The sequence below is a fragment of the Bacillota bacterium genome (assembly GCA_029961055.1).
Lineage (GTDB): Bacteria > Bacillota > Sulfobacillia > JAIMAT01 > JAIMAT01 > JAIMAT01.
Genome location: JASBVM010000039.1, coordinates 1 through 56,584, shown reverse-complemented (window position 1 = coordinate 56,584; position 56,584 = coordinate 1). Strand labels below are relative to the sequence as shown.

Sequence of the window (56,584 nt, the reverse complement as noted above, 5' to 3'; positions counted from 1 at the left end):
CCGTGGAGGTCGTCCCGCAGGCCGTCCGTGTGGCGGGCTACGTCCCGCCCGGCGAGCGAGACGGAGGTCGAGAGCGTTGAGCGACGTCAAGAAGGGTCGTGCCCGGCGCCCGCAGTCCCAGGCGCAGGCGGCGCGCCGGCCTCAGGAAGCCGCCCACCCCGCCTGGGAGCTGGGTCCCCTGGCGGGGGCGCTCCTGCTCCTGGCGGTGACGCCCTTCTTCCGGGGGCTCTACTTCCCGTTCGAGCAGCTGGTGGCGCTTCTGGCCGCCATCCCGCTGGCCGCCTGGGCGCTGGCGCTCCGCTTCCGGCGCGCGCCGGCCGACCCGTGGTCGCTCTTCCGCGCCCGCACCGCCGGCCGGGTGTTCCGCGCCCACTGGCCGGACGTGGCCGCGGCGGGCTTCCTGGTCGCCTACCTGCTCTCGACGCTGGTGGCGGTGGACCGCCGCTCGGCCGTCCAGGAAGATCTCAAGATCCTCCTCTACCTCCTGGTCTACCTGACGATCCGCCTGGCCGGCCTCGGCTACGGGCGGCCCTCTCCGGAACGGGCGGAGAGGGCCGCGCTGGCGGTGGCGGCGGTGCTGGCCGCGACGGGCGGCGCCGTGGCCGTCGCGGGTATCGGGGTGGCGGCGGGCAGCTGGCAGTACAACGGCGCCTGGGACGGGACGCGCCTCTACTCGGTCTTCCAGTATCCGAACACCCTGGCCGCCTACCTGGGAGCCAGCCTCCTGGCGGCGCTGGCGCTCTGGGCGCGGGGGCTGGGCGGGGAGGAGGGCGGCGGCCGCCCGGCCCTCCGCCTTCTCGGCCTCGAGGCGCTGGCCGTCACCGCCTACGTCTCGCTCTTCGCCTTCGTCTTCACCTACTCCCGGGGCGCCCTGCTGGTCCTCCCCGTGACCGCCCTGATCGGCCTCTTCCTGCTGCCACCCGGGCGCCGCCTGGCGACGGTCCTCGAGGCGCTGGTCCTGCTGGTGGCGCTCCTGCCGGGCAGCTTCGGCCTCCTGCTCCGCTCCTTCCCGCAGGCGGCGGGGGCGCTCTACCGGGCGACCGCGGCGGGTCAGGCCGCCCCGCCCGGCAGTTCGTGGGCGGTCTGGGCAACGCTCCTGGCCGGCCTTCCGGTGGTGCTGGCGGGCAGCTGGCTGGCCGCGCTCTGGGGCGGGCGCGCGGCCCGCGCCGCCCTCGCCGGGGCCCGGCGCGCCCTGCCCGGAGCGGGCGCGGCGGGGGCGGTGGCTCTCGGGCTCTGGGCGCCGTCGGGGCTCCTCCACCTGCTGCCCGCACCGCTGGCCGAGCGCCTCAGCCAGATCAACCTCGGCGCCTACTCGGCCTGGTCGCGCCTCGACTGGACGGGGGACGCGCTCCGCCTGGGCCTGCGCGATCCCGTCCTGGGCAGCGGAGGCGGCGCCTGGAACGCGCTCTACCACCAGGTCCAGGCCTACCCGTACTGGTCGACCCAGGTGCACAACGCCCTGGCCCAGATCTGGGTGGAGGCCGGGGCGGTGGGGGTGCTCGCCTTCCTGGCGGTCTGGGCCGGGCTCCTGCGGGCGCTCCTGCGGGCGGTCCGGGCGACGGGGCGCCTCCAGCCGGAGCGGAGGGCGCTGGCGGCCGCGGTGGGGAGCGCGGCGCTCCTCCTCGGCCTTCACAGCCTGATCGACTTCAACCTCTCGCTGTCCGCCGTCTCCGTGGCCCTCTGGGCGCTCCTGGCGGCCGCCCAGAGCCTCTCCGACCAGGCGCCGGCCGGGGCGCTGGCCGAGGCGGGGGCCTCGCAACGCGAGGCTGCGGCCGCCCGGGCGGGGGGCGTCCCCCGGGCGACGCGCCGCCGCGAGGGGGAGGGGACTTCCTGGGGGACGCAGGCGGCCAGCTTCACGGCGCTAGGCTTCGTCTTTCTGCTCGCCCTCTCGCTCGCCGCCGGCTTCCAGGACGGCCAGGCGGCGGCCCAGGCGCTGAACGGGCAGCGCTACCAGCAGGCGGCCGATCTCTTCCAGAAGGCCTCCACCCTGGATCCGTGGAGCGGCTCCTTCCACTTCGACCGCGGGCAGGCGCTGGCCGCGCTGGCGATGACGCAGGCCGACGGCCTGCCCCAGGCGGGAGCGGCGCCCGGCCCCGACGCCCGGCAGCTCCTGGCCCGGGCGCAGAAGGAGATGGAGCGGGGCATCGCGCTCAACCCCACCAACGCCAACATGGCCGCGCTCTACGGCGGCTTCCTGCTCCAGCACGGCCAGATCCAGCCCGGCCTGCGGGAGCTGGAACGGGCGATCGACCTCCAGCCCAAGGTCTCCGGCGGCTACGACAACCTGGCCAGTGCCCGCTGGCAGCTGGCCGTCCAGACGGCGCTCCAGGCCTCCGCGGGCGGGTCGACGCCGGCCGGCGACCCGGCGGCACTCCGTGCCCAGGCACGGGAGCAGATCGGCTTGCTGCGCCAGCTCTGGAGCCGCTACCGGGCCGAGCGCCGGACCGCGCCCGCCGAGGCGATCCGGGAGGGCATGGTGATGCCGGAGTCCACGCCCATGTGGGACCTCCGCCTGGGCCAGCTCGCCCTGGTGGAGGGGCAGGCCCAGGAAGCCGCCCGGCGCATCGCCGCGGCGCTCCCGGGCCTGCCCGCCCAGCTCCAGCCCGAGGCGGCCGCCTGGTGGAGCCTCGCCGGCCGGCCGGAGAGCAGCCTCCCGGCCCAGGCGGCCGGCCTCTTCCAGCAGGTGCGGACCAACCCGGCCTTCTCGGCACAGAAGCAGGCGGCGGAGCGCGCCGTCCAGGCGCTCCGCGCCGCCCTCGCCGGCTGAGCCAGGGGGTGGCCGCGCCCGCGGGACCCCGCGGGACTAGGCCCCGCAGGCGAACCGCTCGTCGAAGATCTCGCCGACCCAGGGCTCCAGCCAGGTCGCCCTCGGCTCGGCCGGCCGCTCGTCGCTCTTCTCGGCCTCGCGGCGGCCGCGGCGGCGGTTCCGCCGCCGCGGGCGGCCCTTGGCCTCCTCCGGCGGGGAGGCGGCCGCCGGTCCGGCCGGCTCCGCGGCCGCCTTTCCGGCCGCAGCCTCCGCCGGCCCCGCCCCCCGCGCCCGCAGGAAGGCGAGCACCACGGGGTGCGTCGGCCGGATCCCCTCGTCGGCGATGAACTGTTCCACGCTCCGGTCGCCGCGCCGCCCGTTGCACTCCTGGCAGCTGCAGACGCAGTTGTCCGGGGTGGTCAAGCCCCCCTGCGACCAGGGCAGGAGGTGATCGATGGTGTCGCCGTGTCCGCCGCACCAGGCGCAGCGGTGGTGGTCCCGCTTCAGGACCTGCTTCCGGATCCGCCGCGCCACGAAGGGGTTGTAGACCAGCTGGATCGTCGACCGTCCGCGCCAGCGCGCGCGTCCCAGGCGGACTTCCTGAAGCGCGGTGCTGCGGCTGCAGGGATCCAGCTTCAGACCGTCGCTGGTCAGCACCCGGATGGTCCGGGCCTCCTCCCGCCGGCGTCCCCCTTCGTGCGCGCCGACGGCGACGGCGACGGCCTGCATAGCTGCCGCTGAGATGGTCGCCCCTCCTCTCCCGAGCTCTCTCCGTTCCGAATCTCTACGCCGTTCCCCGGGGCCTAGGCCGTCCGGCGCTCCGCCTCCAGCCCCAGGTACCTGGACATCTGCAGCACGTACCGGTCCATGCCGCTCTCGCGCAGCTCCGTCGTCTGCGCCAGCGTCCGCCCGATCTCGGAGAGCGTCAGCTGCAGCTCGCTCCGCTCACCCGCTCCCGCCAGGAGGGACGCGCTCTCCAGGAAGGACTCGAAGGCGTCCGCAAGCGATCCCGCCTCGCGCGCCGCCATGGCGCTCACCCGGAGCGCCGCGCCCCGCAGCCGCGGGTCGTCCCCCGCCAGCTCGAGCGCCTCGGCCGCGCGTTCCTGCAGGGCGGCGGTCTGGCCGAGCCCCTGCTCCACCGCGGCCAGCTCCACCAGGAGCCGGACGCGCTCCTCGCCCCCGGCGCCCTCCAGGGCCTGGAGCAGGGCGGCGCGCGCCTCTTCCAGCCGGCCCAGGTCGGCCAGCGCCATGCCGTAGGCGCCGTGCGCCTGGGCGCGCCGGGCTTCCTCGCCCAGCTCGGCGAAGGCCCGGTCGGCCCTGCGACTCCACTCGGCCGCCTCCTCGGCGTCGCCCAGGCGCCGGCTGACCGTCGCCAGCGCGAGCGCGAGCGTGGCCAGCAGGTCGCCCGGCACGGGCTCCGCGCCCGCCGCGCCCGGGGCGGCCTCCTCGGGGGCCGGCTTCGGCCGGGTCAGCTCCTGCCATGCCGCCTGGTAGTATTCCCGCGCCAGGGTAAAGAGCTCCAGCTCCAGGCAGAGGTCGCCCAGCCGGTGGTTGACCAGGATGCGGAGATCGGGCGCCCGCTCCCCCACCCAGGCGAGCAGGTGGTGAGCGGTCATCAGCCGCTCCAGCGCCGCCTCGCGGCTGCCCTGTGCCCGCTCCAGCTCGGCGAGGCGGAGGTGGAGCCGGACCACCCGCTCCCAGTCGCGCTCCCCCATGGCCCGGTCCAGGCAGGCGTGGAAGGTGGCGGTGGCCGTCTCGATCCGGCCTTCGGCCAGCGCCCAGAGGCCCAGCCGCCAGAGCACCTCGGTCACCACGCGGTTGCGGCCCTTGCTCCGGGCGATCGCCACCAGCTTGGCCATGGCGCGCCGGGCGAGATCGCCCATGCCGCGCTCGAAGCAGCGCTGGCCGAAGGCGATCAGGTGCGCCTCCCCGTACGTCTCCGACAGGTAGAGCTCGTAGAGGTAGCCGTCGGGCAGGCCGAGGCCGCGGGTCATGGTGTCCAACGTGTCCACCGAGGGCCAGATGTGGCCGAGTTCCACCGCGCTGACGGCGGCGCGGGTCAGGTTGCCCGCCACCTGGGCCTGGCTGAGGCCCCGCTCGATGCGCAATGCCCGCAGTTGTCTTCCGAGTGTGGTCATGTGGGCCGCCGCCCTCCCCGTCAACACCTGTGACGAGTCGATCTCTTTTGCAAGGTTAGCAGAAAGGCGATCTCGTTGCATCCGGGCGCCTCCGCCGCCGCCTGGCACATGATGGAGCCCCCGGACGGGGGAGCGCTCGCCAGCAGGGCGGAGGACGAGGGTGTATCCTTGTGTTTTGGTCTGGCCCGTTCAGGAAAGGACGTGCGTGGCGAGCGCCGTGATCAGCAAGCGTCAATTCGCCCAGGCGGCCGGGGTGATCGCCGTGGCCACGGTGATCTCCAAGCTGCTGGGCTTCCTGCGCGAGAGCGTCATCGCCGCCCGCTACGGCGCCAGCGGCCTGACCGACGCCTACGTGGTGGCGCAGACGGTGCCCAACCTGGTCTGGCTGGTGGTCGGGACGGCGCTCTCCACCACCGTGGTCCCCGCGTACACCGCGGAGTACGTCCGCGACCCGAAGCGGGCGAGCCAGCTGTACTCCAGCCTCCTCATCCTGGTCAGCGGCGGGACGCTCCTCCTGGTGGCGATCATGTGGGGGCTGACCGTCCCCATGATCGAACTGATCGCGCCGGGCTTCCCCGCGTCGCGCATGGACCTGGCGGTCCGCCTGACGAGGATCCTGCTGCCCATGATGGTCTTCCTCTCCGTGGGGGCGGTGCTGACCGGGGTGGAGCAGGCGCACCGGCGGTTCACGCTGCCGGCGCTGGCGCCGGTCTGGCAGAACCTGACCGTGATCGGCGCGGTCCTCGTGTTCGGCGGGCGGGCGGGGATCGAGGCGGCCGCGGCCGGCCTCCTGGTGGGCACGCTGGTCCAGACGCTGGCCCAGCTGCCGGGGATGCGCGGCCTGGGGCGGTTCACCTGGCGCGTCGACCTGGAGCAGCCGGCGCTGGCCGACGTGGGGCGGCTGATGACGCCGGTGCTGCTGGGGATGGTGGTGGTCCAGCTCAGCCCGGTGATCAACCGGATGCTCGGCTCCAGCCTGCCGGCCGGCAGCATCTCGGCGCTCAACTACGCCAGCCTCCTCTTCATGCTCCCCACCGGCCTCTTCACCGCGGCCGTCGGCACGGTGCTCTACCCGGTGCTCTCGGACCGCGTCGCCCGCGGGGACGAGCCGGGCACGCTGTCGCTGACGCGCCGCGGGCTCGATCTGGGTCTGCTGACCGGGATCCCGGTGGCGCTCCTCCTGATCGTCCTGGGCGAGCCCATCGTCCGCTTCCTCTTCGAGCGCGGGGCCTTCGACTCCCGGGCCACGGCGATGACCTCGGTGGCGCTGGCCATGTACGCGGCGGGGCTGCCGGCGGCCACCACGCAGGATGTCTTGCGGCGCACCTTCTACGCGCGCCAGGACACGCGGACGCCCATGGCGGTCAACATCGCCGGGGTGGCGATCACCATCGCGCTCAGCTTCGCCCTGGTCGGGCCGATGGGGTTGGGCGGCCTGGCGCTGGCCTCCACGGTGGCCACCTGGGTGCAGACGCTCTGGCTGGGGATCGGCCTGAAAGGGCTCCGGGGCGCGCTGGAGGGGGAGGCGGCCAAGTGGACCCGGATCACGCTGGCCTCCCTGGCGATGACCGCCGCGGCCTACGGCTGGGAGAGGGTGGCCGGGGTGCCGGGCCCCGGCACCGGCCTCCTCCACCAGGCGCTCTGGCTCGTGATCGCGGGTCTGATCTCCGTCCTCGTCTACGGCCTCGCCCTCTGGCTCCTCCGCGTTCCAGAGGTACAGGAGGCGCTCTCGGCCGGCAGGCGCATGCTGGCCCGCCGCATGGCGGTCTGAGCCCGTGGGAGCGCTGCGCCGGTACGCCGCCCGCATCGCCCGTTTCAGCCCCAGCGCCCGGGCCTACCTGCTCTACAGCCTCCTCACCAGCCTGAGCTGGAACATGTTCAACCTGGTCTTCAACCTGTACATCCACGCGCTGGGGTACGGGCCGGACTTCGTCGGCCTGCTCAACGGGCTGCCGTCGGTCGCCGTCCTCCTCCTCGGCCTGCCGGTGGGGCTGGCCGCCGACCGGCTGGGCTACCGCCCCTTCCTGCTGGCGGGGACGGTGCTCAACCTGGTGGCCACGGCGGGCCTGGGCCTCGCCCACGGCTCCCTCGAGCTGATCGTGCTCTCCGCCCTCACCGGTGCGGCCGGGGCGCTCTCCTGGGTGATCGGCGCACCCATGATGGCCGCCTACTCGTCGCCGGAGGAGCGGGTCTACCTCTTCTCGGTCAACGAATCGATCATGTTCGGCTCAGGACTGGCCGGAAGCCTCCTGGCCGGCGCCGTCCCCGCCTATGCCGCCGCGCGGCTCGGGCAGCGTTCCACCGACGCGCTCCCGCTCCAGCTCGCCTTCGGCCTGATCGACCTCTTCAACCTGCTGGCCCTCTGGCCCGCACTCCGCATCGGCCTGGAGCCCCGCTCCGACGGGTCGCCCTCGGCCGCGCCGGCCGGAGCTCCCCGCCTGGCCTGGCGCGATCTCCTGCCCGCCGACCGCGAGGAGGCTCGCACCTTCGCGCGCCTGCTCCTGCCCGAGGCGCTCATCGCCTTCGGCGCGGGCGCGATGGTGGTCTTCTTCCAGCTTTACTTCTATCTGGAGTTCGGACTGGATACCTCGCGCATCGGTCTCCTCTTCGGGTTCTCCTCGGTGGTGACGGCCGCGGCCACGCTGGTGGCGCCGGTCCTGGCGGAGCGCTGGGGCGCCGTGCGGACGGTGGTGGGGACGCAGCTCGCCTCGCTCCCCTTCCTGGCCATCCTCGCCTACTCCCGCGACCTGCGCTGGGTGGTGGTCGCCTACTACGCGCGGAACGCGCTGATGAACATGTCCATGCCCGTCCAGACCACCTTCGCCCTGGAACAGGTGAGCGAGCGGCGGCGGGCGACGCTGACCAGCCTCAACGCGATGCTCGGCAGCCTCGGCCGCGGCGGCCTCGGCCCGCTGGCCAGCGGCTACCTCCAGCTCCACTCCGGCTTCAGCGGTGCCTTCACCCTGACCATCGCCTGTTACCTGGTCGGGACGCTCCTCTTCGGCTGGTTCTTCCGGGGCCGCGGCGGCGGCCGGCCGGCCAGGAAGCCCGCCCCCCGGCCGGCGGGGCCCGACCTCACATCGTGAGCTGGCCGCCGGGCGTCGGCACCATGAGAAGGATCCGCTCCTCGCTCCCGTCGGCGACGTCGACGTAGATCAGGTAGACGGAAGAGGACGAGCGGGCGCGCACCTCCCAGGTGAACGCCTCGCGGCCCGACTCCAGGGGGATCACCGCCGGGCGGACCGCCTCCACCGTCAGCCGGGAGGCGGGAGGAAGCCCCCTCTGCGTCCCCGTCCCGGTGGCGATGGCGGCCGCCTGCGAGGCGCTGATCCGCGGGGCCGGCAGCGCCCGGCTGCGGTGATGGAGCCAGTAGGGCAGGCCGTCGAAGCCGACCACCTCGCCGTCGTCCAGCGCCACCCGCACCTTGAGCAGGTCGGGGTAGAGGAGGACCGGCTCCCCGCCCGCGGCGGCGCCGGGCGCGCCGCCTGCCGCCCCGCCCGCGCCCGGGGACGGGGTGGTGTCGACCAGGGTGACGGTGGCGATGCTCCCCGTCACCAGGCTGTAGGTGGGCACCGCGCCGGCGAAGCCGAGCCGGCGGACGAAGTCCGAGGCGATGCGGCGGGCGTCGGCGGGCCCCAGGCGGGCCCTCCCCGGCCCCCGGTTGGAGAGGAGGCTGAGCACGTGGCCTCCCGCCCGCCAGACGTCGACGATCAGCTGTTCCGTTCCGCCCGCCCGGTCCCGCGTCAACACGAACCGGTAGGCCGGCAGCGGCCCGTTCAGCTGCTGGGGCGAAGCGGAGACCCTCCAGGAAGGCCCGCCCCCCGGACCCCGGCTCGCCTCGGCCCACGCCAGCGCCGTCCGCCGCGCCGCCGCCGCGCTGACGTTCGGCCCCCCCGGAGCCTTGGGCGTCATGCTCAGCGCCTCGTCGGAGAAGGGACCGTCGTAGGCCAGCGAGGGCATCCGCTCGATCTCCCGGTTGGCCCGGGCGATCTGGGCGAAGAGCGGATCGACGGCGGGCACGCCGGGCGCCCGGGCGAGCGTCGCGGCCGGGGCGGCCTGCCCCTGCGGCGCCGGCCCGCCACCGGACCGGCCGAGCCGGGGCAGGTGGAGCGCCAGCACCGGGCGTGGCTCCAGCGCGGAGCTCCACAGGTAGTTGCGGGCGGAGAGGTTCCTCGCCGTGGCGTGGAGCTGCCCGTTCAGCTGCGAGAGCGCCTGGCGGAGCGCCAGCAGCTGGGTCGTCTGCTCCCGGGCCGGGGCGGGGGCCGACCCCGCCGCCGTGCCGGCGCTCAGCCGGTCGGCCAGCACGTGCGCGTAGTCCCCCAGCTGGGCCAGAAACTTCCGCGTCGGGGAGAGGTCGACGCTGGAGAGCGGCAGGAGCGAGAGCGAGGCGTGGGCCTGGGAGGCGTAGCGCCAGACCTCCTGGAGCTGGTAGGCCCGGCGGGTGGGGCTGCTCGCCACCAGCGCCTTGTCCAGCGCCACCTCCGCCTGGCCGCTCCGGTCGACCGTGTCGTAGAAGGCCTGCTGGTAGCGGGCCTCCAGCGCCATCTGCATCCGCTGGCGCGCCGAGTGCTCCCAGCCGCCCCAGGCGAGCGCCGCCACGAGGCCGAGACCCAGGACCGCGTTCAGCCAGGCCGGCCCCTGCCGGCGGAAGGGCGGGCGCCGTGCCGGTCCGCGGCCGGGCGCCGCCTCCGCCCCGCTCCCGTCCCGGGCTTCCTGCGTCCGACCGGTCGCTTCCACCTCGGGTGCCGTGCGATCACCGTCGGGGTTGTCGACACGCTCCATGGACGGCACCTCCACCTAGTGCGCGAAGACGTGATGCCCGATGACCAGGGAGATCGGGCGGGTCCAGATCCAGCCGGAGAACGCCTTGGCCGGGTTCCAGAAGTAGAGCGCCCCGTACGTGGGATCCCAGCCGTTGAGCGCGTCCTGGGCCGCCTGGTAGGCCGTGGCGTCCGGGCTCCGCTGCCAGATCAGGCCGTTGGAGACCGACTCGAAGGCGTCCGGCTGGAAGACGACGCCGGCCACCGTGTGCGGAAAGGCCGGGTTTCGCATCCGGTTGAGCACCACCGCCGCCACGGCGACCTGCCCGGCGAAGGGTTCGCCGTGCGCCTCCGCCATCACCAGGCGCGCCAGCAGGTCGACGTCGCCGGCGCGGGTGGCGCCCACCGCCGTCGCCGGCGAGGCGGCCGCGGCGACCAAGCTGGGCGCCTCGGGCGGGTAGCCCAGGGAGCTCCAGGTCCGGGCGCTGACCGTCCCGTCCGCCGGCAGCCCGTTCCGGCTCTGGAAGAGGCGGACCGCCTGCCAGGTGGTCGCCCCGTAGTTGCCGTCGATGGGGCCGCGGTAGTACCCCCGGGCGGCCAGCCGCTGCTGCAGGAGGCGGACGGCGTCGCCCGAGGAGCCCCAGGAGAGCGTGGGCAGAGGGGCGGGGGCGGCACGACCGGACGAGGCCAGGAAGGCGGACAGGAGCAGCAGCGAGGCGAGAAAGGCGCCTCCCTGCCGCGCGAGGCGGCGCAGGGAACGGCGGATGGTCGGCATCGTCTCCTCCTCCTCGGCGCTAGCCTCTGCCGGGGGAGGAGGCGGCTATACGCGCGCGGAAGAGCAGTTACGTATCCCGGACGGCCGGGCGGCCCCGCGGGGGGCCCGTTCCGGACCGCTCCTCCCGAGCCGGGGAAGGGGGTTCGGCGTTGGCAGCTCTGTCGATCGAGGTGGTGCGGGTGGAGAACCCGCACGAGGACAACCTCATTCTCGGCCAGAGCCACTTCATCAAGACGGTGGAAGACCTCTACGAGGCGCTCGTCCAGTCCTCGCCGGGCATCCGCTTCGGCCTCGCCTTCGACGAGGCCTCCGGAGCGAGACTGGTCCGCCGTGCCGGCAACGACCCGGAGCTGGTGGAGCTGGCCACCCGCAACCTCCAAGCCATCGGGGCCGGCCACGCCTTCCTCGTCTTCTTGAAGGAAGCCTTTCCCATCAACGTCCTCAACGCGGTCAAGGCGGTGCCCGAGGTCTGCCGCATCTACGCCGCCACCGCCAACCCGCTGGAGGTGGTGGTGGGCGTCACCGAGCAGGGCCGCGGCATCCTGGGCGTGATCGACGGCTTCCCGCCCGTGGGCGTGGAGAGCGAGGAGGACGAGCGGGCCCGGCACGCGCTCCTGCGCCGCTTCGGCTACAAGCTCTGAGACCTCGCGGCAGTGCGGTCTCCAGGCCCCGGCCGCGGTCCGGGTGGGGCGCTCCCGGCCCGGAGGGCGGCGGGCTGCAGGTCCGGGGCGATCCAGGTACAATGCTTTCATTGCGAGCTCGCCGCCGTCGGCGGAACGCGACGGGACCCGTGGCCGCCGTGGCCGCGCTCGCCCTCGGACCGGCACGGAAGGCGAGCGGAGAACGAAAGGAGCGGAGATCAGGGACGTGTCGACAGAGATAATCTGGTTGGCCCTCATCGTCGGGCTGGTGACACTGGCCGCAGGCGGCCTGGCCATCTCGTCGGTGCTGAGGATCGGTGTCGACAACCCGGAGATCGAGCGCATCGGCCACGCGATCCAGGAGGGAGCGGTGGCCTACATCTCCCGCTCCTACCGGACGCTGGCCGTCGTGGCCGTCATCCTGGCCGTCGTCCTGGCGCTGGCCGTCGGCCTGCCCACCGCCCTCGCCTTCCTCTTCGGCGGGGCGCTCTCGGCGCTGGCCGGCTACGCCGGCATGATGGTCGCCGTGCGGGCGAACATGCGCGTCGCGCAGGTGGCCGACCGCTACGGCCTGCGCGGCACGCTCCGCCTGGCGCTGCGGGGCGGCGCGGTCACCGGCCTCTTCGTCATCGGTCTCGGCCTGACCGGGATCGCCATCCTGCTGCTGCTCCGCGTGCCCGACACCGCCACCGTCGGCTTCGCCTTCGGCGCCAGCCTGATCAGCATCTTCGCCCGGCTGGGCGGCGGCATCTACACCAAGGCCGCGGACGTGGGCGCCGACCTGGTCGGCAAGGTGGAGCAGGGCCTGCCCGAGGACGATCCACGCAACCCCGCCGTCATCGCCGACAACGTGGGCGACAACGTGGGCGACGACGCCGGCATGGCGGCCGACCTCTTCGAGACCTTCGTGGTGACGCTGGTCGGCTCGCTTCTCCTGGCCCACCTGGTCCACCCGGGCCAGCCGGCCTTCGGGGACTACATCCTCCTGCTCGGGGCGGCCGGCGCGGTGGCGGCCATCCTGGGCGCCTTCGTCAACGTGAGCACCGATCGGCCGGAGGGGATCATGCCGGCCCTCTACGGGACGACGGCCATCACCCTCGTCTTCGCGTCGCTGCTCTTCCTGGGTGCGGCGCTCTGGATGGGGGTCGGCCTCCGCCTCTTCCTCGCCGCGCTGCTGGGCGTGGTGGTGACCGCCGTACTCATCCTGGTCACGGACTTCTTCACGTCCAAGAAGTACGGGCCGATCAAGCGCCTGGCGGAGTCGACCCGGAGCGGACCCGCCACCGTGGTCATCTCCGGCACCGCCCTGGGTTTCCGCGCCAGCTTCGTGCCTGCGCTGGTGATCGCCGCCGCCACCCTGGCCGCCTACCAGCTGGGCGGCATCTACGGCATCGGCGTGGCCGTGACCGGGATGCTGGCGCTGGTGGGCTTCATCATCACGCTGGACGCCTACGGGCCCATCACCGACAACGCCGGCGGCATCGCCGAGATGGCGGGCCTCAAGTCGGAGGTGCGCAAGATCACCGACGCCCTGGACGCGGTGGGCAACACCACCAAGGCGGTGACCAAGGGGTACGCCATCGGTTCCGCAGCCCTGGGCGCGCTGGTCCTCTTCGGCTCCTTCGTGCACGAGCTGGCGGGTCGGATGGCGGGCAGGGCCGCCTTCGACCTCTCCAACCCCTTCGTCATCGTGGGGCTGCTGCTGGGCGCGGTGCTTCCCTTCCTCTTCGCCTCCTACGGTCTGGAGGCGGTGGGGCGGGCGGCGCTGGGCGTGGTGGAGGAGGTGCGGCGCCAGCTGCGCCAGCGACCCGGCATCCTGCAGGGCACCGAGAGGCCGGACTACGGCCGGACCGTGGACATCGTCACGGCGGGCGCGCTGCGCAGCATGACGCTCCCCGCGCTCATCCCCGTGCTCGCACCGCCCATCGTCGGCTTCGGGCTCGGCTCCCACGGCTGGCAGGCGCTGGGCGGGCTGCTCCTGGGGACGCTGGTGAGTGGCTTCTTCCTCGCGCTCTACCTGACCACCAGCGGCGCCGCCTGGGACAACGCCAAGAAGTACATCGAGGACGGCGCCTACGGGGGCAAGGGGACGCCCGAGCATGCGGCGGCGGTGGTGGGCGACACCATCGGCGATCCCTTCAAGGACACGGCGGGGCCCGCGATCAACCCGCTGATCAAGATCGTCAACGTGGTCGCGCTGCTGATCGTTCCGCTCCTGTCGATCGGCTGAGGGGCGGGTTCGCCGCGGAAGCGGAGGGGCGGAGGGGCGGCGCCCGGGGCGCGCCGCCCCCGACTCTCTTCTGCGCGGTCGGCCGCCGGATCCCGAACGAGGTCGAGGCCGCGGGGCCGGGGGCGTCCCTCGCAGACGGCCGGCGGAGCGGCGATCATGCCGGCCGGGGCCGGGTCGGCGCACCTCCCACGTGGCCAGGAATCGGCGCACCTCCCACGTGGCCAGGAAGAGGGGAGGAGCAGGTCAGCGGGCCGGTTCCCGCGCTCCCCCCGCCTCTCCTCCGTAGAGCCGGATCAGCTCCGACCGCGTCACCCAGACCAGGGTCGCCTGGCGCCGCGAAGCGCCGCCGGCCGCGCCGTCCCGAGCGGTGCCGTTGCGGCGGCGCCGGAGCCACTCCTCGTACCTCCCGAGCATCCAGGCCTGGCTGCGGGGCAGCTCCGTCTCGTGCCAGCCGAGGCGCGCGATGACGCCGCCGAAGAGGCTGCGGCCGAAGCAGACCGTATACTCGGGGGGTACCTCGGGCCCCGCCAGGTACTCGGCCAGCGCCTTCATCTGCTGGCGGGCCAGCCGGAAGAGGGCGAAGGTCGCCTTGGGGTCGAGGGAGCCGGCGGCGCCCAGCTGGCGGAGGCGGCGGTTGTCGAGGTGGACCTCGATGGCGGGTTGGCCGTCCCGGAGGACGACGCGTCCCTCCGGGTCGGCGACGGTGGGGCCGCGGTAGCGGGTGAGCGCGGGCAGGTAGATGGTGGGCTGGCCCTGGGCGTCGTAGACGCGGCGTGCGCCGGTGACGCGGTCGTAGGCCCAGTCGACGAGGTCGCGGACGTCGAAGCGCATGGACGGTGAAGCCGCCTCCCCGGGTCTCGGCGAGAAGAGTCCACTGCAGGAAGCCTACCAGAGGGAGGCGGGCGGGGGGGAGAGGGCGCTCCTTCCGGCGCCCGCGGGTTAGGATAGGCGGGGGGAGCGTACGGGCGGGGAGCGTGAGCGACGGATGGGCAAGGTGGTGACGTTCCCGGGCGAACCCCGGGAGGCCGGGAGAGAAGGACGCTTCGAGGTGGTGGCGCCCTTCGCGCCGGCGGGCGACCAGCCGAAGGCGATCGAGGAGCTGGCGGCCAACCTGCTTCCTCCCGAGCGGGGAGGGCGCGGGCAGCGGTACGTGACGCTCCTGGGCGTCACCGGCTCCGGCAAGACGGCCACCATGGCCTGGACCATCGAGCGGGTCCAGAAACCGACGCTGGTCATCGCGCCCAACAAGACGCTGGCAGCCCAGCTGACGAGCGAGCTGAAGGAGTTCCTCCCGCACAACGCGGTGGAGTACTTCGTCTCCTACTACGACTACTACCAGCCGGAGGCGTACATCCCGTCCAGCGACCTCTACATCGAGAAGGACGCGCTGCGCAACGACGAGATCGACAAGATGCGCCACTCCGCCACCAGCGCGCTCTTCGAGCGGCGGGACGTGGTCGTCGTGGCCAGCGTCTCCTGCATCTACGGCCTCGGTTCGCCCGAGGACTACCGGGAGCTGGTGCTCAGCCTCCGCGTCGGGCAGGAGCGCTCGCGCCAGGCGATCCTCCGCCGGCTGGTCGACATCCAGTACGAGCGCAACGACGTCAACCTGACCCGGGGCAAGTTCCGCGTCCACGGCGACGTGATCGAGGTCTTCCCGGCCTCCAGCTCCGAGCGGGCGATCCGCATCGAGCTCTTCGGCGACGAGATCGACCGCATCCTGGAGTTCGACCCGCTCACCGGCGAGGTCTTCGGCGAGCGCGACCACGTGGCCATCTACCCCGCCTCGCACTACGTGACCGAGGCGCAGAAGATGCGCGCCGCCGTCGGCTCCATCGAGGAAGAGCTGGAGGCGCGCCTCCGGGAGCTCCGCGCCCGGGGGAAGCTGCTGGAGGCGCAGCGGTTGGAGCAGCGGACGCGCTACGACCTGGAGATGATGCAGACCGTCGGCTACTGCAACGGCATCGAGAACTACTCGCGCCACCTGACCGGGAGGAAGCCGGGCGAGCCCCCGTACACGCTGCTGGACTACTTCCCCGACGACTTCCTCTGCATCATCGACGAGTCGCACGTGACGGTGCCGCAGATCGGGGGCATGTACCACGGGGACCGGTCGCGGAAAGAGGTGCTGGTGGAGTACGGCTTCCGCCTTCCTTCCGCGCTGGACAACCGTCCGCTCACCTTCGAGGAGTTCCTGCGGCACGTGCCGCAGATCCTCTTCGTCTCCGCCACGCCGGGACCCTGGGAGCTGGAGCACTCGGGCGCCGTGGTGGAGCAGATCGTCCGGCCCACCGGCCTCCTCGACCCCGAGGTGGAGGTGCGGCCGGTGGAGGGCCAGATCGACGACCTGCTGGCGGAGATCCGGAAGCGGGTGGCGGCCGGGGAGCGGGTGCTGGTCACCACGCTGACCAAGAAGATGGCCGAGGAGCTGACCGACTACCTCCGCGACCTGGGCGTCAAGGTCCGCTACATGCACTCCGAGGTGGACACCATCGAGCGGATGGAGATCATCCGGGACCTCCGCCTGGGCGTCTTCGACGTGCTGGTGGGCATCAACCTCCTGCGCGAGGGGCTCGACCTGCCCGAGGTCTCGCTGGTCGCCATCCTCGACGCGGACAAGGAGGGCTACCTCCGCTCCGAGCGCTCGCTGATCCAGACCATCGGCCGCGCCGCGCGCAACGTGAAGGGGAAGGTGATCATGTACGCCGACGCGATCACCGACTCGATGAAGGCGGCCATCGAGGAGACCTACCGCCGCCGCGCCATCCAGGAGCGGTACAACCGGGAGCACGGGATCACGCCCCGGACCGTCGTCAAGCCGGTGCGCGAGGTGCTGGAGGCGACCCACCCGGTCGACCGCATGGCGCCGTCCGGCGGGCGCCGCCGCTCCGCCCAGGTGGCGGAGGCGCGGGCGGAGTACTGGCTCCAGCCGGGCCGCAGCCTGAAGGAGGTGCCGCCGCGGGAGCTGCCGCAGGTGATCGAGCGGCTTCGAAAAGAAATGAAGGAGGCGGCGAAGCTCCTCGAGTTCGAGCGGGCGGCGCTCCTCCGCGACATGATCTCCGAGCTGGAGGAGCTGCGCGAGGCTCAGGCCCATTCACTCCGCGCCGGGACGAGGAAGCGGGCGCGGGCAGAGGAGGCGAAGCCGTGAGGGAAGAGGAGGCCGCGAAGGAGCAGCGGGCCGGGCCGCCCGGGGAGGAGCGCCGCGGCCTGCCCGCAGCCCTCTGGGCCGCGGCCGGCGTGGTGGTGGCGGCGGCCCTCTTCCTCTGGCTCCGCCCCATCTTCGCGGGGACGGCGTCGGTCAGCCCGATCCTGGTCCAGATCGGTCCGCTCGCGGTCCGCTGGTACGGGCTGCTCATCGCCGGCTCGTTCATCCCGGGCTACTACCTGGCCCGGGGCTATGCGGCGCGCCTGGGCGTGGACGCCGACACGCTGGTCAACTTCGCCGTGGTGGTGGCCGTCGCCGGCTTCATCGGCGCCCGCATCGGCTTCGTCGTCCAGAACCTGGGTTATTACGCCCAGCACCCGCTGGACGCGCTGGCCACCTGGCAGGGCGGCCTCTCCATCCACGGCGCGCTGGTCGCCGGGGTGCTGGCCGCCTGGCTCTTCAGCCGCCGGCTGCCCGGGCGGGTCGGCCTCTGGGGGATGCTGGACGTCGCCATGCCCAGCGTCCTCCTGGGGCAGGCCATCGGGCGCTGGGGGAACTTCTTCAACCAGGAGCTGTACGGCTACCCCACCAGCCTGCCCTGGAAGATGTACATCGCCCCGGAGCACCGCGTGCCCGGCTACGAGAACGTGGCCTTCTACCACCCCACCTTCCTCTACGAGTCGCTCTGGGACGCGGCGGGAGCTGCCTTGCTCTTCTGGTACCGCGGGCGGCGCTCCGCCCGGCGGGGGGACGAGCTCTGGCTCTACCTGGTCGTCTACTCGATCGGGCGCTTCTGGGTGGAGTTCTTCCGCATGGGCGGCACCGTCATCGCCGGGCTGACGCTGGCCCAGTGGGTCAGCCTGCTGCTGATCGCGGCGGGCGCCGCCGGCTGGATCTGGAACCGGCGCCGGCCCCCGGAGGCCGAGGAGTCCGGCGAGGAAGCCTCGCTGCGCGCGGGAGGTGGAGATCCTTGCGCTGGTTAGGACATGCCTGCTTCCGCATCGAGCTGCCGGAGGGGGTCGTCTGGCTGACCGATCCGCCCGACCCCAGCGTCGGCTACCCCGAACCCGCCGTCTCCGCCGACGTGGTCACCGTCTCCCACGAGCACTTCGACCACAACCACGTCTCGCCCGTGCGCGGGGAGCCCCGCGTCCTCCGCGGCCTCACCCCGGACGGCGGCTGGGCCCGGGTGGAGACCGAGGTGGACGGCGCCCGCTTCCGCACCGTGGGCGTCTTCCACGACCCCGAGCAGGGCGCCCGGCGCGGGCGGAACGCCTTCTTCGTCGTGGAGGCGGGCGACGGGCAGGGCGGCCGCCGGCGCTACGCCCACGCCGGCGACCTGGGCCACGTGCTGACCGCCGAGCAGGCGGCCGCCATCGGGCCGGTGGACGTCCTGATGGTGCCGGTGGGCGGCTTCTTCACCCTGGCGCCCGAGGAAGTCCCGCGGGTGATCGAGGCGCTCCACCCGCGGGTGGTGGTGCCCATGCACTACGCCACCTCGCGCACCCAGGGAGGGCACGGCCGGCGCGGCCTGCCCATCCAGCCGCTGTCGAGCTTCCTGGCCGTCTGGAAGGGGCCGGTGCGGACGCTCCCCGACGACGCGCCGGTGGAAGGCTCGCCGCTTCCCGAGGCGACCGAGGTCTGGGCCTTCGAGACCTTCCGCTGAGCGGAGCGAAGGGCATGAAGGGGACGGGAGACGGGGGCGTTCCCCCCTACCGGGTCGTCCTGATCCTGGGCGATCAGATCCGCGGCGACCGGCTGTTCGCACTGCTCGAGGCCGTGGCCCTGCGGGGTTCGCTGAATCAGGCGCGGGCCGACGTCGGCCTCTCGTACCGCTACGCCTGGGGGCTGGTGAAGCAGGCCGAGGAGCGCCTCGGGGTCCGGCTCCTCGACCGTCGTACCGGCGGCGCGCGGGGCGGCGGCGCGCAGCTGACGGCCGCCGCACGGGACCTCCTGGACCGGTACCGCCGGTTCCAGGCCGGCGTGGAGAGGCGGATCCCCGTCCTGGCGGGACCGGAGGAACCGCCGGCCGCCGACCGGGCTCCCGGCGCCGGGACGGGCGAAGCCCACGGGTCGCTGGTGCTGGCCGCCACGGTGGAACCCGTGGAGACCGGCCTCGTCCCCGCGCTGGCGGAAGCCTTCCTCGCCGAGACGGGGATCGCCGTCCGGCCCTTGGCGGCAGGCAGTGGCCAGGCTCTGGACCTCGCCCGCGAGGGGCGGGCCGACCTGGTGCTCAGCCACGCTCCCGAGGCGGAGGAGGAGTTCGTGACGGCAGGTTTCGGCACGGGGCGCCACCCCTTGATGGAAGACGACTTCGTCGTCGTGGGCCCCGAGGGGGATCCCGCTGGCGTGCGGCAGGCGGGCACGGTGCACCAGGCCTTTCAGGCCATCGCCCGGGCCCGGGCGCCCTTTCTGAGCCGGGGGGACCGTTCGGGCACCCACCTGCGGGAGAGGGGCCTCTGGGAGGCGGCCGGCGTCCAGCCGGAGGCGCCGTGGTACCGGGTCGACCCGCTGGGGGTGCTCGGCAGCATGCACATTCTCACCGCCGCCGCGGCGAAGCGCGCGTACACGCTGGTCGACCGTGCGACGCTGCGGGCCGCGCGGCCCGAGGGGCTGGCGATCCTCTGGGAAGGGGGCCCCGAACTGCGCGACGTCTTCTCTCTGGTGCCGGTCAGCGCGGAACGCGCTCCCTGGGTTCGTCGCCGCTGGGCCGAGGCGTTCGCACGCTGGGCGGTGGGGCCTGCCGGTCAGGGCCTGATCGCCCGCTTCGGCCTTGACCCGCACGGCCGTCCGCTCTTCCGACCGCTGCGGCCCTGACCAGAGGCACCACGCCTGCAGCGGTCGGCCGTGCCTCTCACCCGGCCGGCCTCTCCCGTGCCGCGCCGGACGACTGATTTTTTTATAAAGATTCGGATTCATTCCCTCCCCTTGATGCCGGAAGAACCCGCGTGTTACGTTCTGCACGATGATGCACAACGGTTTCAGCTGGAGCACCGTTCCCTGCGGCCGATTCCTCCCGACGCCGGGGTGACGACCGGAAGCCGGGCCGCCTTGGCAGGGACCGCGGCGGCATGGACCGAAGGAGGGTTTGCGCATGAACCGGAGGCAGGCCGCCCACGGGCGCCGTCCGGCAGTGCTGGCGCTGGCGTTGACGGCGATCCTGACCCTCTCCGCCTGCGGAGCGCCGGGAGCCGGCCGGACCAGCGCAGCCGGCGGTGCAGCCGGAACGAAAGAGAATGCGCAGTCCGGCCCGCCGAAACCCGCCAACCCCAGGGTGATCCTCGCCACCACGACCAGCACCCAGGACAGCGGCCTCCTGGATGTCCTGCAACCCATGTTCGAAAAGAAGACCGGATACAGGCTCTCCATCGTCGCGGTGGGTACGGGCCAGGCGCTGGCGATGGGCGAACGCGGCGAGGCGGACGTGCTGCTGGTTCATGCGCCGGAGGCGGAGATGGCCGCGGTCTCGAAGGGCGTCGCCGTCGACCGGCGGCTGGTCATGCACAACGACTTCGTCCTTGTCGGCCCACCGGACGACCCGGCCGGGGTGAAAGGCACCGCCACGGCTGCAGAAGCCTTCCGGAAGATCGCCCGGGCCCAGGCGCTCTTTATCTCGCGCGGCGACGAGTCCGGCACGCATGTGAGAGAGAAGTCGATCTGGAAGAAGGCGGGCATTCAACCGGAGGGGAAGTGGTACCAGCAATCCGGGTCGGGGATGGGTCAGACGCTCGGCATCGCCTCGGAGAAAGGAGCTTACACGCTGACGGACCGGGCCACGTACCTGGCCCTCAAGCAGCATCTCCGCCTGGGGATCGTTCTCGAAGGTGATGCGTCGCTCCTCAACATCTATCACGTGATGCAGGTCAACCCGGCCAGGTTCGCCAAGGTGAACGCCGAGGGCGCCAAGGCGTTCGTCGACTTCATGACCGCTCCCGAGACGCAGAAAGTCATCGGTCGGTTCGGAGTCGAAGAGTTCGGCCAACCGCTCTTCTTCCCCGATGCGGGCAAGAGCGAGAAAGCGGTCGGCGGAAGCAGTTGAAGAGCAAGGGATGGACCTGATCGGACAAGGTCTGGCCAAGGCGCTCCGCATGCTCCTGGCGGGCGACCCCGAGCTCCTGCGCATCACGTGGCTGACGCTCCGGGTCTCGGGCGGAGCCACGCTGGTCAGCGTGCTCCTGGGGGTCCCGACGGGCCTCGCCCTGGCACTGGGGCGGCTCCCCCTGCGACGGTTGTGGGTCAGCCTGATCAACACCGGCATGGGGCTGCCGCCGACGGTGGTCGGCCTCTGGGTGAGCATCCTGCTCTGGCGCTATGGGCCGCTGGGCGCTCTGCACCTCATGTACACCCCCGCGGCGATGGTGGTGGCGCAGTCCGTGATCGCCACCCCGGTGGTGGCGGGCTTCACCATCGCCGGGGTCGGCCAGCTCGACCCGCGGCTTCGCCTCCAGATCCTCGCCATGGGGGCTTCGCGCTGGCAGCTGTACGCCCTCCTCGTCAGGGAAGCCCGCCTCTCCATCCTGGCGGCGGTGATCGCGGGCTTCGGCGCCGTCGTCTCCGAGGTGGGGGCGTCGATGATGGTCGGCGGGAACGTGCTCGGCCAGACGCGCGTGCTCACGACGGCCATCGTGATGGAGGTCTCGAAGGGCGATTTCGACGTGGCGCTGGCGCTGAGCCTGGTCCTCCTCGCCCTGGCCTACGGCGTCACGCTGGTCCTGACGCTGATCCAGCAGAGGAGGGCCGCCGCATGAGCCAGCCTGCGCTCGCCGTACGCGGTCTCCGGGTGGTCCGCGGGGGGCACCGGGTGCTCGACGTGGCGGCCCTGGAGGTGGCGCGGGGCGAGATCCTGGCCGTGATCGGACCCAACGGGGCGGGCAAGTCCACGCTGCTCCAGTCCCTGGCCCTCCTGCTGCCGGCGGAGATGGAGTACCGGTTGGACGGGAGACCGGTCGACCTGCCCCGCGAGGCCCTCGGCCTGCGCAGGCAGATGGCCGTCGTCTTCCAGCAGCCGCTGCTCCTGGATGGCAGCGTGATCGACAACGTGATCCTGCCCCTGCGGCTGCGCGGGGTGCCGCGGCGCGAGGCCCGGGAGCGGGCGGTCCGCTGGCTGGAGCGTCTCGGCGTGGCGCATCTGGCTCAGCGCCCCGCCCGCCACCTCTCGGGCGGCGAGGCGCAGAGGGTGAACCTGGCGCGGGCCCTGGTGGTGGAACCCAGGCTTCTCTTCCTCGACGAGCCTTTCGCCTCGCTGGACGTGATCACCCGGGGCAAGCTGATCCGGGAGCTGCGCCCGCTTCTGCACGGTGCCGGCGTGACCGCCCTTCTGGTCACGCACGACTTCACCGAGATCCCGCCGGTGGCCGACCGGGTGGCGGTCCTCGACCGCGGTCGCCTCGTCCAGGTGGGGACGCCGCGCGAGGTCTTCACCCGGCCCGCGGGCCCGACGGTGGAGCACCTCGTGCAGCATGCCGCGGAGCTGGTCCAGGCGCTGGCGGACGGGTCCCGGCAGGGGAGCGCCGCCCGCGCGGTGGGGCAGGGCGCCCCTGCCGCCGCGGGCGCCCCGCCTCCCGGGTGATCCGCCGGAGAGGTCACTGCTCGTACCAGACCGTGCCCGCGTCGCGGCAGTCATAGCCGCCCAGCGACTCGACCCGCTGGCGGAAGGCCGGCGAGGCGATGACGTTCCGGACCAGCTGTCCGCGCGGGCTCTCGTAGAAGTCCCGGGCGAAGCAGAGGTCGTAGCGCTCCTCGGCGACCGGGACGAAGTCGAGTCCCATCGCCTTCGCCGCCGACAGGACGCCGAGACCCACGTCGGCCGCTCCGGCGGCGACGGCGGCCGCCACGCCCAGATGGGTGGTCTCCTCACGCTCGTACCCCTGGATGCCGGAGGGCTCGATACCGGCCCGGGCCAGCATCTGGTCGAGGAGGAGGCGGGTGCCGGCGCCCCGCTGGCGGTTGACGAAGCGGACGCCGGGCCGGGCCAGGTCCTCCGCGCCGCGGATGCCCAGCGGGTTGCCGGGGGCGACGATCCAGCCCTGGCTGCGGTAGGTGAGGTGGACCAGCACCAGGGGCACCCCTGCCAGGTACTTGCGCACGTAAGGGACGTTGTACTCGCCGCTCTCCGGGTCGAGGAGGTGGAGTCCCCCGAAGTGGGCCTCCCGCCGGCGGAGGGCGAAGAGGGCGCCCATGGAGCCTGCATGGGAGGAGGCGATACGCAGCCAGGGATCGATCCGGCGCAGTTCGCTGGCCAGCAGGTCGATGGCCATGTCGTGGCTGCCGGTGACGACGATGTTCTGCTCCACCTCCGCCAGATCGCGCAGGAGCTCCACCTCCACCTCCTCGCCCTGCTCGTAGCCCTGGCTCTCGGGCGGGATGACGAGGAGGCCGTCCGCGCGGACCAGCGACATGGTCACCCCCGCTTCGCGGGAGAGCGGCTGCGCGATCAGGCGCCCGCCGATCGAGCCGACGGTGACGCGGACGAAGTCGCGCGTCCCCATGGGGGAGACGATGCGCCGCCCGGCCACCGCCTTCACCTTCGGCCGGCGCGGGACGGGCTGGCCGAGGGTGCGGGCGATCAGCGGCTGGACGAACCATTCCAGGGCCAGGTAGGCGGAGACGGGATAGCCGGGAAGTCCGACCACCGGCTTCCCCCGCACGCGCCCGAGGAGCACCGGCTTGCCCGGGCGCGTCGCCACGCCATGGACCAGGAGCTCCCCCAGCTCCCGCACCACTTCCTCCGCGTAATCCTCGGAGCCCGCCGACGAGCCGGCGTTGAGCAGGACCAGGTCGAAGCGGTCGACCGCCTCGAGCAGCCGTCGGCGCAGCGCTTCGGGATCGTCGGGCGTAGGGGGGAAGCGGACGGGCTCCGCGCCCCACTCGCGCAGGAAGGCGGCGAAGACCGCGCTGTTGAACTCGACGATCTCCCCGCGTTCGAGGCTCTCGCGGGGTTCGACCAGCTCGTCGCCGGTCGGCAGGATGGCCGCGGTCGGACGGGCGAAGACGGGCACGCGGAGGATCCCGCCGGCCAGGAGAGCCCCCAGGTCGACCGGTCGCAGGCGATGGGAGTCGGGCAGGAGCAGCTCGGCGGCCACGATGTCCTCGCCCACCGGGCGGACGTGCTGCCAGGCCCGGGCCGGCTCCAGGATCTCCACCGTGTCGGGGTCGACCCAGTGGAGGTCCTCTGCCATGATCACCGCGTCGAAGCCCTCGGGGAGCGGGTCGCCGGTGTCCACCTCGACGAACTGGCTTCCTCGCCGCAGGCGGACGGGGTGGGTCTCTCGGGCCGGGAAGGTGTCGGCCGCGCGCACGGCGACGCCGTCCATGGCCGAAGAGGGATAGGCCGGCGAAGAGAGACGGGCGAAGATCGGCGCGGCCGTCACCCGGCCGGCCGCCTCCGCCGTCGGCACCTCCTCGACCCGGGCGGGCAGGGAGACCGCCTCGAGCCAGCGCCGCTGCGCCTCCTCCAACGGCACGTCTTCCAGGTAGAGGGTCCGCTCGCGCTTCTTGACCATCCGCCCATCCTCCCTCGCTCCCGGCAGGCCTTCCGCCGGGTTCAGTCCAGGGCGAAGACCTCCACCATCTCCCCCCGGCGGAGCCCCTCCCGCTCGGGAGCGATGGCCAGGAAGCCGTCCGCGCGGGCCAGCGGGCCGACGAGCCCGGACTTCCCGAAGACCGGCTCGGCCCAGAGCTCCCCGTCCCGTTCCTCCAGCCGGACCCGCACGTAGGTGGTCTCCCCCGGATGGGACGCCAGATTCCGGGCCAGGCGGGCGCGCCAGGCCGGTCGCGGTCGCGCCGGCCGCTCCCCGGCCAGCCGGGCCAGAATGGGACGCACGAAGAGATGGTAGATGAGCAGCGCGGAGACCGGGTGGCCGGGCAGACCGGCCACGGCCTTCTCGCCCACGCGGGCCAGCAGCGCCGGCTTCCCGGGATGGAGGGCGACGCCGTGGACCAGGATCCCCGGCTGCCCCAGGCCGGCGACCACCCGTTCGGTCATATCCTTGACGCCCACCGAGCTGCCGCCCGAGAGCAGGAGGACGTCGCTCTCGGCGAGAAGCTGGGCGCACCGCCGCGCCAGCTCGGCTTCGTCGTCCGGTACGATGCCGCCCGGCTGGACCCGGGCGCCGTCCGCCCGCGCCGCGGCCGCCAGGGTGGGGCCGTTGACGTCGCGGACCTGGCCGGGAAGGAGGCGGGAGGTGCCGGGCGGCACCACCTCCTCGCCGGTGGAGAGGATGGCCACGCGGAGCGGCGGGCGGACGGGCACCTCCACCAGGCCGCTCGCCGCCAGCGCGGCCAGGTCCTGCACCCGGAGGCGGTGGCCGGCCGGCAGCACGAGCTCACCCGCCCGCAGGTCCTCGTCGCGGCGGACGACGTTCTCCCCGGGCGCCACCGGTCGCAGGACGTTCACGAGGTCGTCCAGCTCCTCCACGTGCTCGACCATCACCACCGCGTCCGCCCCCTCGGGCAGCATGCCGCCCGTGGGGACGTAGACCGCCTGCCCAGGGCCGAGCGGGCGTTCGGGCGGCCGGCCCATGACCACCGCCCCCGCCAGCGTGAGCATGGCGGGAAGAGCCTCCGAGGCGCCCGCCGTCTCGCCTGCCCGGACGGCGTAGCCGTCGACGGTCGACCGGTCGAACCCCGGGATGTCCCCGGGTGCGAAGAGGTCGCGCGCCAGCACGCGACCCGCCGCCTCCTCGACCGGAACGTTCTCGGGCTCCCTCTGGAGGGGCCCGAACTCCCGATCGATGAGCGCGAGCACCTCCGCCACGCTCTTGACCTCGAAAAGTTGCATCCCCCTGGCCTCCCTCCCCTGCCGACCGCTTTCATGGCGACTCGAGAGTGGAAGGAAGCCGCCCCGGGGCGGGGCGGCTTCCTGGGCGTGCGAGCGGCGACCGTTCCGGCGGGTTCCCGAACGGCCGGGGCGGGTTTACGCGGCCCCGCTCTGCACGGGTTCGATGCCGAGTTCGCGGAGCTTCGATTCGGGCACGACGCCGTCCTGCCAGCCCCGGGCGGCGTAATACTCCTCCAGCATGTCGGAGAGACGGGTGACCGAGCCCTCGCTGCCGCCCGCCGCCGGCTCCTCGAGGAAGCGCCGTGGCAGCGTGTCGTCGTCGCCCGTGAAGCCGGCGAGGTTGTTGTAGTAGCGCTCCAGGTTGTAGATGCGCTCGCCGATCCGCATCACGTCCTCGGCCGTGATCTTCCAGCCCGTGACGGCCGAGAACTGGGCGGCGTAGTTCTCCGCGCTCTCGGCGAAGGCCGAGAACTTGCAGACGTCCATGGAGTCGGAGAAGGCGTGCAGATCCTGGAAGGTCTTGAGCAGCTCCCCCTTGCCTTTCCAGGCCAGCCGATCGGTCGCCACGGGGATGCCGAGCAGCTCGGCGGCCGGCGTGTACCCGCGCAGGTGGCACGCTCCCCGGTTGGAGGTGGCGTAGCCCAGGCCCATGCCCTGGATGCCGCGCGGATCGTAGGCGGGGATGGACTGCCCCTTGACGCTCATCGAGAGCTCGGGAGCGCCCAGGCGCTGCGCCGCCCGCGCGGGGCCGTCGGCGAGAAGCTCGCCCAGCCCCGGGTGCCGGTGGGCAATGGCCTCGATGGTGCGCACCATGCCCTCCGTGTCGCCCCAGGCGAGCGCCCTCTCGCCCTGGAGCAGGCCGCGCTCGGTCGCCTCCATGCTCATGGAGAGCGCATTGCCCGTCTCGATGGTGTCCATCCCCAGGTCGTTGCAGAGGGCGATCATGTAGGCGATGGACGCGGCGTCGTCGTTGCCGCAGTTGGCGCCCAGCGCCCAGGAGGACTCGTATTCGAAGGACTCGCCCCGGACCTTGAAGCGGCCTGCCTTGATCTCGACCTCCTTCTTGCAGGCCACCGGGCAGGCGTGGCAGGTGGGTTCGCCGACCAGGATGTGCTCGCGCACCCATTCGCCGGAGGTCAGCTCGGCCGTGGCCATGGTGGTCGTCTGGCCGTTCCGGACCGGCAGGGCGCCGGCGACGTTGGTGATGTTCATCAGCACGTTGGTCCCGTAGACGGAGAGCCCACCCTTGCGCGGACCCGTGATCGGGCTCTCGTTGATCTGCCGCAGCGCCTCGTCGTGGGCAACGCTGAAGGCCTCGGGATCCGCGGGTTTGGGCAGACGGCTCGGCGCCTTGATCACCACGGCCTTCAGGCCCTTGGACCCCGCCACCGCACCCGTGCCGCCGCGGCCCGCGGCGCGATCGTTCTCGTTGATCATGGCGGCGAAGCGGACCTGGTTCTCGCCCGCCGGGCCGATGGCCAGCACGCTGACGTCGCGCTCCCCGTGACGCTCCCGGAGCGCCGCGATGGTCTCGTGGATGCCCTTCCCCCAGTACGGGGTGGCGTCCATCAGCTGCACGCGACCGTCTTCGACGTAGGCGTAGACCGGGTGATCGGCGCGCCCGCGGAAGACCAGGCCGTCGAAGCCGGCCCACTTGAGGCGCGCCGCGGTCCAGCCGCCGATGTGGGAGTCGGTCACGGTACCGGTCAGAGGCGAGCGGGTCACCACGGCCATTCTGCCGCTCATGTTGACGAGCGTTCCGGAGATGGGACCGTTCATGAGGCAGAGGATGTTCTCCGGAGAGAGGGGTTCGACGTGGGGCCCGTTGTCCAGGACGAAGCGGACGCCCAGCCCCCGACCGCCGATGTAGGTGCGGGCCAGGCGCTCGTCCACGGGCCTGTACTCGATGTCTCCGCTGGTCAGGTCGATCCAGGCTATCCGGTTCGCGTAGCCACCCAGCATGCGATCGCCTCCGCTCGTTGGACGGTGCCGCGGACTTCCGGTGCCGAGCGGGACATCTGCCGCGGTACGATTACAATAAAAGTCGCTTGCACGGACCGTCAACATTGGAAAGTTATGAAAAAACGCACGCGGCCATGGCCGAGGGGACCGCGGCCGGCCCCCCCGTGGGAGGTGACCTGGGTGAAGATCGCGGTACGGCTCTACGCCAACCTGCGGCAGGTCGCGGGCACGTCGTCGGAGACCCTGGAGGTTCCGGACCGGGCCACGGTGCGCTTCGCCCTGGAGAGGCTCTTCGAGGGACATCCGGCTCTGCGCGGAGAGATCCTCGACGAGCGGGGCGAGGTGCGGCCCTTCGTCCACATCTTCCGGAACGGCCGCGAGGTGCGCTGGCAGGGTGGCCTCGAGACCGTCCTGGAAGCCGACGACGCCATCTCCCTCTTCCCGCCGATCGCCGGAGGCTGAGGCCGGGCTGCGAGATCGACCCTCTTCGGGGTGCTACCCGCCGTTCCGTGACGACTTGCAGCGGGCGCCGCGCCGTCTCCACGCTCTGCCCCGACCGGGCCCGGAGACGGCGCCGGTCAAGATCTACGAGCTCTTGCTGAGCGGGGGCCGGGTGGAGGCGGTGGCCGGCGGCGAGCGGCGGCTGTGGGTCCGCCTTCCGCTCGGCGTGCGGGCGGTGGAGCTCCCGGAGCGACGGCCCGGGACGGCCTCGGAAGCCGCAAGGGAAGACGGGTGGAGACCGGGGCTGCCGGTGACCGTCGGCATCCGGCCGGAGCGGGTCCGGATCCTGGGGGAGGCGGGGGAGGTGGCGGGACCGCCGGGCGAGAACAGGGTCTGGGCGCGCGTCGAGCGCGTCGTGGCGTGGGGTGCCTTCGACGGGGTTCACCTGGACGCCGGCGTGCCGCTGGTGGCCGACGCCGGCGCCGGCTCGCTGCCCGCGCTGGGCGCCGGTCGCGGGAGCCGGCTGCTCCTCGAGCTGCCGGCGGCCGCTCTTCACCCGATCCGGGAGGGCGCCCCGGGGGAGGACGGGGAGGGGGAGGGGTCGGATGGCTTCTGAACTCGTACGGCGGCTCCGGCTCGTGGTCGACGGCCTGCCCGTCCGCCTCTGGGCCACCGGGGAGCCGGCGGATCAGGCCGCCGGCCGGCCCTGGCTCCTGGCGGTCCACGGCGCGGGAGGCGGCGCGCGCCACTGGCTGCCGCTGCTCCGGCTGCTGGCGCGGGAGAGGCTTCTGGCGCTTGCGCCCGACCTGCCGGGCCACGGCGGCAGCGCCGCGCGGACGGGCGAGGTGAGCATCCCGGCCTACGCCGCCTGGCTCGGCCGGCTGCTCGACGCCCTGGCCGCCTCCTGGCCCGGTCTCGGGCGGCCCTGGCTCGCCGGCCATTCCATGGGCGGCGCCATCGCCCAGGAGGCGGCGCTGGCGTTCCCGGAACGCCTGGCCGGCCTGGTCCTGGTGGCGACCGGGGCGCGACTGCGGGTGGCCCCGGCCTTCCTGGAGCAAATGGAGGCGGGAAGCCTGCCGCCGCTTCTCCGCGCCCCGTCCGGAGAGGGACCGGGGGGAGCGGAGGGACCCGGGCGAGCGGAGGAAGCGGATCCGGAGGAGGTCGCGCTCCCCGTCGCCCTGGCCGACTTCCTCGCCTGCGACCGCTTCGACCGCCGCGAGGCGGTCGGCGCCATCCGCCTGCCCACCCTGGTGATCCACGGCGAGGCGGATCCCCTGACGCCGCCGCGGTACGGCGAGTTCCTGGCAAGTCGGATCCCCGGTGCCCGGCTCGAGCGGGTGCCCGGTGCCGGCCACTTCGTCCTGCTGGAGGCGCCGGAGGCCTGCGCGGAGGCGATCCTGGCGGCGCTCAGGCCATCTCCCGGAGCGTCCTGAGCCAGGCGCTCACCGCCTCGGCCGCCTCCCCGCTCAGCTGGTGGCCCATCTCGTACAGCCGGAGCGTCACGTGCGCGCCCAGCGCCTGCAGCCGGTCGCGCGCCGCCTCGGCGTCGGCGGGCGGGATGAGCGGGTCGGCACGCCCGTGCGTGATCATCGCCTCCAGGCCGGCCAGGGGCCGGCCGGTACCGCCGGCGTCGGCGGGCCGGACGAGGCTCTCGGGTGGCAGCCGGCCGCTCATCATCAGGAGCGCGCCCACCCGGGCGGGCTGCCGCAAGGCGAGTGCCGCCGCCAGCATGGCGCCCTGGCTGAAGCCGCCCACCACCAGGCGGTGCGGTTCGCAGGCATAGCGGGCGGAGAGGTCGTCGAGCAGCGCCTCCGCCCGCTGCAGGCTCTCCAGGAAGCTGCCCGGGTCGATCTCCAGCGTCGGACCCCCGAGGTCGAACCAGGCGTAGGCGCCCGGGCCCAGCTCCAGGGGGCCGCGGGCGGAGACGAGGCGAAAGCCGGGCAACAGCGGCGCCAGCGCCAGCAGATCCCCCTCGTTGCTCCCGTAGCCGTGGAAGAGAAGCAGGAGCGGGCTGCGGTCGCCGGGGGAAGGCGGCTCGCTGGCGCGCCAGAAGAGCTGTTCCACCGCCATCGTCGCACCCTTTCCGGCAGGCCGCTCACCTGCGGTGAGTCCACGGCCCGCCGCCTTCCGACGTCGCCTCCATGATACGCCGCGCGCTCGACCCGGAGCCTCCCGGCCGGTGGTAGGATGTTGCGCGGATTTTCGACGCGCGCAGAGGTGAGGAGGAGGTGAGGGGGACGGAGCGATCACGGACGGGCGTCTCTCGCCTCCTTCGCGCCTGCCGGGGCGAGCCGGTGGAGACGACGCCGATCTGGCTGATGCGCCAGGCGGGCCGCTACCTCCCCGAGTACCGGGCGCTCCAGGAGAGGCACGGCTTCCTCACCCTGGTGAAGACGCCCGAGCTGGCGGCGGAGGTGACGCTCCAGCCGCTCCGGCGCTTCCCGCTCGACGCCGCCATCCTCTTCGCCGACATCCTGCTTCCCCTCGAGGCGATGGGGCTCGGCCTCCGCTACGAGCCGGGCAAGGGACCGCTCCTCGACCGCCCGGTCCGGGAACGGCGGGACGTGGAGCGCCTGGGCGCGCCGCCGGCGCGGGAGGCGCTCGCCTACGTGCTGGAGGCGGCGCGGACCGTCCGTGCGGCGCTGGCGGGGCGGAGCGAGGCGGAGGGGGGACCGGTCCCCCTGATCGGCTTCGCCGGCGGCCCCTTCACCCTGGCCAGCTATGCGGTGGAGGGCGGCGGCTCCCGCGACTTCCGGCGGACCAAGGCGCTCCTCTGGCAGGAGCCCGAGCTCTGGGCGGTGCTGATGGACCGGCTGACCGCGGTCACCGTCGACTACCTGGCGGCCCAGGTGGAGGCGGGTGCGCAGGCGCTCCAGCTCTTCGACTCCTGGGCGGGGACGCTGGCGCCGGAGGACTACCGGCAGGCCGTCCTCCCGTGGACGCGCCGGATCGCCGATGCGGTGGCGCAGATGCGGACGCCGGAGGGGGAGAGGGTGCCGCTCATCCACTTCCTCACGCCCAGCGCGGGGCTGCTCGACCTGGCCGCGGAGGCGGGGGGCGACGTGATCGGCCTCGACTGGCGGCTGGAGCTGGACTGGGCGCGGCGCCGGCTGGGCCCGGCGCGGCCGGTCCAGGGCAACCTGGACCCGCTCCTCCTGGCCGAGGCGCCGCGGGAGGTGCTGGAGGCGCGCGTGGCCGCCATCCTCCGGGCGGCGGGCCCGCGCGGCCACGTCTTCAACCTGGGGCACGGCGTCGACCCGGCGACGCCGCCCGAGCACGTGGCCTGGCTGGTGGAGGCGGTCCACCGGCTGGGCCGGCGGGAGGCGGGGGAGGCGGGATGGAGATGAGCGAGCGGGGCGGAGACGCTCCCCGGGAAACGCGCTGGGGCGTCCTCTTGCTGGGCTTCGGGGGTCCGGAGAGGCCGGAGGAGGTGCCCGCCTTCCTGCGCAGGCTGCTCCGCCGGGAGCCGCCGCCGGCGCTGGAGGCGGAGGTGACCGAGCGCTACCGGCGCTTCGGCGGCTCGCCCCTGCCGGCGGTCACCCGCCGCCAGCGGGAGCTCCTCGAGGCGGAGCTCCGGCGGCGCGGACCCGGCTGGCCGGTGGAGGTGGGCATGGCCTACGCCGACCCCTCGATCGAGGAAGGGCTCCGCCGCCTGGCGGAGGCGGGCGTCCGGCGCCTCGTCCTGCTCAGCCTGACGCCCTACCGCTCGGCGGTCAGCATCGACGAGTACGAGCGCGCCGCCCTGGAGGCGATCGACCGGCTCGGCCTGGCCATGGAGGCGCGGCGGGTGGAACCATGGCACCGGCATCCGCTCTACCTGGGCGCCCTGGCGGAGCGGCTGGCGGCCACGCTGGAGGAGGTGCCGGAAGGGGAGCGGGACGGCGTGCCGGTCGTCTTCAGCGCCCACAGCCTGCCGCGCTCCATGGTGGAGGCGGGCGACCCGTACGTGCGGCAGCTGGAGGCGACCGTCCGCGGCATCAACCTCCTGCTGGGCCCGCTCAACTGGCGACTGGGCTTCCAGAGCCGCGGGCAGGCGAGCCGGGAGCCCTGGCTGGAGCCGGACGTGCTCCAGGTGCTGGAGGAACTCCGGATCCAGGGCCACCGCCGGGTGGTGGTCCACCCCATCGGCTTCCTGGCCGACCACCTGGAGACGCTCTACGACAATGACGTGCTCCATCGCGAGCGGGCCCGGGAGCTGGGGCTCGCCTTCCACCGCGTCCCCTGCCTCAACGACTCCCCCCGCCTGATCCGCCTCCTCGCCGAGGTGGCGGTCGGGGCCGCCTCGGAAAGCGAGAGGAAGCGAGGATGAGCGAGGAGCCGCTGGGGAGCCGGCGCCCGGACCGGCCCCGGGTGGCGGTGGTGGGCGGCGGCGTCGCCGGGCTCAGTGCCGCCCTGGAACTCCGCGACCGCGGCCTGGAGGTGCTCCTGCTGGAGGGGAGCGGCCGCCTGGGCGGCAAGGTGCGGAGCGAGCGGGTGGACGGCTTCCTCCTCGAGTACGGGCCGGATTCGTTCATCACCTACCGGCCGGCCGTGGTGGAGATGGCGCGCCGGGTGGGGATCGCGGAGCGGATGATCCCCACCGAGCCGGGGCAGAGCTCCACCATCTGGTCGCGGGGGCGGCTGGAGCCGATCCCCGCCGGCCTCGACGTGATGGTGCCCACGGACCTCCGCGCCCTCCTGGCCACCCGGCTGATCTCCGGTCCGGGGAAGCTGCGCGCGCTGGCCGACCTCGTCCTCCCGCCGCGCCGGGACGATGCCGACGAGAGCCTGGAGGCGTTCGTCTGCCGGCGCTTCGGCCGCGAGGTGCTGGATCGGCTGGCGGAGCCGCTGATCGCCGGCATCCACGGGGCGCCGCCCCGGACCATGAGCCTCCGCGCCACCTTCCCCCGCCTCGCCGAGATGGAGCGGGAGTCGGGCAGCGTCCTGCGGGCGGCCTGGGCGCGGCGCCGCAGGGCGCGGCGGCCGGCTGCCCCCGCCATCCCGGCCGCCTCCCCCGCCGCGGCGGCGAGGGAGGGTGGCGGTGGCGCGGCAGCCGGAGCCAGGGAGGTCACCGTCCCGAAGAGCTTCTTCGTCAGCTTCGACGAGGGCATGGAGACGTTGACCGACGCCATGGTGGCGGCGCTGAGCGCCGCCGGTGTCCCCCTCCGGACGGGCGCGCCGGTGGAGCGGGTGGAGGCCGTCGAGGCGGCGGGCGCCGCCGACCGGGCCGGTGGCGGCCGGCGCCGGTATCGGCTCCGGCTGGCCGGCGGGGAGGCGCTGGAGGCGGACGGCGTGGTGGTGGCCACCCCCGCGGGGGCGGTGGCGCGGCTGCTGGGCGACCTCGACCCCCGGCTGGCGGCCGTGGCCGGGCGGATCGAGAGCGTCCCCCTGGCCGTGGTCAACCTCGCGTACCGCCTGGAGGAGCTCCGGGTGCCGCTCCGCGGGAGCGGCTTCCTCGTGCCCGCGGTGGAGCGCCGGCGGATCAACGGGGTCACCTACAGCTCCAACAAGTTCCGGGGGCGTGCCCCGGCCGGGACGATCCTCCTGCGCGCCTTCCTGGGCGGCGCGGCCAACCCCGAGATGGCGCTCCGCCCCGAGGCGGAGATGGTGGCGGCGACGCGGCAGGAGCTGGAGGCGATGATCGGGCTCCGCGCCGAGCCGGTCCTGGTCCGTGCCGCCGCCTGGCCCCAGGGGCTCCCCGCCTACACCCTGGGCCACCTGGAGCGCGTCGCCGCCATCGAGGAGCGGCTCGCCTCCTGGCCGGCGCTCGCCCTGGCCGGCGCCAGCTACCGCGGCATCGGCCTGCCCGACTGCATCGCCAGCGGGATCTCGGCCGCACGCCGGGTGGCCGAGGAGCTGTCGGGGGCCGTCCGCCGGCCCGCCTGACCGGTCAATGCCCCGCCGGCGCGGGCAGGCGGGAGGCCACCGCGGCCGCCTCGGCCCGGCTGAGCGGACGCGCGGGGGCGAAGCGGGGCGCCGGGGCGCCGGGCTCCCCCAACATGACGCCCGCTGCCCGGACGACGGCGACGGCCTGGCGCTCCTCCGCGCTCAGCCCTGCCAGGTCCGCGTAGGGGAGGGCGGTGGCCGGTGCCGGCCGCCAGCGGGCCAGCGCCCGCGTGCGCGCCAGCCAGACGGCCAGCTGGAGCCGGTCGAGCGGCGCGGACGGTTCGAAGGCGGCGGCGTCGCGCGCGGTGAGCAGCCCTTCCTGGAGCGCGGCGCCCAGGAAGCCCGCCTGCGCCACCCAGCTCTCACCCGGGTGGGGGACCGGCTTCAGGCCCAGCGCCCGGACGAGGAGCGCCAGCGCCTCCCCGCGGCTGACGGGCCGATCGGGCCGGAAGGAGCCGTCCGGGTAGCCGGCGACGACCCCCCGGCGGGCCAGCTCCTCGATCAGCGGCCCCGCCCAATGGGAGCGGGTGTCGTAGAGGAGGTGGTTCAGCGCCACGCTCCCGTCGCCCCGCACCACCAGCCGCGCCGACGGCCCCAGCAGCTCCCGCGCCGGCGCGCTCCCCGGCTGGAGCGGCATCCAGACGGTCTCGCCTTCGCCGACCACCGGCGCCGGCAGCGGCTCGGGCAGGACGGCCCGCCCGACCGGCCAGAGGAGGGCACGGCCGGCGACGGCCAGGTAACCGGCACCCCCCTGGGAGGGCTCCAACCACCGTTCCCCCGTGCCGGGCAGCGCCCGCAGGCGCCAGCCGCCGAAGGCCGCCACCACGTCCAGGGGCAGGCGGAGGAGCCCGCCTGCCAGCCGCTGGGCGCTCCCCGCCGGGCGCCCGTCGACGCTGAGCGCGGCGCGGACCGGGGGAGTCCCCGCCGCCGGCGCCACCGGCTCGCCCGCTCCCAGGAAGTCCGGCCAGACGAGCCCCTGCCCGTCGTCCAGCTCGACCAGGAGATCGGCCGGCCCGGCCGTCACGCCGGCCGGCGCCCGGAAGGCGCAGGTGGAGCCGCCGGCCGCCTCCCGCGCCACCGGCAGCCCCGCCAGGAAGGCGCGCACCGCGCTCCCCGGGATGCCTGCGGGGAGCGAGAGCTCGACGCGCCCGACGCGCCCCCGCCCGTCCAGCGACCAGCGGGCGTCCACGCGGGAGAGCGCCGGGTAGGCCCGGGCCTGGGTGGTGAAGCTCCAGGTGCGGTGGAGGCGGACCTCCCTGCCGGAGACGTCGCGGAGAACCAGGTCCAGCGCCACCTGGTAGCGCACGCCCGGCCGGAGGGGCGCCTTGGGCAGGAGGGCGACCGCCTGGCCCAGCTCTTCCTTCTGCCCGGCCGAGGCGGCCTCGGCCGGCGTCAGCGCCCAGAAGGGGACGGCGGCGCCGCTGCCGAGGTCGACCAGCGAGGCGCTCCGCAGCTCAAGGCTCGAGAGCAGCAGGCTGGGGAACTGGACCGTGATCGGGTAGCCGGTCGGCGGTCGGGCGCCGAAGGCGGCCAGCGGGTCGGGCACCTCCCCGTCGAAGGCGACCGGGACGCCGGACTGCCCGTCCGCCGGATACAGGACCGCGGTGGCCGGGTCCAGCCGGGGCCAGTCGCCCCGGCGGCCGGTCTCCAGGTCCAGCACCGGCAGCGCGGCCGCCTCGCCGCGCCGGCCGGCCAGCCCCACCCCGGCGTCGGCGGCGTACGGGTCGAGCAGGAGGAAGCGGTGGTAGACGGTTGCCATCAGCCCGTCCACCCCCTCCAGGACCCCGGTGCCGAAGGCCATGTCCTCGCCGATGCTCGACCGCGAGGGGTAACCCTGCGCCGCCGCCCGGTCCCAGGGCTCGACGCCGGTGAACCCCGGCCGCCCCGGCTCCTCCCGGTGGACGGCCAGGGTGATCTGCCGGAAGTCGGCCAGATTCTGCAGGAAGTAGTCGGCGTGCGCCTGGGCGGCGCGCCCCAGCTCCGGATCGAGCCGGAGGGGCGGAAGGCCCGCCAGCCCCCGGTAGACGTTGATGCGGGCGAGCGCCAGGGCGGCCGCGGCGCCGGGCGACGGAGCGGCCTGCGCGGCCTGAGCAGCCTCTGCCGCCTGGGCGGCCGGGGAGGCCGCCGCGGTCCGGGCCGCCTGGACGCGCCCCGGCATGCCGGACCAGGGGGCGAGGAGCAGTGCCGCCAGGAGGAAGGGGGCGACCCACCCCGACCCCCGCCGGCCCGGCCATGACCCTTCGCGCGGGGGGAGCGGTCTGCCAGGCGACGTCAAGGCGTCCCCACCCCCTCCCCATAGCCTTCGGACCGGCCGGAGCGCTTCCTGCCCGGGCGGGGACGGTCCCCGCGGTGGCCGGGGGTGGCGACAGGCCCGTGACCAGGGGTTGGGACGGCGGCGCCGTATCGGGTGAAGGGAGGCGGGACGGCTGAGGCCCGGCTGGGACGAGTACTTCTTGAGCGTGGCGGAGCTGGTGGCGGAGAGGGCGACGTGCGACCGGCAGCACGTGGGCGCGGTGCTGGTGCGCGAGCGGCGGATCCTGGCCACCGGGTACAACGGCGCGCCGCGGGGTCTCCCCCACTGCACGGAGGTGGGCTGCCTCCTCTACGGGGAGCATTGCACGCGCGCGGTCCACGCCGAGCTGAACGCGCTCCTGCAGTGCGCGCGCTTCGGGGTGGCGGCCGACGGCGCGACGCTCTACTGCACCCACACGCCCTGCGTGGAGTGCGCCAAGGCGCTGATCAACGCCGGCGTGCGCGAGGTGGTCTACCGCCGCCCGTACGCCGACGACCGGGCGGACGTGGAGGAGCTCTTCCGTGCGGCAGGCGTGCTGCTCCGGCAGGAGGGCGGGGAGGGGGGCGCCGCCTAGGCGGTGCGCGGGTTCCACCCGGGTGGCGGCCGGGATCGGGAGGGCGGGGAGCGGCGAGGCCGCGAAGTGGAGTCATGGCGCCGGTTCCGAGACCGTGGTTCCAGTCACCGATCACGGCCGAAAAAGGCATGCGAGGGGGTGGCGAGGATCGAGACGCTCTGGACGACGATGGCCGCCTTCCGCGAGGCGGTCCGCAGCACCGACCTGGCGATTCTGCCGGTGGGCTCGCTGGAGGCGCACGGTGAGCACCTGCCCCTGGGCTCCGACATCCTGGCGCCGGTCGAGCTGGCCCGGCGGGTGGCGGAGCTGCTGGAGGACCGGGTGATGGTCTACCCGCCCATCCCGTACGGCCACTCCTGGGACCTCTCGGTCTACCCGGGGACGGTCAACGTGCCGGACGACGTCTTCCGTGCCTACGTGGCGGCGGTGGGTGCCTCCATCGCCGAGAGCGGGGTCCGCCGGCTGGCCGTCTTCAACGGCCACGGCGGCAACACCGGGGCGCTCCGGGGGGCGGCCGAGGCGATCGCGGAGCACGGCGCCGAGGTGGCGATCTGGTCCTGGTGGCTGGACTTCGCCCCCGAGATCCGGCGCATCTGCCAGGGGCAGGGGCACGCGGGCGAGGACGAGACCTCCGTCCTCCTGGCGATCGACGAGCGTCGCGTCGACATGAGCCGGGCGCACGTCCACTGGCCCGAGCAGCCGCTGGGCGTCCGCGTCTACCGGGTGGGCGGCGCGCTGGAGGAGTACCGCTGGGCGCAGTCGGGCGACGCCACCCTGGCCACCCGGGAGAAGGGCGAGCAGATCCTCCGCGTGGTCTCCGGGCTCCTGGCCGAGCGGCTGCGCGCCTGGAAGGCGGCCACGGGATGAGCGGGGGGACGGCGCGGGCGAAGCTGCCGGAGGTGGCGCTGGTCACCCGGGATCGGAAGCTGGCCGAGCGGTACCCGGGCTCCTTCCTGGAAGTGAAGGACGTGAGCGGGCTCGAACAGCCGCCGCTGGCCGGCGCCCACGCCATGATCTCCTGCTTCGGCGACAACCGGCTGGCGGCGGAGCATCCGGACTGGGTCCAGGTCAACGGCGAGGGGCTGCGCGCCGCGCGCGGGGCGAGCTTCTTCGACTGGGACAGCGTCTGTCCCTCGCGGCCGGAGGTGCAGGCGCGCCTCCTGGACCGCCTGGAGGAGGCGGCCCGGGCGGGCGTCCCCGGCATCCGCCTGGACGACGTCGACTACGCCCGCGAGGGGTTCTGCCGCTGCCCGCACTGCGAGGCGGAGTACGCCCGGGCGCGGCGCAACCGGCCGGGGCTGGACTGGCTGGAGTGGCGGGCGGGGGTCCTGAGCGACTTCACCCGCCGCGCGGTGGAGCGGATCCGGCGCGCGGCGCCGGGCGAGGCACCGCTCCTCACCTTCACCCTCTACCCCGACCCGCTGCCGGAGCACCAGCGGGAGCGGTTCGGCGTCGACCTGGCGGCGGTGGCGCCGCTGGTGGACGCCTTCGTGGTGCCGCTCTACGACCTGGCGTACACCACCACCTACTGGCTGGAGACGCTGGCCTGGGACTTCCGGGACGTCCTGAGGGCGCCGCTCCTGGTCGAGCTCTACGCCCTGCACGTGGAGGAGAAGCGCCTCGCCCACGCCGTCGAGGTGGCGGGCCGGTACGCCGACGGCCTCCTCTTCGCCTACGAGTACAAACCGGAGCGGATCGAGCGGGAGCTGGAGCTGGGGCGCGCAGCACTGGAACGGGGGCGCCGCGAGCGCCCCCGCCGGTGAGGTCCTTCCTGCCGCCCGGGGAGGGGCGGGCGGCCCGCGACGGGCTCAGCGGCCGGGCGAAGAGGGCCCGCCGGCGCTCCCGCCGCCGGCCGCGCCCCCCTCCCGGGCGGCTTCCCCGGAGGCGGGGAGGATGCTGGACTTCAGCTCCTGGACGGGCTCCGTCACGGTCTGGGCGGTCTCGACCACCTCGTGGGTCAGCCCCTGGGTGGCCTGCCGGAACTCCCGGATGCTGCGGCCGATGGCCTGTCCCAGCTCCGGAAGCCGCTTGGGGCCGAAGACCACCAGCGCGATGACCAGGATGATGACGATCTCCATCGGTCCGATTTTGCCCACGGCGACTCACCTTTCTGTCCACTCTGTCCACGCCCGGTCCTGGACGGCCGAGCCCGGCCCGACTCCTTCGAAGGCATTATCGGGTGGAGGGGGTGGCGTGGCAATCGCCCGGTGGGGCGGCGCCGGGGGCCGCCCGGTGTCCCCCGGGGGCGCGGCCGCCCGGCCCCGCGGCGAGGCGGCTCCGGAGCCGGTTCCCGGCAAGTTCTTTGGGTTCGCGGGGTGGATTGCCACTTTGCGCCAGTTCGCCATCTGCTGTTAAGCTGGTGGAGAGATGACATTCCTGGCTGCGCCTGGGAGAACGAGCTCCGTAGGCCCGCTCCCTGTGCGGCGTGGGGGCGAGGAAGCGTGAAGGCGACGGGCATCGTCCGCAAGATCGACGAGCTGGGAAGGATCGTGCTGCCCATCGAGCTCCGGCGCACGCTGGACATCCAGCTCCACGACCCGTTGGAGATCTTCCTGCGCGAGGACGCCATCGTGCTCCGCAAGTACCAGGTCTCCTGCGTCTTCTGCGGTTCGCACGAGAACCTGGCCACCTTCCGGAGGAAGACCGTCTGCGAGAGCTGCCTCAAGGAGCTGGCGGCGCTGGAGAGCGAGCGCATGGGCGCCTGAGCCGCCGACGAGGAAGGAGCCGGTTTCCAGGTGGAACCTCCGAATCCGGCGCCGGGTGCGGAGAAGCGCCCGGCGCCCGGTCTGGGCGCCCGCCGGCTCGGCCGGGAGCGCGTCCGGCTGGTCGTCTTCGACTTCGACGACACCCTGGCGGAGACGGGCATCGACTTCCCCGCGGTCAAGCGGCGGGTGGCCGAGCGGCTCCGCCGGGAGGGACTCTGGCAGGGGACGCCGGACGAGGCGGTCTCCACGCCGCTGCCGCTCCTCGTGGAGCGGGCCGCCGGCCGCCCGGAGCTCTCGGCCGCGCTGCTCGCCCTGGTGGAGGAGGCGGAGGCGGAGGGGCTGGCTCGCCTGCGCTGGAGCCCGGGCCTCGAGGCGGCGCTCTCCGGCCTGCGCGGGTTGGGGCTCCGGCTGGCCGTGCTGACCAACAACGCGCGCGAACCGGTCCGGCGCGTCCTGGAGGAGGCCGGCCTGGAGCCTCTCTTCGACGCGGTGGCGGGCAGGGAGGACGTGCCCGCCATGAAGCCCCGCCCCGACGGGCTCCTGGCGCTCTGCAAACGGCTGGGCGCGGCGCCGTCGGAGGCGCTCTTCGTCGGCGACTCGGAGGTGGACGAGCGGGCGGCGCGGGCGGCCGGCGTCGCCTTCGCCCGCTACCTCCGCCCGGGCGACCGGGGCGCGTTCCGCCCGCAGGGGGCGGGCCGGCCGGGCGAACCGGGTGGTTGGCCTGAGATCGAGCGGCTGGAGGAGCTGGTGGCGATGCTGGGAGACGGGGAGATCCCGGACCGGGAGGCGCCGGCCGCGGGCCGGCCGCAGAAGCGGGAGCCGCAGCCGGAGAGCGCGAAGGGCCCCCTCATCGCCTACCAGGGCGAGCCGGGGGCGCACAGCGAGGCCGCCGCGCTCGCCTGGCGGAGCGGCGCCGAGACCGCCGGCCGGCCGACGGTCCACGACGTCTTCGCCGCCGTCGCCGCGGGAACCGCCGACTACGGCCTGGTCCCGGTGGAGAACGCCTACGCGGGCACGGTGGGGGAGACGCTGGACGGCTTCCTGGAGTTCGACGTGGCCATCGTCGGCGAGGTCTACCAGCCCATCCACCACCATCTGATGGCGCTGCCCGGGGCCCGCCTGGAGGCGATCCGCCGGGTGCTGAGCCATCCCCAGGCGCTGGCGCAGTGCGCCGAGAGCCTCCGCAGCCGGGGCTGGGAGGCGGTGGCGGCGCGGGACACGGCGGGCGCGGCCCGGGAGCTGCGCAGCCGCGCCGACCGGGCGGGGGTGGGCCGGGAGGGCGTCCCGCTGCCGCCCGAGCTGGCCGAGACCGGGGTCCTGGCCTCGCGCAGGGCGGCGGCGCTCTACCGGCTGGAGATCCTGCTGGAGAACGTGGAGGACCGGCCGGACAACGCCACCCGCTTCTGGGTGATCGCCCGCCGCGAGGCCGCGGAGTCCGCCGCCCGGGCGGGAGCCGCGGGGCCGGACGGGCCGGGGGGGTCCGCTCGCCCGTCGGGTGAGCGCTGGAAGACCACCCTGGTCATGGCCACCGAGCACACCCCGGGCGCCCTCTGGCGGGCGTTGGGCGTCTTCGCCCGCCGCCAGGTCAACCTCTCCAAGCTCGAGTCACGGCCCAACCGGCGGCGCCCCTGGGAGGCGCTCTTCTTCGTCGACGCCGACGGGGACCGGCGGCGGGAGCCGTTGGCCGGCGCTCTGGCCGAGCTGGGAGAGGTGACCACCTGGTACCGGGAGCTGGGCAGCTACAGAGCCGAGGAGCCTCCCGGTCCGGTCGCCCTCCCCTGAGGCGGAGGCGAAGAGGCCGAGGACGACCGCGCGGGGGCCGCGGAGCGCCCCCGCCCTCAGGCGGTCAGCTCCCGCACCACCACCACGCCGTTGAGCGCCATGTGGTAGAGGAAGAGCCGGTGGAACAGGTCGGCCGGGTGGTCCGGCGCGTCGTAGGTGTCGACCAGCTGCGCCGGCACCAGCACCTCGTAGTCCAGCTGGTGCTGGTCGCGGTAGAGCTTGATCGGCATGGCGGTGTGGTAGACGCAGAGGTCGGTGCAGTCGCCCACCACCACGAAGCGGCGGAAGCGATGGGCGGCTGCGGGGAACCAGTCGCCGGCCCAGACGGAGCTGAGGCAGTTCTTGGCCACCACCTGGTACTCGCCGGCGAAGGGAAGGCCGGCCAGCTCCGGCACCAGTTCGGTCTCGCTGCTCCCGCGGACGCAGTGGGCCGGGTAGGCGGCGAACTCCCGTGCCGCGGGATCGTGGTGGTCGCAGAGCTGGTAGATGGAGCGGACCCCGGCCGCGTGCGCCAGCTCCAGGAAGCGGGCGATGGGGGCGGAGAGCGCGGCCACCCGGGGCGAGGCCAGGGGGCCCTCGGTGGCGAAGCCGCGGATCATGTCCACCACCAGGATGGCGACGCGGTCGGCCCCGCCGGCTTCGGCCACCAGCTCGGCCAGCGGCCGCGAGGCGAGCGACGACTGCCAGGCGCCCAGGTGCTCCAGGAAGCGCTCGTCCACCAGCGTTTCGACCGAGAGGCTCACGGCCGTCCCCTCCTCCCAGCCCGACCGGGTCGTGTGAACTTCGACCATACTGCTTTGGACACGAAGGGGGCGATCTCCTCTGCGTATCGCACTCTTGGCGCCGGTCACCTGGAGGGTGCCGCCCGACGGGTACGGCCCCTGGGAACAGGTGGTCGCCAACCTGGCCGAGGGGCTCGCAGCCCGGGGCCACGAGGTGACCGTCTTCGCCAGCGGCGACAGCCGCCCGGCAGGCCGCCTGGAGGCGGTGGTACCCGAACACCTGGGCGCCCACCCGGAGCTGCCCGCGCGCGAGCTGGAGCTCCTGCACATGGCGCACGCCTTCGAGGAGGCCCGGAGCGGCCGCTTCGACCTCCTCCACAACCACCTCAACTGCCACCCGCTGGTCTTCACGCCCTTCGTGGCGCTGCCGGTGGTCACCACCCTCCACGGTTCGGCCTATCTGGAGCCGGCCACCCGCGTCGTCTACCGCCGGTTCGCGGCGCTGCCCTACGTCTCCATCAGCCGGGCCGAGCGGGAGGGGCTGCCCGAGCTCCACTACGTGGCCAACGTGCCCAACGGGATCCGGCTCCAGGACTTCCCCTTCGCGGCCGCGACCGGGCGGTACCTGGCCTTCTACGGGCGGATCTCCCCCAAGAAGGGAGCGGACCGGGCGGTGGCGGTGGCGCGGCGCGCGGGCCTCCCCCTGCGCATGGCCGGACCCGTGCCTCCCGAGGAGCGCGAGTTCTTCGAACAGGTGATCCGCCCGCAGCTGGGCGGGCGCGTGGAGTACGCGGGCGAGCTGCGCGGGGCGGAGAAGGCCCGCTTCCTGGGGGAGGCGCTCGCCCTGCTCCAGCTCAACCGGGTGCCGGAACCCTTCGGCCTCGCCATGGTGGAGGCGATGGCCTGCGGCGTGCCCGTGGTGGGGACGGCCGTCGGCTCCATCCCCGAGGTGGTGGCCGACCGGGTGACGGGCCGGTTGGTCCCCGGCGGCGAGGACGAACAGGTGATCGGGGCGGCCGTCCGCGCCCTGGCCGGGATCGAGCTGATCGACCGGGCGGCCTGCCGCCGCCGCGTGGAGGCCTTCTTCACGGTGGAGCGGATGGTGGAAGGCTACGAGCGCGTGTACCATACCCTTGTGCGGGAGGGCCGTTGACCGGGGCTCTCCTTCCTTGTGTACGCCCGGGCGATGTGCGCCTGTGCGCCGAGCCCCGCCGGCCCGGACGAGAAAGCAGCCGAAGCAGGAGGCGATGCGGCATGGAACGCTGGGAGTCGATCGGCAAGCCTGACGAGTACCCCGAGAACGACCGCAGGAAGTTGACCCTTCACGGCTACGAGATCGTGATCTTCCACCTTCCCTCCGGCTTCTACGCCGTCACCAGCACCTGCCCGCACGCGGGCGGGCCGCTGGAGGAGGCGAAGATCGTGGGCGAGCACGAGATCCAGTGCCCCTGGCACCGCTACCGCTACGACCTGACCGACGGGCACTCCACCAACCAGCCCTTGTACCGGGCCCGCGTCTACCCGATCAGGGAGGAGAACGGCGAGCTCTTCGTCGGCCTGCCGGCCTGAGGGAGCCCGGACGCCCCCGGCTGGGCCGGCGACCCGCCGGGCGAAAAAGCAGGCGATGGTATCATCAAGAGCAGTAGGTCAGGCTCGCGGGCGGCCGGGCCCCCTGGGGCCCGGCCTTCGAGCCCCCGGGGAGCGGCCGGGGCCCGGCGAGCCCCTTGCTGAGGGAGGCCGGAGGCGGGATGGCGGCGCAGTCGAAGCTGGTGATCCGCGGAGCGCGCCAGCACAACCTGAAGAACATCGACCTGGAGATTCCGCGGGACGCCCTCGTCGTCATCACCGGCCTGAGCGGCAGCGGCAAGTCGAGCCTCGCCTTCGACACCATCTACGCCGAGGGGCAGCGGCGCTACGTGGAGTCGCTCTCCGCCTACGCGCGCCAGTTCCTGGGCCAGATGAACAAGCCCGACGTGGACAGCATCGAGGGGCTCTCGCCGGCCATCTCCATCGACCAGAAGAGCACCAGCCACAACCCCCGCTCCACCGTGGGCACGGTGACCGAGATCTACGACTACCTCCGCCTCCTCTTCGCCCGCGTGGGGAGGCCGCACTGCCCCATCTGCGGGCGGCCGATCCAGAGCCAGACGGTGGAGCAGATGGTGGACCAGGTGCTGGCCCTGCCGGAGGGGGAGCGCATCCTCCTGCTGGCGCCCGTCGTCCGCGGCAGGAAGGGCGAGCACAGGCAGGTCTTCGAGCAGATCCGCCGCGCCGGCTTCGTCCGCGCCCGCGTCGACGGGGAGGTGCGGACGCTGGACGAGCTTCCTGCCCTGGAAAAGAACCGGAAGCACTCGATCGAGATCGTCGTCGACCGGTTGGCGGTCCGGCCGGAGATCGCCACGCGGCTGGCCGACTCCCTGGAGACGGCGCTCCAGTGGGGCGACGGGATCGCCATGGTGCAGCGGGTGGGGCGCGAGGGCGAGGCCGGCGGGGAGCTGGTCTTCAGCCAGAAGTTCGCCTGCATCGAGCACGGCACCAGCCTGGCCGAGCTGACGCCGCGCAGCTTCTCCTTCAACAGCCCCTACGGCGCCTGCCCGGAGTGCATGGGGCTGGGCTACAAGATGGAGATCGACCCCGAGAAGGTGGTCCCCGACCTCCACCTCAGCCTGGCCGAGGGTGCCGTCGCCCCCTGGAACAACCACTGGCACTACTCGCACTACTACAACCAGCTCCTGCGCGCCGTGGCCGACGCCTGGGGCGTCGGCTGGACGACGCCGCTGGAGCGGGCGGGCAGCGACTTCCTGGAGGTTCTCCTGCACGGGTCGGAGCGGCCCGTCCGTTTCCGCTACCGGAGCCTCTACGGCCGCGAGCGCGAGCGGACGGTCACCTGGGCCGGCGTCGTGCCGACGCTGGAGAAGATCTACCGCGAGTCGGGATCGGAGTCGATGCGCCAGGAGCTGGAGGAGTACATGTCCACCCACCCCTGCCCGGCCTGCGGCGGCCGGCGGCTCCGCCCCGAGGCGCTGGCGGTGACGGTGGGCGGGCTGAACATCGCCCAGGTGACGGCGCTGCCCATCACCGGGGCGCTGGAGTGGAACGCCTCGCTGGACGAGGAGCTGAACGAGCGGGAGCGGACGATCGCGCGCCTGGTGAGGAAGGAGATCGACGCGCGGCTCCGCTTCCTGGTCGATGTGGGGCTGGACTACCTGACGCTCGACCGGGCGGCGAGCACGCTCTCGGGCGGCGAGGCGCAGCGGATCCGGCTGGCGACGCAGATCGGCTCGGGGCTGACCGGCGTCCTCTACATCCTGGACGAACCGTCGATCGGCCTCCACCAGCGCGACAACGCCCGCCTGATCGCCACGCTGGAGAAGCTCCGCGACCAGGGGAACACGGTGCTGGTGGTGGAGCACGACGAGGAGACCATCCGCTCGGCCGACTTCGTCGTCGACATCGGGCCGGGGGCGGGCAAGCACGGTGGCCGGGTGGTGGCCGCCGGGACGCCGGACGAGGTGGCTCGGGTGCCCGAGTCGATCACCGGCCAGTTCCTCTCCGGCCGGCGGCGGATCGAGGTGCCGGGGCGGCGGCGCACGCCGGAGCGCGGCCGCTGGCTGACCGTCCGCGGTGCCGCCGAGCACAACCTGAAGGGGATCGACGTCCGCTTCCCGCTCGGCCTCTTCACCGTGGTCACCGGCGTCTCGGGCTCGGGCAAGTCGACGCTGGTCAACGAGATCCTCTACCGCGCGCTGGCCCGGCGGCTGAACGGGGCGCGGACGGAGCCGGGCCGCCACCGGGGCATCGAGGGGCTGGACGGGCTGCGGAAGGTGGTCGATGTCGACCAGTCGCCCATCGGCCGCACGCCCCGCTCCAACCCGGCCACCTACACCGGCGTCTTCGACGACATCCGGCGCGCCTTCGCGCAGACCCCGGAGGCGAGGCTCCGCGGCTACAAGCCCGGCCGCTTCTCGTTCAACGTCAAGGGCGGCCGCTGCGAGGCCTGCCGCGGCGACGGGATCCTGAAGATCGAGATGAACTTCCTGCCCGACGTCTACGTGCCGTGCGAGGTCTGCAAGGGGAAGCGGTACAACCGGGAGACGCTGGAGATCCGCTACAAGGGGAAGTCGATCGCGGACGTGCTGGAGATGACCGTGGACGAGGCGCTCGACTTCTTCTCCGCCATCCCGGCCATCCGCCGGCGCCTGGAGACGCTGGCCGACGTGGGGCTGGGCTATATCGAACTGGGGCAGCCGGCCACCACGCTCTCGGGCGGCGAGGCGCAGCGGGTCAAGCTGGCCACGGAGCTGAGCCGCCGCTCCGAGGGCGACGCCGTCTACATCCTGGACGAGCCCACCACCGGCCTGCACATGGCCGACGTCGAGAAGCTGTTGGCCGTCCTCCAGCGGCTGGTGGACCAGGGAAACACCGTGATCGTGATCGAGCACAACCTGGACGTGATCAAGTCGGCCGACTGGGTGATCGACCTGGGACCCGAGGGCGGCGAGCGCGGCGGTGAGCTGGTGGCCGAGGGGACGCCCGAGGACGTGGCGCGGGTGGAGCGGAGCCATACCGGCCGGTTCCTCCGCCGGCTGCTGGCCTCCGCGCCCGCCTCCCCGCCGGTGGAGGCGCCCGCGCGGGCGGCGGCGGGCGCCGTGGGCGCCTGAAGGCGGTCATGCGGCAGGCGACGCGCCACCCGCTCACCCTCTCCGCCCGCCTTCTCCTCGGCTTCGTCGGCGTCGTCCTCCTGGCCACGCTGGTCCACGAGCTGCTGGTCTTCGTCCGCCTGGACGCCTGGACCCGGGCAGGGCTGCCGGCGGAGGTGGCCTCGGGGGTGGCCACGGACATGCTCCTGGCCGGCGGCGTGGCGACGGCGGCCGCCGTGCTGCTGGCGATCTTCCTCGGCCGGGCCATCCTCGCCCCGCTGGAGCGGGCGGTCGCCGCCGCGGCACGGATCGCCGCCGGCGACTACGGCGTCCGCCTTGGGCCCTCGGGCGATCCCGAGCTGGACCGGTTGGGCCAGGCGCTCAACCGGCTGGCGGAGCGGCTGGACGAGAGCGAGCGGACCCGGCGCGACCTGGTGGACGACGTGGCGCACGAGCTGCGCAACCCGCTGGCCACGCTCCAGGGGTACGTGGAGGCGCTGCGGGACGGGCTCCTGGAGCCGGGGCCGGAGACGCTGGCCACGCTGCAGGGCGAGATCGGGCGCCTCAGCCGGCTGGTGGAGGACCTCCAGGAGCTCAACCGCATCGAGCGGCGCGACGTGACCCTGCGCATCGAGCCGGTGGAGCTGGGGGCGGCGGTGGCGGGGGCGCTGGCGCTGCGCAGGGCGGAGCTGGCGGCGGGCGGCTACCGGGTGGAGGCGGCGGTGCCGGAGGGGCTTCCTCCGCTGGCCGCCGACCGCGACCGGCTGGCGCAGGTGCTGGGCAACCTGCTGGACAACGCCATCCGCTACACTCCCTCCGGCGGGAGGATCCGGGTGGAGGCCGTCCTGGAGCCGCGGCCGGGTCCGGGGCGCGGGCGGCAGGCGCTCCTCTGGTCGGTGGGCAACAGCGGGCCCGGGCTGGCGCCCGAGGAGGCCCGGCACGTCTTCGACCGCTTCTACCGGGCGGAGCGCTCCCGGGCGCGGGCCACGGGCGGCGCGGGCCTCGGCCTGGCCATCGTGCGCGGGCTGGTGGAGATGCACGGCGGGCGGATCGAGGTCTCGAGCCTGCCCGAGGAAGCGGAGCTGGCGGGCGATCCCCCCGAGCGCTGGACGGAGTTCCGCCTGCGCTGGCCGGTGTGGAGATAGGGTGCAGGCGGGAGGAAGAGAAGCATGGCCCACGGGGGTGACGGGGCTGGCGCGCGTGCTCGTGGTCGATGACGAGGCGCCCATCCGCCGGGTGGTCCGCGCCTACCTGGAGCGGGACGGGCACCAGGTGTGGGAGGCCGGCGACGGGGACGAGGCATGGCGGGCCTTCGATCAGAGCCACCCCGACCTGGTCGTCCTCGACCTCCTGCTTCCCGGCCTCCCCGGTCTCGAGCTCCTGCAGCGCATCCGGGCCGCCGGTCGGACCGGGGTGATCCTCCTCACCGCCCGCGGCGAGGAAGCCGACCGGGTGGCCGGCCTCCGCCTCGGGGCGGACGACTACGTCACCAAGCCCTTCAGCCCGGCGGAGCTGGCGGCCCGGGCGGAGGCCGTCCTGCGGCGGCTGGGCGCGGCCGGGGGGCCCGCACCCGCCCCCGGCACCCCGGAAGCGACTCCCCCGGCGGCGTCGCTCCTCCGCATCGGGGGGCTGGCGCTCGACCCGGTGGCGCATCGCGCCACCCTGGAGGGTCGCCTGCTCGACCTCACACCGACGGAGTTCCGGCTTCTGGAGGCACTGATGCGGGAGCCCGGGCGCGCCTTCTCCCGCGGTCAGCTGGCGGAGCGGGCGCTCCTCCACGCCGACGACGCGGTGGAGCGGACCATCGACAGCCACGTCCGCAACCTGCGCCGCAAGCTGGGCGACGACCCGGAGACGCCGCGCTACATCGAGACCGTCTTCGGCGTCGGCTACCGCCTGCGCGCCGGCTGAGCCGGGGCGGCGCGGCCCCGGCCCGCCTTCTCCGCCTTGCGCAACTCGCCCGCGTACTCCACGCGCCGCCAGCTGCGGCCCGGCGTCTCCAGGGCATCCGCAGCCGCCGGCTCTCCCGGGGCTTCGAGACCCGGGTCGCCTCGTGCCGGGCCAGGCGGCGCTCGGTGGCGGTGGCCTTCCTCATCAACGCCGCAGCTCTCTTCTTGGCCGCAGGGTTCCGTTCGCCGGCCTCGCGGCGGGCCTTCTCGGCCCAGCGGCGGTGGCGCCGGGCGGCCTCTTCGAGCCGCTCGCGCTCCCGCTGCCAGGACCGGTAGGCCCGCGCCTGCGCGCGCCGCTCCGCCCCCGCCTGCGCCGCGCAGGCGCTGGAGTTGCCGCGGTAGGCGCGCAGCGCGCCGCGCTCCAGCAGGAAGATGCGCTCGCAGACCGCGTCCAGGAGGGCCCGGTCGTGGCTGGCCGGGACGACGGTGCCCGGGAAGGCGCGGGGGGCGGCCCAGCCAGCGCAGCACACCCGCCGGCACCTCGATCTCGCCGGCGATCACGCGGAGCAGGGTGCTCTTTCCCGCAGCCCTCGGACCGTGAGCACTGCGCGTTCCTCCCGTTGCTGCCCCGGGCGGATCAGGAGGAGTGAACGCGCAGGCTCATCGGGGCCTCCTCGGTCAACGAAGTGTCGGACTCCCAAGCTACCGTGCCCGCGGTCCGGACGGGCTCGATCCGTGCCGGCCGCCCCTGTGCGGAAGCGGCCGGCACCGTGGCCCCGCGCCACGCCTCAGCGGTCCTTGAGCACGTCGCGCATGCGCTTGTACTCCTCCTCGGTGATCTCACCGCGGGCGTAGCGCTCGCGCAGGACCTCCAACGCCCGGTCTCCGGCCGGCTCGGCGGGCAGCACGGCGCCGCCGCCGGGCCGCCGCACGATCAGCCAGACGATCAGGCCGATGATGGCCAGGGGGATCAGCCATCCCAGCGCCATCCAAAGGACGCTCCAGCCGCCCCCGGCCCACGGCCCCCCGTACCACCCCATCATGACGCGTCATCCTCCTTCCCCGGTGCAGCCCCCGATGTTCCCCGCTCGTTCAGGACGGCCCGACGCCGGCGGACCTCCTCCTCGTCGATCTCGCCGCGCGCCAGCCGCTCGCGCAAGAGGGCCAGGGCCCGGTCGCCGCCCGTGCCGCCGGCCATCCACGGCGCCCAGAAGCTGCCCAACCCCATCCTCTTCGATCCGCCCCTCCGCCTACTTGCCCGAAGGCGCCGAAGGTGCGGCGGGCGCCGGCGGCGCCGTGCCCTGTGAGCCGTCGCTCTCGAGCCAGCGGTCCATCCACTGGACGCAGGTCCGGGCCTGCTCGCGGAACTGCTGCGGCGAGAGCCCCGTCATCCGGCCCGGACCGTAGGCGGGACCGTACCCCGGCCCGTACCCTGCTCCCGGGGCGGGAAGCACGGTCGATGCCGGCGGCTGCGCCGGCACCGGGGCGCTCACCGGCGCCGGCGCCGCCGCGGCGCGCGGGGTCGTCGCGGCGGCCAGGCCAAACCCGGCGACGCCGGAGACCACCGCCACCAACGCCAGCGCCGCGATCCAGACTCCTTGCCTGTTGCGCATCGTTTCGACCTCCTTCGCCTCCCAGGCTAGCCGGGCGGCGTGCACGCCCCGCGCAGGGGTCGTGCAGGGGGTCTCGGATTCCGGTGCACTTCCGGTGCAGAATCGGGGAGGCTGCGCCGGGCAGGCTTCCTGCGGGGTGACCGGTGGAACGCGCCGCGGCCGGCGGGTGGCGGAGGCGGGCCCCGGCCATGACCCGCTGGAGCGATCGACAGCGGGCCGGCGCGGCACCAGAATGAGCGGGGTTCTGGCGACGGAAGAGACGGGTGAGCACCGACACGGAAGGAAGTGGCGACGGCAGTGAAAGCTTCCTCGCGGATGACGCCTGCGCGCCCTTCGGTCCGGCCCATCGCCGAGGTGGCGGCGGAGCTGGGGCTGGAGGAGCCGGAGTGGGAGCCGTACGGCCGCGACGTGGCCAAGGTGACGATGGAGGCGCTGGAGCGGCGGGGCGTCACCGGCGAGCCGGGGCGGCCGCTGGGGCGGCTTCCTGGCCGGCTGGTGCTGGTGACGGCGATCACGCCCACCACCGCCGGGGAAGGGAAGACCACGACCAGCATCGGCCTGGCGGACGCGCTGCGCAGGCTCGGACACCGCGCGGCGGTGGCGCTGCGCGAGCCCTCCCTCGGCCCGGCGCTGGGCGCCAAGGGCGGCGCCACCGGCGGGGGGCTGGCCAGCCTGGTCCCCGCCGACCGGATCAACCTCCACTTCACCGGCGACCTGCACGCCATCACCACCGCCAACAACCTGCTGGCGGCGCTCATCGACAACCACCTCCACCACGGTGGCGAGCCGGCGCTCGACCCGCGCCGGATCACCTTCCACCGGGCGCTGGACATGGACGACCGGGCGCTCCGCCACGTCGTGATCGGCCTGGGCGGCGCCACCGGCGGCGTCCCGCGCGAGGAAGCCTTCCTGATCACCGCCGCCTCGGAGGTGATGGCGGTCTTCTGCCTCGCCTCCGGCACCGCCGACCTGGAGGCGCGGCTCGGCCGCATCCTCGTCGGCTGGAGCCGCGACGGCCAGCCGGTGACCGCCGCCGATCTGGGCGCGGCGCCCGCCATGGCGGCGCTGCTGGGGACGGCGCTCCAGCCCAACCTGGTCCAGACGCTGGAGGGGACGCCCGCGCTGGTGCACGGCGGCCCCTTCGCCAACATCGCCCACGGCGCCAACAGCATCCTGGCCACGCGCCTCGGCCTGGCGAGCGCCGAGATCACGGTGACGGAGGCCGGCTTCGGCTCCGACCTGGGCGCCGAGAAGTTCGCCGACATCACCGCCCGCGCAGGCGGCTTCACCCCCTCGGCCGTAGTGCTGGTGGCCAGCGTCCGCGCGCTCAAGCTGCACGGCGGCGTCGACAGGAAGGCGCTGGAGAGGGAGGACCTGCCCGCGCTGGAGCGCGGGCTGCCCAACCTGGGGGCGCACCTCCGCATCGTGGAGCAGATGGGCGTGCCGGTGGTGGTGGCCGTCAACCGCTTCCCCTCGGACAGCGAGGCGGAGCTGGAGCGGGTCCTGGCCTACTGTTCGGAGCAGGGCGTGCCGGCGGCGCTGAGCGAGGTCTACGCCCGCGGCGGGGAAGGGGGCCTGGCGCTGGCGGAGCGGGTGCTGGAGGCGCTGGCGGCCTCGCCGGGCGAGGCTCCGTTCCGGCCCTTCTACGGGGAGGCGCTGCCGGTCACCGAGACCCTGGAGTCCCTGGCGCGCCGGGTGTACGGCGCCTCCGGCGTCGAGTACGCCAAGGAGGCGGAGACGGCGCTCCGCCAGCTGGAGCGGGCGGGTCTCGACCGGCTGCCGGTCTGCGTCGCCAAGACGCAGTACTCGCTGAGCGACGACCCGAAGCTGGGCGGCACGCCGCGGGGGCCGTGGACGCTCCACGTCCGGGAGCTCCGGCCCAGCGCCGGCGCCGGCTTCGTGGTGGCGCTGACCGGGGAGATCCTGACGATGCCCGGCCTGCCGCGCCATCCTGCAGCGCTCTCGGTCCGCCTGGGCGAGGACGGGCGGGTGGAGGGGATTCTCTAGCCCCCGGGGACGGCCGGGGACGGGAGCCGTAGCGCGCGGCCCGCGGGTGCGGAGCCAGCCGCTCGCCCCTCCGATACAATGGGAACGGCCATGGGTGAGAAGCAGATCACGTCCGGCACGGCAACGGCCCAAGCCGGCGGCCCCGAGATCCAGGAGACGCTCCGGCAGCTGCCGGACCAGCCCGGCTGCTACCTCTTCCGCGACGCGGCCGGACAGGTGATCTACGTCGGCAAGGCGGTCTCGCTGAAGAACCGCGTCCGCTCGTACTTCCACAACCCGGCGGGCCTGACGCCCAAGGTGGCGGCCATGGTGCCGCAGATCGCGCGCATCGAGACGGTCGTCACCGACACCGAGACCGAGGCGCTGGCGCTGGAGTGCAACCTGATCAAGCACTACCGGCCGCGCTTCAACGTCCGCCTGCGCGACGACAAGAACTACCCCTACCTGCGCGTCGACCTGAACGCGGAGTGGCCCACCATCCGCCTGGTGCGCAACATGCGCGGCGACGGGGCGCGGTACTTCGGCCCCTTCACCAACTCCGGGGCGGTGCGCGAGACGCTCCGCGCCCTGCGCAAGGTCTTCCCCTGGCGGAGCTGCTCCGACCGGCGGCTGGCCCAGGGCGGCCCGCCCTGCCTCTACTTCCACATCCACCGCTGCCTGGCGCCCTGCGACGGGCGCGTGGACCGGGAGAGCTACCACGCCATGATGGAGGAGCTGGTGGCCTTCCTGGAGGGGCGGCGGGGCGAGCTGATCCAGCGGCTGGAGAAGCGGATGTTCGAGGCCGCCGAGGAAGAGCGGTACGAGCAGGCGGCCGTCTACCGCGACCAGCTGGCCGCCCTCCGCCAGGTGACCGAGCGCCAGAAGATCGTCAGCCAGGCGCTGGAGGACGCCGACGTGATCGCGCTCGGCCGCGGCGAGCACGCCGTCTGGGCGCAGGTGCTCTACGTCCGCGAGGGCAAGGTGGTCGACGAGGCCGCCTTCGACCTGACCGGCGTCGAGGGCGAGTCCGACGCCGAGGTGCTGGGCGCCTTCGTCAAGCAGTACTACGCGCAGGCGGCGCAGATCCCGCCGCAGGTCCTCCTGGACCAGCCCATCGACGAGCGGGAGGCGATCCGCGAGTGGCTCCGCCTCCGGCGCCGCGACCTGGCCGGCTCGCCGCGGCTGGAGGTCCGCGTGCCCAGGCGGGGGCCCCGGCGGGAGCTGGCGGCCATGGCGCGGAAGAACGCACAGCTCCTGGTGGAGCGGGAGGAAGAGGAGTGGGCCCGCCGCCGCGCCTCCACCGAAGGCGCCGTCGAGCAGCTCCGGGACTGGCTCGACCTGCCCCGCCCGCCGCACCGCATCGAGTGCTTCGACATCTCCAGCACCCAGGGCGAGGAGCCGGTCGGCTCCATGGTCGTCTTCACCGACGGCAAGCCGAGCCGGAGCCACTACCGCCGCTTCCGCACCCAGGCGCTGGAGGGGCCGGACGACTACGATGCGATGCGCGAGGTGATCTACCGCCGCTTCCGCCGGGCGCTGGTGGAGCGCGATCCCAAGTTCCTGCCGCTTCCCGACCTCCTCCTCGTCGACGGCGGCAAGGGCCAGCTGAACGCCGCCCTGGAGGCGATGCGCCTGGCGGGCGCCGACCCGGGGCGGATCCCCGCCTTCGGCATCGCCAAGGAGAAGGAGTGGCTCTTCGCGCCCGACCGGAACGACCCGATCATCCTGCCCGCCGACTCGCCCGCGCTCCACCTGGTCCAGCGGAGCCGCGACGAGGCGCACCGCTTCGCCATCACCTACCACCGCCAGCGCCGCAGCCGCGCCACCCTCCGCTCGCTGCTGGAGGGCGTCCCCGGCATCGGCCCCAAGCGGACCAAGGCGCTCCTGCGCGCCTTCCCCTCGCTGGAGGCGATGGAGCAAGCGGGAGAGGAAGCGCTGGCGCGCGTCCCCGGCATGACCCGGGCGGCCGCGCGCCAGCTCCTCGACATGCTCCGTTCCCGCGCCTGAGCGGCATCTCCTCCGCCGGCGGGCGGTCGGCCGGGAGGCCTACATGGCCCAGCCGAGCGCCCGCTTGGCGTCCTCGCTCATCATGTCCGGCGTCCACAGGGGCTCCCAGACGATCTCGACCCGGACGTCGCGCACCCCCGGCACGATGGAGAGCGCCGCCTGGACGTCCTGGGTCACCTGGTCGCCCAGCGGGCAGCCGGGGAAGGTGAGCGTCATGCGGATCTGCACGTTCCCCTCGTCGTCGATGTCGACGCCGTATACCAGGCCGAGGTCGACCACGTTGAGGCCGATCTCGGGATCGTTGACCACGCGGAGTGCGTTCAGGATCTGCTCCTCGGTCGGCAGCGTCGCCTCCGCCATGCTCTCGCCTCCCTTCGCCTCCGGCGAAGCGGGGACTCTCGCCCGCAACGTTAGTATATAGGGTGCGATCCACGGCCGCCCGGCACGGGACGGCCTGGGAGGTGGCGACACCGATGTCGACAGGCGACTCACGCCCGGGTGCACCCGCGCGACCCTCCGGCTGGCCGGGGCGGGCGGCCCGCGTCGGCCTCATGGCGGCGCTGATCGCCGCCCTTGCGGCCTTCTCCATCCCCCTGCCCTTCACGCCGGTCCCCTTCACGCTCCAGATCTTCGGCGTCCTCCTGGCCGGGGCGCTTCTGCCGCCGGCGGAGGCGGTGGCCGCCGTCGCCCTCTACATCGCCCTGGGCGCGGTCGGCCTGCCCGTCTTCGCCCAGGGACACGCCGGCGTCGGCGTGCTGCTGGGTCCCACGGGCGGCTACCTCTGGGGCGACCTGGCGGGCGTCGGGCTGGCTGCCTGGCTCCTCCAGCGTCCGGGCTGGGCGGGGAGCGGCCTCCGCGTCTACCTGGCGCTGCTGGCGGGGCTGAGCCTCACCTACCTGGGCGGCCTGCTCCAGCTCCGCGCGGGCTGGATGCCCAGCTGGCAGGCGGCGCTGGCCGCTGGCGCCTGGCCTTTCCTGCCCTTCGACCTGATCAAGGCGGCGGTGGCCACCCCGGTGGCGCTGGGGGTGCGGCGGGCGCTGCCCGCCCTGCAGGGGTCGCCGTACCGCGCGGTCTGACGCTGCGGCCGGCCCGCCCCGCGACCGTCAGGCCTGCCGGCCGCCCTCGTCCAGCCGCTCGATGCGGACCCGGACCGGCACCCGCTCCACGGCGGCCGGGAACGGCCGCCAGCCGGCCGGCGGGAGGAGGGCGCCGAGGCGTGCGGCGTCGCCCAGGAACCAGGCGACGGGGCGCGGCTCGGGCTCGTGCGGGAGGCTCAGCCAGGCGAGGCCGGAGGCTTCGGCGGCCGCCGCCCGGGCGGCTTCCTCCACCCGGGCGGGCAGGGAGGAGGCGTCGCCCTCCGCCGACGGCTGCCAGAGTTCGGGTGCGGGCCGGGGGGCGCGCTCGGGCGGGTGCCCGCCCCCGGGGCCGGTCGGGGCGAGGTCGGGCTCTTCGCCCAGCAGCGAGCGGCGGGTGCGCACCCAGCCGCCCAGCGCCGCGGCGAGGAAGGGGGCGAGGCTCGCTTCCTCGCCGGTGAGGGCGCGGTGGAGCGCCTGGGCGACGCGGGCGAGCTGTCCGGGCGCGCTGGCGTGGCGGACCGCGAAGGCGGCCAGGGCGGTCAGGTGCAGGCAGAGGCGCGGCGAGGGCTCCGGCCAGGCGGGCCCCGCCTCGGGCCGGGGGCGCCAGCGCAGGAGGTGCGCCGAGGGATAGACTTCCTCCAGGAGGTCGGCGGCGCGGGCGAGCCAGGCCGGCGTCCCGGTCTCCGCCCCCGGGGCGTCTTCCCCCGCGGGGGGCGTGGCGAGCAGCCCGCCCGCGCCTGGCAGGCGCAGCGAGACGGCCCAGTCCGGGCGAAGGGCGAGCGGCGTGCCCGATTGGACGATGACGTGCCAGGGCATGCGTCCAGTATCCGCCAGGCGCGGCCCGGCGGGCAAGGATCGTGCGGCGGTGGCGCCGAAGAGGGGGCCGGGGAGGCAGGGCGTGCGGGTCATCGGTGCCGTGCTGGGCGAGAGCGGCGAGGTGACGGCAGCCGCCGCGGAGGCGCGGAGCGGCCTCCTGGCCCTGCGGCGCGAGCGGGCGGACGGGCCGGAGGGGGCGCGCGGCCCGGGACTGGAGCGGCTGGCGCTGCTGGCAGGCGGACTGGCGGCGGAGACGGGGGCGGACGCCGCCTGCCTGGCGCTGCCCGGGAGCGCCTCGGACGAGGAGGCGCTGGCGCTGGAGGCGCGGCTCCGCCCGCTCGCCCTGCGCATGGTGGACGCCCGCGAGGCGGTCTGGGCGGGGGCGACGGGCCTCCTGCCGGGCATCGTGCTGGAGGTGGGCCTCTGGGTGGAGGCCTACGGGGGCCGCTGGAACGGGCGCCGGGAGGGGACGCGTGGCTGGGGCCGCTTCCTGGGCGGGGACGGCGGCCTCTACGACCTGGGGTTGATGGCGCTGCGCCGGGTGGCGGCCGCCCTGGAGTCGGCCGAGGGGCCGACCATGCTGGTGGAGAAGGTGCTCTCGGTTCTGCCCGACCCCAGCCCCGAGCGGCTGGAGGCGGAGCTGGCGGCGGGGCTGGCCACGCCCCGGCGGGCCTCCCAGCTGGCCTCCCTCGTCATCGACACGGCCCTGGAGGGGGACGCGGCGGCGCGGGAGCTCCTCGACCGCGCGGCCGACCGGCAGGCGCGGCTGGCCCGGGCGATCCTGCTCCGCACCGGCCTCGGCTACGCGCGGCCGCTGGTGGTCGCCCGCGGCGCCCTGGCCGAAGGAAGCGGTCTCTTCAGCCAGTTCCTCCGCCGCGCGGTGCGGGAGCTGCTGCCCGGGGCGCTCCTCTCCCCGGCGCGGTTCGAGCCGGCGGTGGGCGCCGCCCTCCTCCTGCTCGGACTGGAGGAGGGCGATCCGCAGCGCATGCTCCGCGAGCC

The 56,584-nt window shown here is 74.2% G+C and carries 50 protein-coding genes (1 of these 50 cut by a window edge); 33 read left to right on the top strand and 17 right to left on the bottom strand.

Translation table 11 applies throughout. The features are described 5' to 3' along the window. Positions 1-80, top strand: the end of a protein-coding gene (locus QJR14_09015) for a diacylglycerol kinase family lipid kinase (GenBank protein ID MDI3317740.1). 889 nt of this gene lie to the left of the window's left edge; only the last 80 of its 969 coding nucleotides appear in the window; its start codon lies beyond the left edge, outside the window; its stop codon occupies positions 78-80. After that, positions 77-2,767 carry an O-antigen ligase family protein gene (locus QJR14_09010; GenBank protein MDI3317739.1) on the top strand — a complete coding sequence of 897 codons (2,691 nt, stop codon included), beginning with the start codon at positions 77-79 and terminating at the stop codon, positions 2,765-2,767. Before QJR14_09015 ends, QJR14_09010 begins: the two co-directional genes overlap by 4 nt. A gap of 36 nt (positions 2,768-2,803) precedes the next feature. Here QJR14_09010 and QJR14_09005 read toward each other — a convergent pair whose 3' ends face one another. Both QJR14_09005 and QJR14_09000 read right to left on the bottom strand, forming a co-directional pair. After that, positions 2,804-3,475 (bottom strand): HNH endonuclease signature motif containing protein, encoded by a 672-nt coding sequence (locus QJR14_09005; protein MDI3317738.1) that lies wholly within the window; start codon positions 3,473-3,475, stop codon positions 2,804-2,806. A gap of 74 nt (positions 3,476-3,549) precedes the next feature. Then, entirely contained in the window at positions 3,550-4,965 is a 1,416-nt protein-coding gene (locus tag QJR14_09000) for a helix-turn-helix transcriptional regulator (protein MDI3317737.1), read from the bottom strand. A gap of 124 nt (positions 4,966-5,089) precedes the next feature. On the opposite strand from QJR14_09000, the gene murJ reads away from it, so the two are divergent. Together murJ and QJR14_08990 are read left to right on the top strand one after the other, a co-directional pair. Continuing rightward, entirely contained in the window at positions 5,090-6,655 is a 1,566-nt protein-coding gene (murJ, locus tag QJR14_08995) for a murein biosynthesis integral membrane protein MurJ (GenBank protein ID MDI3317736.1), read from the top strand. Between the two features lie 4 nt (positions 6,656-6,659). Next, entirely contained in the window at positions 6,660-7,970 is a 1,311-nt protein-coding gene (locus tag QJR14_08990; GenBank protein MDI3317735.1) for an MFS transporter, read from the top strand. Here the strand turns inward: QJR14_08990 and QJR14_08985 are convergent. Then, entirely contained in the window at positions 7,960-9,666 is a 1,707-nt protein-coding gene (locus QJR14_08985; protein MDI3317734.1) for a germination protein YpeB, read from the bottom strand. The genes QJR14_08990 and QJR14_08985 overlap by 11 nt on opposite strands. Before the next feature lie 15 nt (positions 9,667-9,681). Continuing rightward, positions 9,682-10,419, bottom strand: coding sequence for a spore cortex-lytic enzyme (gene sleB, locus QJR14_08980; GenBank protein ID MDI3317733.1), 738 nt, complete (start codon positions 10,417-10,419; stop codon positions 9,682-9,684). Positions 10,420-10,577: 158 nt separating this feature from the next. Here sleB and QJR14_08975 point away from each other — a divergent pair, with 158 nt between their 5' ends. Continuing rightward, positions 10,578-11,060 carry an adenosine-specific kinase gene (locus QJR14_08975; GenBank protein ID MDI3317732.1) on the top strand — a complete coding sequence of 161 codons (483 nt, stop codon included), beginning with the start codon at positions 10,578-10,580 and terminating at the stop codon, positions 11,058-11,060. 226 nt (positions 11,061-11,286) lie between these two features. Next, entirely contained in the window at positions 11,287-13,290 is a 2,004-nt protein-coding gene (locus QJR14_08970; GenBank protein ID MDI3317731.1) for a sodium-translocating pyrophosphatase, read from the top strand. A 243-nt stretch (positions 13,291-13,533) separates the two neighbouring features. On the opposite strand, the gene QJR14_08965 is transcribed toward QJR14_08970, so the two are convergent. Next, the gene (locus QJR14_08965; GenBank protein MDI3317730.1) at positions 13,534-14,121 is read right to left on the bottom strand and encodes a hypothetical protein; all 588 of its coding nucleotides are present in this window, start codon (positions 14,119-14,121) and stop codon (positions 13,534-13,536) included. A 154-nt stretch (positions 14,122-14,275) separates the two neighbouring features. On the opposite strand from QJR14_08965, the gene uvrB reads away from it, so the two are divergent. The 7 genes from uvrB to QJR14_08930 all read left to right on the top strand — a co-directional run bounded on the left by uvrB (position 14,276) and on the right by QJR14_08930 (position 22,004). Beyond that, complete coding sequence (uvrB, locus tag QJR14_08960) at positions 14,276-16,438, top strand: excinuclease ABC subunit UvrB (GenBank protein MDI3317729.1); 2,163 nt, start codon at positions 14,276-14,278, stop codon at positions 16,436-16,438. Further along, a complete protein-coding gene (lgt, locus tag QJR14_08955; protein ID MDI3317728.1) occupies positions 16,435-17,418 on the top strand; it encodes a prolipoprotein diacylglyceryl transferase in 984 nt (327 codons plus the stop codon). Before uvrB ends, lgt begins: the two co-directional genes overlap by 4 nt. Beyond that, a complete protein-coding gene (locus QJR14_08950) occupies positions 17,406-18,101 on the top strand; it encodes an MBL fold metallo-hydrolase (protein MDI3317727.1) in 696 nt (231 codons plus the stop codon). Before lgt ends, QJR14_08950 begins: the two co-directional genes overlap by 13 nt. A 14-nt stretch (positions 18,102-18,115) precedes the next feature. Beyond that, positions 18,116-19,252, top strand: coding sequence for a substrate-binding domain-containing protein (locus QJR14_08945; protein ID MDI3317726.1), 1,137 nt, complete (start codon positions 18,116-18,118; stop codon positions 19,250-19,252). A 277-nt stretch (positions 19,253-19,529) separates the two neighbouring features. After that, complete coding sequence (locus tag QJR14_08940; protein MDI3317725.1) at positions 19,530-20,474, top strand: substrate-binding domain-containing protein; 945 nt, start codon at positions 19,530-19,532, stop codon at positions 20,472-20,474. Between the two features lie 10 nt (positions 20,475-20,484). After that, positions 20,485-21,183, top strand: coding sequence for an ABC transporter permease (locus QJR14_08935; GenBank protein MDI3317724.1), 699 nt, complete (start codon positions 20,485-20,487; stop codon positions 21,181-21,183). Continuing rightward, positions 21,180-22,004 carry an ATP-binding cassette domain-containing protein gene (locus QJR14_08930; protein ID MDI3317723.1) on the top strand — a complete coding sequence of 275 codons (825 nt, stop codon included), beginning with the start codon at positions 21,180-21,182 and terminating at the stop codon, positions 22,002-22,004. Before QJR14_08935 ends, QJR14_08930 begins: the two co-directional genes overlap by 4 nt. A gap of 13 nt (positions 22,005-22,017) precedes the next feature. On the opposite strand, the gene QJR14_08925 is transcribed toward QJR14_08930, so the two are convergent. The 3 genes from QJR14_08925 to QJR14_08915 form a co-directional block, all read right to left on the bottom strand. After that, positions 22,018-23,937, bottom strand: coding sequence for a molybdopterin biosynthesis protein (locus QJR14_08925; GenBank protein MDI3317722.1), 1,920 nt, complete (start codon positions 23,935-23,937; stop codon positions 22,018-22,020). A gap of 41 nt (positions 23,938-23,978) precedes the next feature. Further along, on the bottom strand, positions 23,979-25,214 hold the full coding sequence (locus QJR14_08920; protein MDI3317721.1) for a molybdopterin molybdotransferase MoeA: 1,236 nt from the start codon (positions 25,212-25,214) through the stop codon (positions 23,979-23,981). Positions 25,215-25,349: 135 nt separating this feature from the next. After that, positions 25,350-27,176, bottom strand: a complete 1,827-nt coding sequence (locus QJR14_08915) for an aldehyde ferredoxin oxidoreductase family protein (GenBank protein MDI3317720.1) — start codon at positions 27,174-27,176, stop codon at positions 25,350-25,352. A gap of 171 nt (positions 27,177-27,347) precedes the next feature. Here QJR14_08915 and QJR14_08910 point away from each other — a divergent pair, with 171 nt between their 5' ends. The 3 genes from QJR14_08910 to QJR14_08900 are packed head-to-tail and all read left to right on the top strand — an operon-like array spanning position 27,348 to position 29,050. Next, positions 27,348-27,638: a MoaD/ThiS family protein gene (locus QJR14_08910; protein MDI3317719.1), complete on the top strand. Its 291-nt coding sequence runs from the start codon at positions 27,348-27,350 to the stop codon at positions 27,636-27,638. A 55-nt stretch (positions 27,639-27,693) separates the two neighbouring features. Beyond that, positions 27,694-28,233, top strand: coding sequence for a hypothetical protein (locus QJR14_08905; GenBank protein ID MDI3317718.1), 540 nt, complete (start codon positions 27,694-27,696; stop codon positions 28,231-28,233). Beyond that, positions 28,223-29,050, top strand: coding sequence for an alpha/beta hydrolase (locus QJR14_08900; protein MDI3317717.1), 828 nt, complete (start codon positions 28,223-28,225; stop codon positions 29,048-29,050). Before QJR14_08905 ends, QJR14_08900 begins: the two co-directional genes overlap by 11 nt. On the opposite strand, the gene QJR14_08895 is transcribed toward QJR14_08900, so the two are convergent. Then, positions 29,025-29,687 carry a dienelactone hydrolase family protein gene (locus tag QJR14_08895; protein ID MDI3317716.1) on the bottom strand — a complete coding sequence of 221 codons (663 nt, stop codon included), beginning with the start codon at positions 29,685-29,687 and terminating at the stop codon, positions 29,025-29,027. The two genes, QJR14_08900 and QJR14_08895, sit on opposite strands and share 26 nt — an antisense overlap. Positions 29,688-29,845: 158 nt before the next feature. On the opposite strand from QJR14_08895, the gene hemE reads away from it, so the two are divergent. From hemE to hemG, 3 genes are read left to right on the top strand one after another with little or no spacing between them, the layout of a single operon-like run. Beyond that, positions 29,846-30,964 carry a uroporphyrinogen decarboxylase gene (gene hemE / locus QJR14_08890; GenBank protein MDI3317715.1) on the top strand — a complete coding sequence of 373 codons (1,119 nt, stop codon included), beginning with the start codon at positions 29,846-29,848 and terminating at the stop codon, positions 30,962-30,964. After that, positions 30,961-31,926 carry a ferrochelatase gene (gene hemH, locus QJR14_08885; GenBank protein MDI3317714.1) on the top strand — a complete coding sequence of 322 codons (966 nt, stop codon included), beginning with the start codon at positions 30,961-30,963 and terminating at the stop codon, positions 31,924-31,926. Before hemE ends, hemH begins: the two co-directional genes overlap by 4 nt. Next, positions 31,923-33,482, top strand: a complete 1,560-nt coding sequence (gene hemG, locus QJR14_08880) for a protoporphyrinogen oxidase (GenBank protein ID MDI3317713.1) — start codon at positions 31,923-31,925, stop codon at positions 33,480-33,482. The genes hemH and hemG overlap by 4 nt, the downstream gene beginning before the upstream one ends. Positions 33,483-33,486: 4 nt before the next feature. Here hemG and QJR14_08875 read toward each other — a convergent pair whose 3' ends face one another. Then, on the bottom strand, positions 33,487-35,757 hold the full coding sequence (locus QJR14_08875) for an S-layer homology domain-containing protein (GenBank protein ID MDI3317712.1): 2,271 nt from the start codon (positions 35,755-35,757) through the stop codon (positions 33,487-33,489). 151 nt (positions 35,758-35,908) lie between these two features. Between QJR14_08875 and QJR14_08870 the strand changes: the two genes are divergently transcribed. The 3 genes from QJR14_08870 (at position 35,909) to QJR14_08860 (ending at position 38,112) form a co-directional block, all read left to right on the top strand. Then, positions 35,909-36,349 carry a dCMP deaminase family protein gene (locus QJR14_08870; GenBank protein ID MDI3317711.1) on the top strand — a complete coding sequence of 147 codons (441 nt, stop codon included), beginning with the start codon at positions 35,909-35,911 and terminating at the stop codon, positions 36,347-36,349. A gap of 138 nt (positions 36,350-36,487) precedes the next feature. Continuing rightward, entirely contained in the window at positions 36,488-37,216 is a 729-nt protein-coding gene (locus tag QJR14_08865; GenBank protein MDI3317710.1) for a creatininase family protein, read from the top strand. Next, positions 37,213-38,112, top strand: a complete 900-nt coding sequence (locus tag QJR14_08860) for a hypothetical protein (GenBank protein ID MDI3317709.1) — start codon at positions 37,213-37,215, stop codon at positions 38,110-38,112. Before QJR14_08865 ends, QJR14_08860 begins: the two co-directional genes overlap by 4 nt. A 45-nt stretch (positions 38,113-38,157) precedes the next feature. Here the strand turns inward: QJR14_08860 and QJR14_08855 are convergent, their stop codons facing one another. Next, positions 38,158-38,445 carry a twin-arginine translocase TatA/TatE family subunit gene (locus QJR14_08855; GenBank protein ID MDI3317708.1) on the bottom strand — a complete coding sequence of 96 codons (288 nt, stop codon included), beginning with the start codon at positions 38,443-38,445 and terminating at the stop codon, positions 38,158-38,160. Between the two features lie 345 nt (positions 38,446-38,790). On the opposite strand from QJR14_08855, the gene QJR14_08850 reads away from it, so the two are divergent. Both QJR14_08850 and QJR14_08845 read left to right on the top strand, forming a co-directional pair. Further along, entirely contained in the window at positions 38,791-39,054 is a 264-nt protein-coding gene (locus QJR14_08850) for an AbrB/MazE/SpoVT family DNA-binding domain-containing protein (protein ID MDI3317707.1), read from the top strand. A gap of 30 nt (positions 39,055-39,084) precedes the next feature. After that, a complete protein-coding gene (locus QJR14_08845) occupies positions 39,085-40,836 on the top strand; it encodes an HAD-IA family hydrolase (protein MDI3317706.1) in 1,752 nt (583 codons plus the stop codon). Positions 40,837-40,892: 56 nt separating this feature from the next. On the opposite strand, the gene QJR14_08840 is transcribed toward QJR14_08845, so the two are convergent. Then, positions 40,893-41,579, bottom strand: coding sequence for an isochorismatase family cysteine hydrolase (locus QJR14_08840; protein MDI3317705.1), 687 nt, complete (start codon positions 41,577-41,579; stop codon positions 40,893-40,895). Positions 41,580-41,694: 115 nt separating this feature from the next. Here QJR14_08840 and QJR14_08835 point away from each other — a divergent pair, with 115 nt between their 5' ends. The 5 genes from QJR14_08835 (at position 41,695) to QJR14_08815 (ending at position 48,109) form a co-directional block, all read left to right on the top strand. After that, positions 41,695-42,711: a glycosyltransferase family 4 protein gene (locus QJR14_08835; protein MDI3317704.1), complete on the top strand. Its 1,017-nt coding sequence runs from the start codon at positions 41,695-41,697 to the stop codon at positions 42,709-42,711. A 101-nt stretch (positions 42,712-42,812) separates the two neighbouring features. Next, on the top strand, positions 42,813-43,127 hold the full coding sequence (locus QJR14_08830) for a Rieske (2Fe-2S) protein (protein ID MDI3317703.1): 315 nt from the start codon (positions 42,813-42,815) through the stop codon (positions 43,125-43,127). A gap of 179 nt (positions 43,128-43,306) precedes the next feature. After that, positions 43,307-46,219 (top strand): excinuclease ABC subunit UvrA, encoded by a 2,913-nt coding sequence (uvrA, locus tag QJR14_08825; GenBank protein MDI3317702.1) that lies wholly within the window; start codon positions 43,307-43,309, stop codon positions 46,217-46,219. An 8-nt stretch (positions 46,220-46,227) separates the two neighbouring features. After that, positions 46,228-47,343 carry an ATP-binding protein gene (locus QJR14_08820; GenBank protein MDI3317701.1) on the top strand — a complete coding sequence of 372 codons (1,116 nt, stop codon included), beginning with the start codon at positions 46,228-46,230 and terminating at the stop codon, positions 47,341-47,343. 46 nt (positions 47,344-47,389) lie between these two features. Next, entirely contained in the window at positions 47,390-48,109 is a 720-nt protein-coding gene (locus QJR14_08815; GenBank protein ID MDI3317700.1) for a response regulator transcription factor, read from the top strand. 766 nt (positions 48,110-48,875) lie between these two features. Here the strand turns inward: QJR14_08815 and QJR14_08810 are convergent. The 3 genes from QJR14_08810 to QJR14_08800 are packed head-to-tail and all read right to left on the bottom strand — an operon-like array spanning position 48,876 to position 49,700. Beyond that, positions 48,876-49,076 carry an SHOCT domain-containing protein gene (locus QJR14_08810; protein MDI3317699.1) on the bottom strand — a complete coding sequence of 67 codons (201 nt, stop codon included), beginning with the start codon at positions 49,074-49,076 and terminating at the stop codon, positions 48,876-48,878. 50 nt (positions 49,077-49,126) lie between these two features. Then, positions 49,127-49,315 (bottom strand): hypothetical protein, encoded by a 189-nt coding sequence (locus QJR14_08805; GenBank protein MDI3317698.1) that lies wholly within the window; start codon positions 49,313-49,315, stop codon positions 49,127-49,129. A gap of 22 nt (positions 49,316-49,337) precedes the next feature. Continuing rightward, on the bottom strand, positions 49,338-49,700 hold the full coding sequence (locus QJR14_08800) for a hypothetical protein (GenBank protein ID MDI3317697.1): 363 nt from the start codon (positions 49,698-49,700) through the stop codon (positions 49,338-49,340). A gap of 315 nt (positions 49,701-50,015) precedes the next feature. Here QJR14_08800 and QJR14_08795 point away from each other — a divergent pair, with 315 nt between their 5' ends. After that, on the top strand, positions 50,016-51,707 hold the full coding sequence (locus tag QJR14_08795) for a formate--tetrahydrofolate ligase (protein MDI3317696.1): 1,692 nt from the start codon (positions 50,016-50,018) through the stop codon (positions 51,705-51,707). A 90-nt stretch (positions 51,708-51,797) separates the two neighbouring features. Next, positions 51,798-53,693 (top strand): excinuclease ABC subunit UvrC, encoded by a 1,896-nt coding sequence (uvrC, locus tag QJR14_08790; protein MDI3317695.1) that lies wholly within the window; start codon positions 51,798-51,800, stop codon positions 53,691-53,693. Between the two features lie 39 nt (positions 53,694-53,732). Here uvrC and QJR14_08785 read toward each other — a convergent pair whose 3' ends face one another. Beyond that, positions 53,733-54,053: a metal-sulfur cluster assembly factor gene (locus tag QJR14_08785; protein MDI3317694.1), complete on the bottom strand. Its 321-nt coding sequence runs from the start codon at positions 54,051-54,053 to the stop codon at positions 53,733-53,735. Between the two features lie 113 nt (positions 54,054-54,166). Between QJR14_08785 and QJR14_08780 the strand changes: the two genes are divergently transcribed. Then, positions 54,167-54,769: a biotin transporter BioY gene (locus QJR14_08780; GenBank protein MDI3317693.1), complete on the top strand. Its 603-nt coding sequence runs from the start codon at positions 54,167-54,169 to the stop codon at positions 54,767-54,769. A gap of 27 nt (positions 54,770-54,796) precedes the next feature. Here the strand turns inward: QJR14_08780 and QJR14_08775 are convergent, their stop codons facing one another. Then, positions 54,797-55,585: a hypothetical protein gene (locus tag QJR14_08775; protein ID MDI3317692.1), complete on the bottom strand. Its 789-nt coding sequence runs from the start codon at positions 55,583-55,585 to the stop codon at positions 54,797-54,799. Positions 55,586-55,667: 82 nt separating this feature from the next. Here QJR14_08775 and QJR14_08770 point away from each other — a divergent pair. After that, the coding region (locus QJR14_08770; protein ID MDI3317691.1) for a hypothetical protein at positions 55,668-56,584 on the top strand (917 nt) is incomplete at its 3' end.

What these genes read in the sequence shown, in the direction of transcription:
- QJR14_09005 (MDI3317738.1), bottom strand. Translation starts at nt 3,475, where the DNA reads ATGCAGGCCGTCGCCGTCGCCGTCGGCGCGCACGAAGGGGGACGCCGG.
- QJR14_09000 (MDI3317737.1), bottom strand. Translation starts at nt 4,965, where the DNA reads ATGCAACGAGATCGCCTTTCTGCTAACCTTGCAAAAGAGATCGACTCG.
- QJR14_08985 (MDI3317734.1), bottom strand. Translation starts at nt 9,666, where the DNA reads ATGGAGCGTGTCGACAACCCCGACGGTGATCGCACGGCACCCGAGGTG.
- sleB (MDI3317733.1), bottom strand. Translation starts at nt 10,419, where the DNA reads ATGCCGACCATCCGCCGTTCCCTGCGCCGCCTCGCGCGGCAGGGAGGC.
- QJR14_08965 (MDI3317730.1), bottom strand. Translation starts at nt 14,121, where the DNA reads ATGCGCTTCGACGTCCGCGACCTCGTCGACTGGGCCTACGACCGCGTC.
- uvrB (MDI3317729.1), top strand. Translation starts at nt 14,276, where the DNA reads ATGGGCAAGGTGGTGACGTTCCCGGGCGAACCCCGGGAGGCCGGGAGA.
- QJR14_08945 (MDI3317726.1), top strand. Translation starts at nt 18,116, where the DNA reads ATGAAGGGGACGGGAGACGGGGGCGTTCCCCCCTACCGGGTCGTCCTG.
- QJR14_08940 (MDI3317725.1), top strand. Translation starts at nt 19,530, where the DNA reads ATGAACCGGAGGCAGGCCGCCCACGGGCGCCGTCCGGCAGTGCTGGCG.
- QJR14_08935 (MDI3317724.1), top strand. Translation starts at nt 20,485, where the DNA reads ATGGACCTGATCGGACAAGGTCTGGCCAAGGCGCTCCGCATGCTCCTG.
- QJR14_08930 (MDI3317723.1), top strand. Translation starts at nt 21,180, where the DNA reads ATGAGCCAGCCTGCGCTCGCCGTACGCGGTCTCCGGGTGGTCCGCGGG.
- QJR14_08925 (MDI3317722.1), bottom strand. Translation starts at nt 23,937, where the DNA reads ATGGTCAAGAAGCGCGAGCGGACCCTCTACCTGGAAGACGTGCCGTTG.
- QJR14_08920 (MDI3317721.1), bottom strand. Translation starts at nt 25,214, where the DNA reads ATGCAACTTTTCGAGGTCAAGAGCGTGGCGGAGGTGCTCGCGCTCATC.
- QJR14_08915 (MDI3317720.1), bottom strand. Translation starts at nt 27,176, where the DNA reads ATGCTGGGTGGCTACGCGAACCGGATAGCCTGGATCGACCTGACCAGC.
- QJR14_08900 (MDI3317717.1), top strand. Translation starts at nt 28,223, where the DNA reads ATGGCTTCTGAACTCGTACGGCGGCTCCGGCTCGTGGTCGACGGCCTG.
- QJR14_08895 (MDI3317716.1), bottom strand. Translation starts at nt 29,687, where the DNA reads ATGGCGGTGGAACAGCTCTTCTGGCGCGCCAGCGAGCCGCCTTCCCCC.
- hemH (MDI3317714.1), top strand. Translation starts at nt 30,961, where the DNA reads ATGAGCGAGCGGGGCGGAGACGCTCCCCGGGAAACGCGCTGGGGCGTC.
- hemG (MDI3317713.1), top strand. Translation starts at nt 31,923, where the DNA reads ATGAGCGAGGAGCCGCTGGGGAGCCGGCGCCCGGACCGGCCCCGGGTG.
- QJR14_08860 (MDI3317709.1), top strand. Translation starts at nt 37,213, where the DNA reads ATGAGCGGGGGGACGGCGCGGGCGAAGCTGCCGGAGGTGGCGCTGGTC.
- QJR14_08830 (MDI3317703.1), top strand. Translation starts at nt 42,813, where the DNA reads ATGGAACGCTGGGAGTCGATCGGCAAGCCTGACGAGTACCCCGAGAAC.
- uvrA (MDI3317702.1), top strand. Translation starts at nt 43,307, where the DNA reads ATGGCGGCGCAGTCGAAGCTGGTGATCCGCGGAGCGCGCCAGCACAAC.
- QJR14_08820 (MDI3317701.1), top strand. Translation starts at nt 46,228, where the DNA reads ATGCGGCAGGCGACGCGCCACCCGCTCACCCTCTCCGCCCGCCTTCTC.
- QJR14_08810 (MDI3317699.1), bottom strand. Translation starts at nt 49,076, where the DNA reads ATGGCGCTGGGATGGCTGATCCCCCTGGCCATCATCGGCCTGATCGTC.
- QJR14_08805 (MDI3317698.1), bottom strand. Translation starts at nt 49,315, where the DNA reads ATGGGGTTGGGCAGCTTCTGGGCGCCGTGGATGGCCGGCGGCACGGGC.
- QJR14_08800 (MDI3317697.1), bottom strand. Translation starts at nt 49,700, where the DNA reads ATGCGCAACAGGCAAGGAGTCTGGATCGCGGCGCTGGCGTTGGTGGCG.
- QJR14_08795 (MDI3317696.1), top strand. Translation starts at nt 50,016, where the DNA reads ATGACGCCTGCGCGCCCTTCGGTCCGGCCCATCGCCGAGGTGGCGGCG.
- uvrC (MDI3317695.1), top strand. Translation starts at nt 51,798, where the DNA reads ATGGGTGAGAAGCAGATCACGTCCGGCACGGCAACGGCCCAAGCCGGC.
- QJR14_08785 (MDI3317694.1), bottom strand. Translation starts at nt 54,053, where the DNA reads ATGGCGGAGGCGACGCTGCCGACCGAGGAGCAGATCCTGAACGCACTC.
- QJR14_08780 (MDI3317693.1), top strand. Translation starts at nt 54,167, where the DNA reads ATGTCGACAGGCGACTCACGCCCGGGTGCACCCGCGCGACCCTCCGGC.
- QJR14_08775 (MDI3317692.1), bottom strand. Translation starts at nt 55,585, where the DNA reads ATGCCCTGGCACGTCATCGTCCAATCGGGCACGCCGCTCGCCCTTCGC.